56 protein-coding genes (2 of these 56 running past the window's edge) are annotated in these 57,671 nt (G+C 56.3%); 41 read left to right on the top strand and 15 right to left on the bottom strand.

Annotated elements, in window-relative coordinates:
* The 4 genes from RRU01S_RS05625 to RRU01S_RS05610 form a co-directional block, all read left to right on the top strand.
* Positions 1–959 carry the 3' portion of a glycosyltransferase family 2 protein gene (locus RRU01S_RS05625; RefSeq protein WP_045229255.1) on the top strand. Its footprint begins 34 nt before the window's first position, so 959 of the gene's 993 nt are visible here — the last part of the coding sequence; the start codon falls outside the window, past its left edge; the stop codon is at positions 957–959.
* A 44-nt stretch (positions 960–1,003) separates the two neighbouring features.
* Positions 1,004–1,909, top strand: a complete 906-nt coding sequence (locus tag RRU01S_RS05620; protein ID WP_045229254.1) for a UTP--glucose-1-phosphate uridylyltransferase — start codon at positions 1,004–1,006, stop codon at positions 1,907–1,909.
* Positions 1,910–1,985: 76 nt separating this feature from the next.
* A complete protein-coding gene (locus RRU01S_RS05615) occupies positions 1,986–4,334 on the top strand; it encodes a polysaccharide biosynthesis tyrosine autokinase (RefSeq protein WP_045229253.1) in 2,349 nt (782 codons plus the stop codon).
* 114 nt (positions 4,335–4,448) lie between these two features.
* Positions 4,449–5,393 carry a 2-hydroxyacid dehydrogenase gene (locus RRU01S_RS05610; RefSeq protein ID WP_045229252.1) on the top strand — a complete coding sequence of 315 codons (945 nt, stop codon included), beginning with the start codon at positions 4,449–4,451 and terminating at the stop codon, positions 5,391–5,393.
* A 3-nt stretch (positions 5,394–5,396) separates the two neighbouring features.
* On the opposite strand, the gene RRU01S_RS05605 is transcribed toward RRU01S_RS05610, so the two are convergent.
* Positions 5,397–8,339, bottom strand: a complete 2,943-nt coding sequence (locus RRU01S_RS05605) for a hybrid sensor histidine kinase/response regulator (protein WP_045229251.1) — start codon at positions 8,337–8,339, stop codon at positions 5,397–5,399.
* A gap of 141 nt (positions 8,340–8,480) precedes the next feature.
* Complete coding sequence (locus RRU01S_RS05600; RefSeq protein ID WP_045229628.1) at positions 8,481–9,695, bottom strand: TIGR03862 family flavoprotein; 1,215 nt, start codon at positions 9,693–9,695, stop codon at positions 8,481–8,483.
* 82 nt (positions 9,696–9,777) lie between these two features.
* On the opposite strand from RRU01S_RS05600, the gene RRU01S_RS05595 reads away from it, so the two are divergent.
* The 3 genes from RRU01S_RS05595 to RRU01S_RS05585 are packed head-to-tail and all read left to right on the top strand — an operon-like array spanning position 9,778 to position 11,714.
* On the top strand, positions 9,778–10,368 hold the full coding sequence (locus tag RRU01S_RS05595; protein WP_045229250.1) for an IMPACT family protein: 591 nt from the start codon (positions 9,778–9,780) through the stop codon (positions 10,366–10,368).
* A gap of 43 nt (positions 10,369–10,411) precedes the next feature.
* On the top strand, positions 10,412–11,080 hold the full coding sequence (locus RRU01S_RS05590) for a pseudouridine synthase (RefSeq protein WP_045229249.1): 669 nt from the start codon (positions 10,412–10,414) through the stop codon (positions 11,078–11,080).
* A 7-nt stretch (positions 11,081–11,087) separates the two neighbouring features.
* Positions 11,088–11,714: a class I SAM-dependent methyltransferase gene (locus RRU01S_RS05585; protein ID WP_045229248.1), complete on the top strand. Its 627-nt coding sequence runs from the start codon at positions 11,088–11,090 to the stop codon at positions 11,712–11,714.
* Here RRU01S_RS05585 and RRU01S_RS05580 read toward each other — a convergent pair whose 3' ends face one another.
* Positions 11,715–11,900, bottom strand: coding sequence for a hypothetical protein (locus RRU01S_RS05580; RefSeq protein WP_045229247.1), 186 nt, complete (start codon positions 11,898–11,900; stop codon positions 11,715–11,717).
* A 241-nt stretch (positions 11,901–12,141) separates the two neighbouring features.
* Between RRU01S_RS05580 and RRU01S_RS05575 the strand changes: the two genes are divergently transcribed.
* From RRU01S_RS05575 to RRU01S_RS05550, 6 genes are all read left to right on the top strand, one after another.
* Positions 12,142–13,317, top strand: coding sequence for a PQQ-dependent sugar dehydrogenase (locus tag RRU01S_RS05575; protein WP_412674280.1), 1,176 nt, complete (start codon positions 12,142–12,144; stop codon positions 13,315–13,317).
* A 110-nt stretch (positions 13,318–13,427) separates the two neighbouring features.
* Entirely contained in the window at positions 13,428–14,444 is a 1,017-nt protein-coding gene (locus RRU01S_RS05570; protein WP_045229245.1) for a DNA topoisomerase IB, read from the top strand.
* 179 nt (positions 14,445–14,623) lie between these two features.
* Positions 14,624–16,285: a phosphoethanolamine transferase gene (locus RRU01S_RS05565; RefSeq protein WP_045229244.1), complete on the top strand. Its 1,662-nt coding sequence runs from the start codon at positions 14,624–14,626 to the stop codon at positions 16,283–16,285.
* 80 nt (positions 16,286–16,365) lie between these two features.
* Complete coding sequence (locus tag RRU01S_RS05560; protein WP_045229627.1) at positions 16,366–17,019, top strand: response regulator; 654 nt, start codon at positions 16,366–16,368, stop codon at positions 17,017–17,019.
* A gap of 4 nt (positions 17,020–17,023) precedes the next feature.
* Positions 17,024–18,352 (top strand): ATP-binding protein, encoded by a 1,329-nt coding sequence (locus RRU01S_RS05555; RefSeq protein WP_045229243.1) that lies wholly within the window; start codon positions 17,024–17,026, stop codon positions 18,350–18,352.
* A 71-nt stretch (positions 18,353–18,423) separates the two neighbouring features.
* A complete protein-coding gene (locus RRU01S_RS05550) occupies positions 18,424–19,524 on the top strand; it encodes an RHE_PE00001 family protein (RefSeq protein WP_045229242.1) in 1,101 nt (366 codons plus the stop codon).
* A 9-nt stretch (positions 19,525–19,533) separates the two neighbouring features.
* Here the strand turns inward: RRU01S_RS05550 and RRU01S_RS05545 are convergent, their stop codons facing one another.
* A complete protein-coding gene (locus RRU01S_RS05545) occupies positions 19,534–20,697 on the bottom strand; it encodes a M20 aminoacylase family protein (RefSeq protein WP_045229241.1) in 1,164 nt (387 codons plus the stop codon).
* A 110-nt stretch (positions 20,698–20,807) separates the two neighbouring features.
* On the opposite strand from RRU01S_RS05545, the gene RRU01S_RS05540 reads away from it, so the two are divergent.
* The gene (locus tag RRU01S_RS05540; RefSeq protein WP_045229626.1) at positions 20,808–21,965 is read left to right on the top strand and encodes a D-alanyl-D-alanine carboxypeptidase family protein; all 1,158 of its coding nucleotides are present in this window, start codon (positions 20,808–20,810) and stop codon (positions 21,963–21,965) included.
* 130 nt (positions 21,966–22,095) lie between these two features.
* Positions 22,096–23,214 (top strand): CobW family GTP-binding protein, encoded by a 1,119-nt coding sequence (locus RRU01S_RS05535; RefSeq protein WP_045229240.1) that lies wholly within the window; start codon positions 22,096–22,098, stop codon positions 23,212–23,214.
* A 61-nt stretch (positions 23,215–23,275) separates the two neighbouring features.
* Here the strand turns inward: RRU01S_RS05535 and RRU01S_RS05530 are convergent, their stop codons facing one another.
* A complete protein-coding gene (locus RRU01S_RS05530; protein WP_045229625.1) occupies positions 23,276–24,586 on the bottom strand; it encodes a GH1 family beta-glucosidase in 1,311 nt (436 codons plus the stop codon).
* Between the two features lie 236 nt (positions 24,587–24,822).
* Here RRU01S_RS05530 and RRU01S_RS05525 point away from each other — a divergent pair, with 236 nt between their 5' ends.
* From RRU01S_RS05525 to RRU01S_RS26685, 14 genes are all read left to right on the top strand, one after another.
* On the top strand, positions 24,823–25,923 hold the full coding sequence (locus RRU01S_RS05525; protein WP_045229239.1) for a Gfo/Idh/MocA family protein: 1,101 nt from the start codon (positions 24,823–24,825) through the stop codon (positions 25,921–25,923).
* A 20-nt stretch (positions 25,924–25,943) separates the two neighbouring features.
* Positions 25,944–26,588, top strand: coding sequence for a ThuA domain-containing protein (locus RRU01S_RS05520; RefSeq protein ID WP_045229238.1), 645 nt, complete (start codon positions 25,944–25,946; stop codon positions 26,586–26,588).
* A 184-nt stretch (positions 26,589–26,772) separates the two neighbouring features.
* Positions 26,773–27,900 (top strand): PLP-dependent cysteine synthase family protein, encoded by a 1,128-nt coding sequence (locus tag RRU01S_RS05515; RefSeq protein ID WP_045229624.1) that lies wholly within the window; start codon positions 26,773–26,775, stop codon positions 27,898–27,900.
* A gap of 157 nt (positions 27,901–28,057) precedes the next feature.
* A complete protein-coding gene (locus RRU01S_RS05510) occupies positions 28,058–29,230 on the top strand; it encodes an ABC transporter substrate-binding protein (RefSeq protein ID WP_045229623.1) in 1,173 nt (390 codons plus the stop codon).
* A 97-nt stretch (positions 29,231–29,327) separates the two neighbouring features.
* Entirely contained in the window at positions 29,328–30,191 is an 864-nt protein-coding gene (locus RRU01S_RS05505) for a branched-chain amino acid ABC transporter permease (protein ID WP_045229237.1), read from the top strand.
* 1 nt (position 30,192) lies between these two features.
* Positions 30,193–31,197 (top strand): branched-chain amino acid ABC transporter permease, encoded by a 1,005-nt coding sequence (locus RRU01S_RS05500; protein WP_045229236.1) that lies wholly within the window; start codon positions 30,193–30,195, stop codon positions 31,195–31,197.
* Positions 31,194–31,958, top strand: a complete 765-nt coding sequence (locus tag RRU01S_RS05495; RefSeq protein WP_045229622.1) for an ABC transporter ATP-binding protein — start codon at positions 31,194–31,196, stop codon at positions 31,956–31,958. Before RRU01S_RS05500 ends, RRU01S_RS05495 begins: the two co-directional genes overlap by 4 nt.
* Positions 31,939–32,655: an ABC transporter ATP-binding protein gene (locus RRU01S_RS05490; protein WP_045229235.1), complete on the top strand. Its 717-nt coding sequence runs from the start codon at positions 31,939–31,941 to the stop codon at positions 32,653–32,655. The genes RRU01S_RS05495 and RRU01S_RS05490 overlap by 20 nt, the downstream gene beginning before the upstream one ends.
* A gap of 124 nt (positions 32,656–32,779) precedes the next feature.
* Positions 32,780–33,838, top strand: a complete 1,059-nt coding sequence (locus tag RRU01S_RS26430) for a hypothetical protein (RefSeq protein WP_234936097.1) — start codon at positions 32,780–32,782, stop codon at positions 33,836–33,838.
* Positions 33,835–34,263, top strand: coding sequence for a hypothetical protein (locus tag RRU01S_RS05480; RefSeq protein WP_131367769.1), 429 nt, complete (start codon positions 33,835–33,837; stop codon positions 34,261–34,263). Before RRU01S_RS26430 ends, RRU01S_RS05480 begins: the two co-directional genes overlap by 4 nt.
* Before the next feature lie 61 nt (positions 34,264–34,324).
* A complete protein-coding gene (locus RRU01S_RS05475) occupies positions 34,325–35,923 on the top strand; it encodes a GMC family oxidoreductase (RefSeq protein ID WP_045229232.1) in 1,599 nt (532 codons plus the stop codon).
* A 122-nt stretch (positions 35,924–36,045) separates the two neighbouring features.
* Complete coding sequence (locus tag RRU01S_RS05470; RefSeq protein WP_045229231.1) at positions 36,046–36,627, top strand: histidine phosphatase family protein; 582 nt, start codon at positions 36,046–36,048, stop codon at positions 36,625–36,627.
* Between the two features lie 68 nt (positions 36,628–36,695).
* Positions 36,696–38,207, top strand: a complete 1,512-nt coding sequence (zwf, locus tag RRU01S_RS05465) for a glucose-6-phosphate dehydrogenase (protein ID WP_045229230.1) — start codon at positions 36,696–36,698, stop codon at positions 38,205–38,207.
* A 128-nt stretch (positions 38,208–38,335) separates the two neighbouring features.
* Positions 38,336–38,464 (top strand): hypothetical protein, encoded by a 129-nt coding sequence (locus tag RRU01S_RS26685; RefSeq protein WP_256387055.1) that lies wholly within the window; start codon positions 38,336–38,338, stop codon positions 38,462–38,464.
* A 136-nt stretch (positions 38,465–38,600) separates the two neighbouring features.
* Here RRU01S_RS26685 and RRU01S_RS05460 read toward each other — a convergent pair whose 3' ends face one another.
* A complete protein-coding gene (locus RRU01S_RS05460; protein ID WP_131367768.1) occupies positions 38,601–38,786 on the bottom strand; it encodes a hypothetical protein in 186 nt (61 codons plus the stop codon).
* A 372-nt stretch (positions 38,787–39,158) separates the two neighbouring features.
* Between RRU01S_RS05460 and RRU01S_RS05455 the strand changes: the two genes are divergently transcribed.
* Complete coding sequence (locus tag RRU01S_RS05455) at positions 39,159–39,542, top strand: hypothetical protein (RefSeq protein ID WP_045229228.1); 384 nt, start codon at positions 39,159–39,161, stop codon at positions 39,540–39,542.
* A gap of 11 nt (positions 39,543–39,553) precedes the next feature.
* Here RRU01S_RS05455 and RRU01S_RS05450 read toward each other — a convergent pair whose 3' ends face one another.
* From RRU01S_RS05450 to RRU01S_RS05440, 4 genes are all read right to left on the bottom strand, one after another.
* Entirely contained in the window at positions 39,554–40,894 is a 1,341-nt protein-coding gene (locus tag RRU01S_RS05450; protein ID WP_131367767.1) for a putative bifunctional diguanylate cyclase/phosphodiesterase, read from the bottom strand.
* Between the two features lie 184 nt (positions 40,895–41,078).
* Positions 41,079–41,276 carry a hypothetical protein gene (locus RRU01S_RS05445; protein ID WP_045229226.1) on the bottom strand — a complete coding sequence of 66 codons (198 nt, stop codon included), beginning with the start codon at positions 41,274–41,276 and terminating at the stop codon, positions 41,079–41,081.
* A 266-nt stretch (positions 41,277–41,542) separates the two neighbouring features.
* Positions 41,543–41,710 (bottom strand): hypothetical protein, encoded by a 168-nt coding sequence (locus tag RRU01S_RS26175; protein ID WP_165572210.1) that lies wholly within the window; start codon positions 41,708–41,710, stop codon positions 41,543–41,545.
* Positions 41,711–41,912: 202 nt separating this feature from the next.
* Positions 41,913–44,003, bottom strand: coding sequence for a carboxy terminal-processing peptidase (locus tag RRU01S_RS05440; RefSeq protein ID WP_045229621.1), 2,091 nt, complete (start codon positions 44,001–44,003; stop codon positions 41,913–41,915).
* A 269-nt stretch (positions 44,004–44,272) separates the two neighbouring features.
* Between RRU01S_RS05440 and RRU01S_RS05435 the strand changes: the two genes are divergently transcribed.
* Positions 44,273–44,881, top strand: a complete 609-nt coding sequence (locus tag RRU01S_RS05435; protein WP_045229225.1) for a DnaJ domain-containing protein — start codon at positions 44,273–44,275, stop codon at positions 44,879–44,881.
* 13 nt (positions 44,882–44,894) lie between these two features.
* Here RRU01S_RS05435 and RRU01S_RS05430 read toward each other — a convergent pair whose 3' ends face one another.
* The 3 genes from RRU01S_RS05430 to phnF form a co-directional block, all read right to left on the bottom strand.
* Positions 44,895–45,191: a hypothetical protein gene (locus RRU01S_RS05430; RefSeq protein WP_045229224.1), complete on the bottom strand. Its 297-nt coding sequence runs from the start codon at positions 45,189–45,191 to the stop codon at positions 44,895–44,897.
* A gap of 79 nt (positions 45,192–45,270) precedes the next feature.
* Positions 45,271–46,446, bottom strand: coding sequence for a zinc-dependent alcohol dehydrogenase (locus tag RRU01S_RS05425; protein ID WP_045229620.1), 1,176 nt, complete (start codon positions 46,444–46,446; stop codon positions 45,271–45,273).
* Between the two features lie 175 nt (positions 46,447–46,621).
* Complete coding sequence (phnF, locus tag RRU01S_RS05420; protein ID WP_045229223.1) at positions 46,622–47,347, bottom strand: phosphonate metabolism transcriptional regulator PhnF; 726 nt, start codon at positions 47,345–47,347, stop codon at positions 46,622–46,624.
* Between the two features lie 107 nt (positions 47,348–47,454).
* Here phnF and phnG point away from each other — a divergent pair, with 107 nt between their 5' ends.
* The 10 genes from phnG to phnE all read left to right on the top strand — a co-directional run bounded on the left by phnG (position 47,455) and on the right by phnE (position 55,458).
* Positions 47,455–47,928, top strand: a complete 474-nt coding sequence (gene phnG / locus RRU01S_RS05415; protein ID WP_045229222.1) for a phosphonate C-P lyase system protein PhnG — start codon at positions 47,455–47,457, stop codon at positions 47,926–47,928.
* The gene (phnH, locus tag RRU01S_RS05410; protein WP_045229221.1) at positions 47,928–48,524 is read left to right on the top strand and encodes a phosphonate C-P lyase system protein PhnH; all 597 of its coding nucleotides are present in this window, start codon (positions 47,928–47,930) and stop codon (positions 48,522–48,524) included. Before phnG ends, phnH begins: the two co-directional genes overlap by 1 nt.
* Positions 48,525–48,528: 4 nt before the next feature.
* The gene (locus tag RRU01S_RS05405) at positions 48,529–49,620 is read left to right on the top strand and encodes a carbon-phosphorus lyase complex subunit (RefSeq protein WP_045229220.1); all 1,092 of its coding nucleotides are present in this window, start codon (positions 48,529–48,531) and stop codon (positions 49,618–49,620) included.
* The gene (locus RRU01S_RS05400) at positions 49,617–50,498 is read left to right on the top strand and encodes an alpha-D-ribose 1-methylphosphonate 5-phosphate C-P-lyase PhnJ (protein WP_045229219.1); all 882 of its coding nucleotides are present in this window, start codon (positions 49,617–49,619) and stop codon (positions 50,496–50,498) included. The genes RRU01S_RS05405 and RRU01S_RS05400 overlap by 4 nt, the downstream gene beginning before the upstream one ends.
* A complete protein-coding gene (gene phnK / locus RRU01S_RS05395) occupies positions 50,495–51,268 on the top strand; it encodes a phosphonate C-P lyase system protein PhnK (RefSeq protein ID WP_045229218.1) in 774 nt (257 codons plus the stop codon). Before RRU01S_RS05400 ends, phnK begins: the two co-directional genes overlap by 4 nt.
* A gap of 1 nt (position 51,269) precedes the next feature.
* A complete protein-coding gene (gene phnL, locus RRU01S_RS05390) occupies positions 51,270–52,016 on the top strand; it encodes a phosphonate C-P lyase system protein PhnL (protein ID WP_045229217.1) in 747 nt (248 codons plus the stop codon).
* Positions 52,013–52,627 (top strand): DapH/DapD/GlmU-related protein, encoded by a 615-nt coding sequence (locus RRU01S_RS05385; RefSeq protein WP_045229216.1) that lies wholly within the window; start codon positions 52,013–52,015, stop codon positions 52,625–52,627. Before phnL ends, RRU01S_RS05385 begins: the two co-directional genes overlap by 4 nt.
* 84 nt (positions 52,628–52,711) lie before the next feature.
* Positions 52,712–53,554, top strand: coding sequence for a phosphonate ABC transporter ATP-binding protein (gene phnC, locus RRU01S_RS05380; RefSeq protein ID WP_045229215.1), 843 nt, complete (start codon positions 52,712–52,714; stop codon positions 53,552–53,554).
* Positions 53,555–53,577: 23 nt separating this feature from the next.
* Positions 53,578–54,576, top strand: coding sequence for a phosphonate ABC transporter substrate-binding protein (gene phnD / locus RRU01S_RS05375; protein WP_052815982.1), 999 nt, complete (start codon positions 53,578–53,580; stop codon positions 54,574–54,576).
* A gap of 69 nt (positions 54,577–54,645) precedes the next feature.
* Positions 54,646–55,458 (top strand): phosphonate ABC transporter, permease protein PhnE, encoded by an 813-nt coding sequence (phnE, locus tag RRU01S_RS05370; RefSeq protein ID WP_045229214.1) that lies wholly within the window; start codon positions 54,646–54,648, stop codon positions 55,456–55,458.
* Positions 55,459–55,502: 44 nt separating this feature from the next.
* On the opposite strand, the gene RRU01S_RS05365 is transcribed toward phnE, so the two are convergent.
* Together RRU01S_RS05365 and RRU01S_RS05360 are read right to left on the bottom strand one after the other, a co-directional pair.
* Positions 55,503–57,230: an acetyl/propionyl/methylcrotonyl-CoA carboxylase subunit alpha gene (locus RRU01S_RS05365; protein ID WP_045229213.1), complete on the bottom strand. Its 1,728-nt coding sequence runs from the start codon at positions 57,228–57,230 to the stop codon at positions 55,503–55,505.
* Positions 57,227–57,671, bottom strand: partial view of a 5-oxoprolinase subunit B/C family protein gene (locus RRU01S_RS05360; protein ID WP_045229618.1) — the 3' end only. 1,175 nt of this gene lie beyond the right edge of the window; only the last 445 of its 1,620 coding nucleotides appear in the window; its start codon lies off the right edge, out of view; it ends in the stop codon at positions 57,227–57,229. Before RRU01S_RS05360 ends, RRU01S_RS05365 begins: the two co-directional genes overlap by 4 nt.

Here is a 57,671-nt window from a genome sequence, read left to right as displayed (position 1 = left end):
TCATCGCTGCCTATAATTCTGCCGAAACCATCGTTCCGGCCATAGAGAGTGCATTGGCACAAGATGGCGTGTCGCTGAACGTCATCGTCGTCGATGATAAATCGTCCGACGCCACGCGCGAGATCGTTGGCGCTCTCAGCGAGAAAGACGCACGCGTTCGGCTGATTGCACTTGACCACAATCTTGGCCCGGGCGGCGCACGAAACGCTGGCATCAACGCTGCCATGGGTCGATGGATAGCGGTTCTTGATTCTGATGACTTCATTGAACCCAGCCGCACGGCGCGCATGATCGCTCGCGCTGAAGACGCCAATGCGGAAATCGCTGTCGACAATCTGGACGTTGTCTATACCGATGGCCGACCTAAAGAGACAATGTTTTCGCAAGCCTTTCTGGAGACACGCCGCGTCTTGACGCTTGTGGATTTCATTGCGTCGAACGTACTTTTCCGCTCGACTTTCAATTTCGGCTATATGAAGCCGATGTTCAGGCGTGACTTTCTCGATACGCATAAACTTCGGTTTCATCCGACGCTGCGGATCGGTGAGGACTATCTGCTTTTGGCATCGGCCCTTGCTGTTGGTGGGCTGTGCGTCATAGAGCCCTCGCCCGGCTATGTCTACAATATCCGTGAAGGCTCCATCTCCCGTGTGCTTGAACTGCGCCATGTCGATGCGATGATCGCCGCCGACAGTGAATTCATCGCCAATTATACGCTGCTGCCTGCTGCAAAAGATGCACAGAACCAACGAAGCCGAAGTTTGATTGAGGCACGTCATTTTCTCATGCTGGTATCAAGCATAAAGAGCCGCTCCCTACCCGGTGTCTTGAAGATAGCACTGCGCGATCCGGTGGCGTTGCGGCATTTGCGGATGCCCATCGAAGTGCGTCTCAGGAAGCTACGCGAAGCCATTTTTACATCGTCAGTTGATAGAGGCGTGAAGCGGCAAGCGTCTTGAGCTTGCCTGAACGTACTCACCAATTATTATTCAAGGAGCATGCCGTGGACCTGGATAGGACTGTCCGAAAAGCTGTTATTCCCGTTGCCGGAAATGGAACCCGTTTCCTGCCTGCGACGAAGGCTATGCCGAAGGAAATGCTGACAATTGTTGACAGGCCTGTCGTTCAATATGCCGTCGATGAAGCCATGCAGGCTGGTATCGAACACATCATCTTCGTCACCAGCCGCAATAAAACTGCCATCGAGGATTATTTCGATAGCGCGCCTGAGCTCGTCAACACGCTGACCCGTGCTGGCAAGACGATGCAGGTTCTTCAATTGGAAAAAATGCTACCGCTTGCTGGAACCGTAAGCTACACACGCCAACAGGTTCCGCTCGGTCTCGGTCATGCTGTGTGGTGCGCAAGAGAACTTGTCGGAAAGGAACCATTTGCATTGTTGCTTCCCGATATGGTGTCTTATGGAGCGCGCGGATGTATCTCAGGTCTGATGGAGCTTTATGAAGAGGTGGGTGGAAATATTCTCGGCGTTGAAGAGTGCCAGGCTGAGGAAACATCTGCCTACGGCATCGTCGGCATGGGTAAAACCGTAAATCATGGTTTTCAGGTCACCGAAATGGTCGAAAAGCCGGAGCCTGCCGAGGCTCCATCCAATTATTACCTCAATGGTCGTTATATTTTGCAGCCTGAAATCTTTGACATTCTTGCCAAACAGGAGCGCGGCGCTGGCAATGAGATTCAGTTGACGGATGGTATGAAGCGATTGGCAGAAACACAGCCGTTCCACGCACAAAAATTTATCGGGCGTACCTTCGATTGCGGTAGTAAACAGGGATTTATCGCTGCAAACGTCGCCTTCTCGTTGATGCGCTCTGACATGGAAGCCCAGGTTTTGGCTTCCATCAAAGAACTTGTCTTAAACCATGAAAGCCGCGTCAAGGCGGCCTGACAGCACAAAAATCCGGACGCGGGAAGGCAGACAAAGACTGGCTTTCCGCTCGCAATTTTAAACACAAGGTGGGTCCATGCACCACAAGACCTTTAAATCGAACATGAATTTCCCGGATTCGTCCAAGGATGCCGACACGTTTATCGACCTCGACCGCCTTTGGGCTGCCGTTGTGCGGCGTGCAAACATCATCGGTGCATGCGTTATCGCATCCATGGTTCTGGCTGGGCTGTATCTCGTGTTCGCGACTCCTGTTTATACGGCGATGACGCAAGTCCTGCTGGACGACAGCCTGTCGCGCTACGCGGAAGATGAATCCCCCGTTCCTGCCGCTCAGGTTATCGACAACCGCATTGCCAGCGCGGTCGAAATTCTGAAGTCCAAGGAAATGGCTCTGACGGTTGTTGACAAAGCTCAACTCGATCAGAGTGACGCAATCGTCAATCCGCCGATGACGCCGATGGACCTCGTCAAGTCTTCCGTCAAAGGCGTCGTTGATCTGCTGACGCCGAACTCCCCGCCGGTATCTGAAGCGGCAATGCGCAACGGCCTTCGCGAAAAAGCAGCGGCGGTCATTCAGCAGGCACTGACGGTTGAGCGCGTCGGGCGAAGCTCGGTCATTGCCATATCCATCCGCTCGATAGACCGGCAGTTGGCGACGCAGATCGCAAAAACTTACGCGAACTCCTATCTCACGGAACAGCTGAACGCGAATTTCGACGCTACCGAGCGCGCATCCGTCTGGTTGCAGGAGCGTTTGACAGACCTGAACCAGCGGTCTCAGGCCGCATCTCTCGCCGTTGAAAAGTACAAGGCGGCCAACAACATCGTTTCGTCGCGCGGTGAGTTGATGTCGGAAGGCCAGCTCGCGGATTTGAACGGACAGTTGATTGCCGCACAGGCAGATGCCGCAACTGCGTCGGCGCGCTACAATCAGTACAAGTCGATTACCGATCAAGGCCCGGACAACGCAGTCAACAACGCCATCGTTTCTGCCCGTGATACGGACAATTCCGTCATTCAGGATTTGCGCAAACGCTACATCGCAATCACAGATCGTGAGCGCGGCGTCGTTCAGCAATTCGGCAAGGACCACCCGCAGGCCATCGCGCTGGCGAGTGAAAGAGGCGATTTGGCGCGCCAGATCTACCAGGAACTGCAGCAGCTTACGGGCAGCTTCAAGAACGATTTCGATGTGACGCAGTCGCGCGTTCAGTCCTTGCGCGAAAGCATCGACCGGGTCGCAGGGCGCAACTCCGAAGCCAATATGACTCTGGTCAAGCTTCGCGAGCTTGAGCAGCAGGCAGCTGCATTGAAAACGCTTTACGAATCCTACCTCGGCCGCTTCGAAGAGGCGTCGCAGAAGCAGTCGTTCCCGATTGCCAAGGCTCGTATCATCTCCGATGCCGGCCTGCCGACATCACCGTCCAGCCCCAAGAAGACGATGACCATGGCGCTTTCGATTGTGCTGGGTCTGATGCTCGGTGGTGGTGTTGCAGCCATTTTGGAGTTCCGGGACAGATACTTCCACACCGGCAACGATGTGCGCGACAATCTGCGCATGCGCTTCCTTGGCTACCTGCCGTTCATCGGTGAAAAGGGCGTGGATGCAGCAAAGACGGAAACGGGTGCGGCGACGCCGGAGGTTCCCGACAGCGACATCGAGGAAAACGGGCAGGTCTCGTTCCAGAAGATGTTGCGACTTGCGGTGGACAGCCCCCGCTCCAGTTTCACCGAAACGTTGCGTAATGTGAAACTGACGGCGGACGTGGTCATTCAGGAGAGACAGTGCCGCGTGATCGGCGTCATCTCTTGCCTACCCAACGAAGGCAAATCAGTCGTCGCACTCAACTTGGCAGGCCTCATCGCGACAACCGGCAAACGCACGCTTGTTGTTGATGCCGATATCCGCAACCCTGGCCTCAGCCGTATGTTGACCACCCGCCAATCCGCAGGTCTTGTGGAAGTCGTGCTGGATGAAGTGCCGTGGACGAAGGCCGTAAAGGTCGACAGCCGTACCAAAATGGGCATTTTGCCGGTTTCGACCAGCAACCAGTTCGCGCATTCCAGCGAGTTGCTGGCATCTTCAGGCATGCGCAAATTCATGGAATCGGCGCGGGAAGCCTGCGACTACATCATCGTCGACCTTGCGCCTGTGGTGCCGGTCATCGATGCCAAGGCCTTTGCCTCGCAGGTGGATGGCTTTGTCTTCGTGACCGAATGGGGCAAGACCCCCATCCAGATGGTACAGAACCTGATGAGCCACGAGCCCGAAATCGCCAACAAGACACTCGGCATCGTACTCAACAAAACCGACATGACCGAGTTGCAGCGTTACGCCGGTCCTGGCGGTTCTGAACATTACCACGAGCAGTTCTCGGCCTATTACGGTGACGCAAAGAAGACGGTCAGCGAACCAGCTTAAATCAAAAACAAAATGCCCGCTTCATGCGGGCATTTTTTTGAACAAGACGCTGGATTTGGTACGAGCTTTTACGCATTGATATCGCAAAAGATTTTTGCGCAGGACACTTCATCTATGGCTCACCCAATCGCGTTCGTTTCCCGCACGACAGAAGCCAACGAGGCTGAATGGATAGAAATCCTAGCCTCAGCATTGCCGGATGAGACAATTCTGTCGATCAAAACGATGACCGCCGAGCAAAAGACGCAGGCAGAAGTCGCCATTGTCGCGAACCCTGATCCAGCGGATATTGCAACGCTGACCGGGCTGAGATGGATTCACAGCCTGTGGGCAGGCGTTGAGCGTCTCGTGGCAGAACTGGGTACCACAGCCCCACCGATCGTGCGCCTGACAGACCCGGAACTGTCGCGCGTGATGGCCGAAGCGGTGCTCGCATGGACCTATTATCTGCAGCGCGACATGCCAGCCTACCGACGAAACCAGCAAAGCGCCGTCTGGAAAGAGCTGGAATACCGGCATCCGAAAGATGTGACCGTTGGAATACTCGGGCTTGGCACATTGGGTGCTGCGGCAGCTGCACGGTTACGCCAGGCAAGTTTCAACACCATGGGTTGGAGCCGTTCACCCAAATCGGTAGAGGGTATCGAGACGCTTTCTGGTGAACCCGGCCTAAAAGCCCTGCTGGAAAAGAGCGATATTCTCGTCTGCCTCGTCCCGCTGACCGCCGATACCAAAGGGTTGCTGAACAAGACCCGCCTCAACTCCATGAAAAAAGATGCCGCTGTCATCAACTTCGCGCGCGGCGCGGTGATCGTTGCAGATGATCTGCTAGACGCTCTCGACACAGGGCATCTTTCCCACGCCGTGCTGGACGTTTTCGAACAGGAGCCGCTTTCGGCGCAGTCTCCATTCTGGTCGCATCCGAACGTGACGGTTCTTCCGCATATATCCGCGCCAACGAACCGGCAGACATCTGCCAGCATCGTTGCCGGGAACATTCAAAACTGGCGCCGGACGGGTGTTCTGCCAGCGACAGTCGACATGGCCCGGGGATACTAAGCCTTAAACATCAGCGCTCAAAGCTTGGGTGATGGCGAAACGCACATCATTTTCGTCATAAGGTTTGCACAATAGAACGGACCCGGCCGGGGCATTTTTCGGCAGGAAATTATCGCCCGTTGCAAACACGATGCCGATCTCAGGCTTGTGCGTTTTGATGAACAAGGCAAGGTCGGAGCCGCTCATGTCAGGCAAACCCACATCCGTGACGAGCACGTCGAACTCTTCGCGTTGAACGAGATCCATGGCCTGCATGGCATTGGCCGCCTCTATCACCAGGTGACCGCCCTCCAAAAGAATATCGGTCGTGTTCATTCGGATGAGGTCGTCATCTTCAACCAACATGACCCGCATCGACGTCTTGGATCGCAACTTGGCGAGCGTCGCCTGTTCCGACGTGCGGTCACGGCTGGCTTCTGCGCGCTGTTTCTGGTTGGCGATGACGTGGCGCAGGCGTCGGGCAAGCGCTTCGCGCGTGTAGGGCTTGGACAGAAGCTCCACACCCGCATCGAGTTTGCCGCCATGAACGATTGAATTTTCGGTGTAACCTGAGGTGAAGAGGATCGCGAGGTGCGGCAAACGCTCTTTGGCGCGTCGTGCCATCTCGCTGCTTTTCAAGGGTCCAGGCATCACCACATCGGTAAAGATGACATCGATCGGAATGCCGCTTTCGGCAACGGTCAAGCCAGCCTGCGCATCCCGCGCGGTCAGCACCCGGTAGCCGAGGTCGGACAAAGTTTCGACCACGGTGCTTCTCACCTCATCGTCGTCCTCTACCACAAGAATGGTTTCGGTACCGCCGACGATCGGGCCATTCTGTATGACGACCTCCCGGTCCTCGTCCGAGTGCGAACGTGGCAGGTAAATCTTGACCGTCGTGCCCTGACCGATTTCGCTGTAGATCTTGACGTGTCCGCCAGATTGTTTGACAAAGCCATACACCATGGACAGGCCAAGGCCCGTCCCTTTACCTTCGGGCTTGGTCGAGAAAAAGGGTTCGAACACCTTGTCCATGATCGCAGGTGACATGCCAGAGCCTGTATCCGAGACTGCCAGCATGACATATTGTCCGGCCTCGACCTCAGCATGCGTGCGTGCGTAATCCTGGTCCAGCGCTGCGTTTCCAACCTCGATCGTCAGTTTACCGGAACCCTCCATCGCATCACGTGCGTTGATCGCAAGGTTCAGCAGTGCATTTTCCACCTGCGTCGGATCGGCATAGGTATTCCACAGGCCACCGACCGTGATGACCTCGACCTCGACCGCCTCACCAAGGGAGCGTCGCAACAGGTCATCCATTCCGACAACGAATTTGCCGACATTGATGACACGTGGTTCAAGCGCCTGGCGGCGGCCGAAGGCCAGCAACTGACTGGCGAGTTTCGCGCCTCTGCTGACGCCCGCCAAAGCATTTCCAACGCGACGTTCGGCGCGCTCATTGCCAGCGACATCTTTTGCAAGAAGCTGAAGATTGCCCGCAACGACCTGCAACAGATTGTTGAAATCATGCGCAACGCCGCCCGTCAGCTGCCCGATCGACTCCATTTTCTGCGCCTGTTGCAGCGCCCTCTCCGCATGCCGACGCTCGCTAATCTCAGCGGCCACACGCGTCTCAAGACCTTCGTTGAGGTGTCGCAGCTGCTCTTCTGCGCGTATGCGATGGCGAATTTCGCGCTCCAGATTGGCAGAATGCTCTTTCAGCGTTGCCTCTGCACTGCGCTGTTCGGTGATGTCAGTGTGAACACCGACCCATTCAATAATCGTTCCGGCGACGTCCAGAATGGGAATGGCGCGAATGGCAAAGGTGCGGAAAACACCATCATGGCGGCGAACACGGTGCTCCCAAACGTAGGTGGACTTGGTCGCGACGGCTCTGTTCCAGCTGTCGATGGAGCCTTCACGATCATCACGGTGAACAGCGTCCGCCCAGCCATAGGCCTGATATTGGTCGAAAGTCTGGCCCGTTAACTCGGCCCAGCCGTGCTGTTCGCCAATCATTTTGCCGTCTGGACTGTTGGTCCACAACACACCGTGAACCGCACTGACGGCAGCGCGGAAACGGTTGTTGCTGACCAATAGCTCACGTTCCACACGTTTGCGGGTTTCGATGTCGATAATCAGAACATAGCAGCCGTCGATATCACCTTTCGAGCTGCGGCGCGGGACATAGCGGATTTCGGCGGCGCGGGTGATGCCGTCGGCGCACGGAATTTCCGCATCGTTGATGACTGTTTCCCCGTCGAGTGCACGCTCGATATATGGGCGTCGTTTCTGATAAAATACGTCGCCAACAACGTCCGAAACTCTGCGTCCCAACACCTCTTCAGGGCGGTGATTGAACCACTCGAGATAGCCCTGATTTGCAAATCGGTAGATGTGGTCGTGATCGATAAAGCCGACGAGGATCGGCAATGCGTTGGTCAGCCGGCTCAGCTCTTCACGGCTGGCGGCCAGTTCCGCAACGGCTTTGACCTTGTCGGTGTTTTCAAGCACCGTGCATAACACGCCGTCGACCGTGCCTGCATCGTTGTGGATGGGTGTGTAAAACAGATCGAAGATAACGTCTTCAGGTCGCCCGAGGCGGTTCAGAACCAATGTCTGATCGCGAAATGACTGGACCTCGCCGCGAAAACCAGCTTCGAGGATCGCCTTGTTCCAGTCCCAAATCTCTGGCCAGATGTCCGGAACAGTGCCGCCCAGCGCTTTGGGATGGTAGTTGCCGGCAATCTCGATATATCCGTCATTGTAGATCATGACGTGATCCGGTCCCCACATCAAAACCTGAGGGATCGGCGAGTTGACGACGGAATTCACCTTGTGGCGCAGATTGGCGGGCCATGATGACATCGGCCCCAGCGGGGTTTTCGCCCAGTCGAACGCGCGCACCAGTCTACCGGCTTCACCGCCACCAACCGGCCATTGGCCGAATTCAGAGATATCAGTCATCAAAAATCACCAACGAGAGCGCCTGCTCTCATCCACCCAAGCCGCAGTCACAACAGAACTGACAGGCACCACCCAATGCATGCGAAGACGCTTATCAAGCGTTTTTTTAGCGCCGACGCAATAGCCCATCGTGCGATATCGTTAGCCAGCGTGTTTCAGCCAGTCGATGACACCTTTTGCAGCGGCTTTTCCCGTCGCGAAACAAGCGGTTAGGAGATAACCGCCTGTGGGCGCCTCCCAGTCCAGCATCTCGCCCGCAATGAAGATGCCGGGAAGCGATTTCAGCATGTAGTCCGCATCGATGGCATTCAAATCGATTCCCCCGGCGCTGGAAATCGCCTCCTCAATCGGCCGTGTCGCAACAACCGTAATCGGCAGGGCTTTGATCAGCGCGGCAATCTCGACCGACGACATGCTGGACAGGTCAGGCACGGACTCCCGCAACAGCGCAATCTTGATGGGCGACAGGCCTGCGGCCTTCCGCAATTTGTTCGACAAACTATCCTTTCGGGACTGTTTGGCCAACGCGTCCGAAAGACGCTCTTCGGATCGCCCCGGCGCCAGGTCAACCATAAGGCTCGGCTTGTCGCCTTCATTCAAAGCGTCACGCAGACACGCACTGTGCGCATAGATCAAACTGCCTTCGACGCCGTGTCGAGTAATGACGAACTCTCCGTCATAACGTCCTGCTTTCGAGCTCACGGTGACTGATTTGACGGGCTCACCAGCAAAACGTTCTCGGAAATGATCACTCCAATTGACGTCGAAGCCGCAATTGGCAGGCTGAAACGGATTGATGGTGACACCCTTGTCCATCAACCATGGAACCCAGGCGGCATTGGACCCAAGCTTCGGCCAGCTTGCGCCACCAAGCGCGAGAAGCACAGCATCCGCGTTCACGACAGAACGGCCGTCAGGGGTATCGAATGTCAAAGCATCGCCTTCGAAACCGGTCCAGCGATAACGGGTTTTGATCTCGACTCCCTGCTGCTGCAACGTCGACAGCCACAAGCGCAAAAGCGGCGATGCCTTCATGGCCACCGGAAAAACGCGGCCGGATGTGCCAGTAAATGTCTCCTGCCCAAGCGACAGCGCCCAAGACCGGAGCTCGTCTGGCTTAAAGGCATAGAGTGCGGATGACAGCATCCCCTTCGCCTCGCCAAACCGGGTAACGAACTGTTCGTATGCCTCTGCATGTGTAATATTGAGGCCCGACTTTCCCGCCATGAGAAATTTGCGAGCAACCGTCGGCATCGCCTCGTAGACGGTGACGGCAACACCGGACGCAGACAAAATTTCCGCCGCCATCAGCCCTGCCGGTCCGCCCCCGATGATCGCTACGTGCTTGCCCTGCATGGCCGAAATTTCCACCGCTGTTTTCGTCTTCACCCGCCTTATAACGATTTGCCTGTCGCGGTACATGCGCTAATGAAACCTCATGTTCACCCTCAATCGCCTCGAAACCCATTCTCAGGACATAAAGAAAAGCCGGTTCATCGCGTGGGCCAGTCCTGTCACGGACGATCAGGCCGCAAAACGCTTTATCGAAGAGCGTTCGGATGCCACCGCCAACCACAATTGCTGGGCATGGCGGCTTGGTCAGGTTTACCGTTTCAGTGACGATGGTGAGCCATCCGGCACGGCTGGCAAGCCCATTCTTCAGGCGATCGACGGGCGGTCTCTCGATTGCGTGGCAGTGGTTGTCACACGATGGTTCGGCGGCATCCTCTTGGGTAGCGGTGGCTTGATGCGTGCCTATGGCGGAACCGCTGCAACCTGTTTGCGAAACGGCGAAAAAACGCCGGTGATTGCGACGATCACCACAAGCCTCGACTGTGGCTTTTCCGATCTGGCGCTGGTCAAGGCCAGACTTCTTGCCATACCGGACCTGACGATTAACGCAGAGAACTTTACCGATCGCGGTGCACGCCTGTCTTTAGCGGTCCCTGCATCAAACGCAGACGAGATCGCCCAGATGGTCAAGGACCTGACGAGCGGTCGCGTAACGCTTCCTTTGCCTCAATCCTAGGCATCCCACCTCGCCACAGCCCAAATTTATGCTATGAGGCAGCATGTCATCCGCGCTTTCAAACCCGCTTTATAATCCGCCCATGGAGCCTTATGTCTCGGTGCTCTACCGCGACGATGATATCGTGGTGCTCGACAAACCGAGTGGCCTGTTATCCGTGCCCGGTCGCGATCCCGCGCTCTCCGACAGCCTGGCGACAAGGGTTCAAAAACAGTTTCCCAAAGCCTTGATGATCAATCGGCTCGATAAGGATACGTCCGGCATCGTCCTCATGTCGCTCAACCGGAAAGCGCACGCGGCTATCGCATCACAGTTTGAGAATAGGACGACCAAAAAATCTTACAATGCCGTGGTCTGGGGCGAAGTGACCGAAGACACTGGGCTTATCGACCTTCCGCTTGCGATCGATCCCGACAACAAACCGCGCCATCGTGTGGACCACGAGACCGGCCGGGCTTCGCAAACCGAATGGCAAGTCCTTGATCGCCTTCCCCTTCCCGCAACACGGCTGCGGCTTCACCCTTTGACCGGGCGCACACACCAGTTGCGCGTCCATATGAAGGCAATAGGTCATCCCATTCTGGGTGACGTATTTTACGCGGATGGTGATGCGCTCAAGGCAGCAGATCGCTTGCTACTCCATGCGGAAGAGTTGAGTTTCAGACATCCTGATGGTCGCGACGTGACGTTCAATATTCCATGCCCATTTTGAGATAAAGATGACGGACAAAGACGGCAACGAGCGCTTTATCGTGGATTTCGTAGGGGGAGCTGTCGGTCACAGATTGCGCTCTGGAGAGGGGCGTGGGCAGGCACTTGCAAAAGCGGCAGGCCTGAAAAATGGCAAGATACCCGATATCGTCGATGCGACGGCAGGTCTCGGGCGTGACGCATTCCTGCTCGCATCGCTGGGAGCGAGGGTAACGCTGATTGAGCGATCACCCCAAATGCACACCATGCTTCAAGACGCGATTGTGCGTGCAAGGTCAGAAGGTGGAGTTTACGAGGAAATCGTTTCGAGGATGACACTGGTTCACGGTGACTCGCGTGAGATTATCCCGACTCTGTCGCCTGAAGTAGTCCTGATCGACCCGATGCATCCCCCGCGCCACAATAGTGCTTTGGTGAAGAAGGAGATGCGTATTTTGCGGGAGATGGTGGGCTCTGACCCTGATCAGATCGAACTGATGCAGGTTGCACTGGCCCATGCGAAAAAGCGTGTCGTCCTGAAATGGCCGCTCCGCGCCGAGCCAATGCCCGGCATCCGCAAGCCATCGCATCAATTATTGGGAAAAAGTACGCGTTATGATGTCTTCATGATCTTAACCGCTGATACATCCAAATAATCAGCGGAACACCGGCTTTCTCTGAGCATTCATCAAAAGCTCGTGGCGCGAAGCGAATTCCCCAAATAGCTTGCGTAAACGTGTTTCTTCGGTTTCATCCAACCGATAGCGGCGGCAAAATTCCACGACGCTCTGGATCGGCTTCACGTCAGCCGCTTCCATTTCCCTGTTGTCGATAACTTGCATGGCGTCCTCCTAGGAATTTCAACCGAGAAAAACTCTTTGGACATCAAAGTGTTCCATCTAAATTTTGAGTGATGAAATGTGAGACAACACGAATGCACACGGAGGAATCAAGTTTTGTTGAAATCCATCGATGAAACGAAAAAACAGCCCATATGTTTCTCGATGCTCATCAAAATCGGAAGGGAGATCCATGCCGCGCGTTCATCTATTGACCACCACCATCCTGTCCCTGTGTCTCACGATGCCGCTAGGTATCAGTGCGAACGCTCAGTCTGCCAGCCCCGCTGAGACGGGCCAGGCCAACGCGCCTGATCAGAAGCCTGCGGTTGAAGGGCAGACGCGCGCGCCACAACCCAACACAATGCCGTCTCTGACGAAAACCGTCGTCGCCGAGGGCCTGCCGCATCTGTGGTCGATGGAAATTCTTCCCGATGGCCGCATGCTCGTGGCCGCAAAGGAAGGTGCGATGCATATCGTATCCGATGGCAAGGCGAGCCCCGCCCTTGAGGGTGTTCCTAAAGTCGCATCCGCCGGACAGGGCGGGCTGCTGGACATCGCGCTTGCGCCCGATTTCGATACATCCAAAATGATTTTCTTCTCGTTTTCAGAGCCGAGAGACGGCGGCAACGGGACCTCGGTCGCGTCTGCCAAGCTCGTCGAGAGCGGTGGAAAGGCCATGTTGGAAGACACCAAAGTCGTCTTCCGGCAAACGCCGACATATGACGGTGACAAGCACTTCGGCTCACGCCTGGTCTTCGGCCCCAACAAAGAGCTTTACGTGACCGTCGGCGAACGCTCCGACAAGGAGCCTCGTGTCCAGGCTCAGGATGTATCGAGCGGGCTCGGCAAGATTTTCCGCATCGATACCGCGGGCAAGGCTTTCGATGGCAATCCCTTCATCGGCAAGGATAACGCGTTGCCGGAAATCTGGAGCTACGGACACCGCAATATGCAGTCCGCGACACTTGATGGCCAAGGCCGTCTATGGACCGTCGAGCATGGCCCCAAAGGCGGTGACGAACTCAACCTTCCGAAAGCCGGGCTGAACTATGGTTGGCCTGTCATCACTTACGGTATCGAATATAGCGGTGGCGCTGTGGGAGACGGGATGACATCCAAGGACGGTATGGAACAACCCGTTTATTACTGGGATCCGGTCATCGGACCATCCGGCATGGCCTATTACGATTCCGATGCTATACCAGAATGGAAAGAGTCAATCATCATCGGCGGTCTGGTGACCAAGGGAATCGTTGTTCTGAAAATCGAAAACGACAAGGTTGTTTCCGAAGGACGCCTGCCGCTGGAAGAACGCATCCGCGATGTCAAAGTCGGCAGCGATGGTTCCATCTATGCGGTTACTGAACAGCGTGGAGGCGGCGATTCTCAAATTCTGAAGCTGACGCCAGGCGCTTAACATTATCAAGCTGGGAGCGATGACCGTCGCTCCCAGCTTCCTTTAGCTCTTACTGGAACACAGACGGGTTGGGCGCATTATCCTCATCACAAGAGGAGCCCTTAGCGCACATGAACCAGTTGCCCATCCGTTTACTAAAGAAAATCGGGCTCACCTATGTCAGCGATCAAGAGCCGGGCATCGCGCGCGAACGTCGCGGTAAAGGGTTCGCCTATCGCTTGCCGGATGGAGAGCTTCTCTCCGACAAAGTCGAGATCACCCGCCTGAAATCGCTCGGCGTTCCACCAGCCTACGAAAAGGTGTGGATCTGCATCGACCCAACCGGCCACTTGCAGGCCACGGGCTACGATGCGCGCGGCCGCAAACAGTATCGCTACCATCCGGAATGGCACGCGTTCCGCGGCGACACGAAATTCTATCAGCTCAAGACATTTGGCGAGGCTTTGCCCGCCATCCGCAGGCGTGCGGCATCCGATATCGCGAAACAGGAGCGCGGACAGAATGTAACGCTGGCCGCCTTGGTCCTGCTTCTTGACGCAGCCTATCTGCGCGTAGGCAACAAGACCTATCTCGAAACCAACGGCACCTATGGCGCGACCACGCTGCTGAAAAAGCACATCACCTTCGGCGAAACGATCGAGCTACGTTTTGCGGCCAAGGGAGGGCAGCGGGTCAAACGCAAGCTGAAGCACCCCCGCCTGCAGCGCATTTTGGAAAACATTGCCGATCTTCCCGGCAGACAACTGTTTGTCTGGCAGGATGATGAGGGCGTCGTTCATCCCGTCGATTCCAGCGCACTCAATGCCTACATTTCTCAAAGCGCTGGCGAAGGCATCTCAGCAAAAACGTTTCGCACATGGGGCGGCACGCTTGCCGCCTTTGGGCATGCGACGCGCGCGCTCGAATCCGGTGAGCGACCAACCATCAAAAGCATGTGCGTTGCTGCCTCAGAAGAATTGTCGAACACCCCGACGATCTGCCGCAAGAGCTATGTTCACCCAGCCGTGCTGGATATCGCGACGGAGGAAAAGTCCGTCAGGCGCCTCGAAAAAGTGCTTGCTGGCGAGATAGCGCCGACAGCCGGTTTGCGAGCCGACGAGCGTAAGTTACTGGCATTTTTGCCGTAAAATCTGCCGGTTCCGATATGAGGTGGATAAGACCGCCATGGAAACGGTGCTTTCTGTTTTGACAGCGTCGTTCAGTTTCATGTCAGCTGCATGACACATCCCCTTCCCCAAATGCCGTTTATGCGCCGACGCTTTCCATGTGCTGGGCATCTTCGGCCTAGCCTGTGGGAAGAAAAAAGATGTCATTGTCATCTGCGACAGTCAGAAGTGGCCGGAGTGAGGTCAAGCGACCCGTAATCGGCAGCGTTACGCTCGGCGTGGTAACAGCCCTCTATGTTCTGGCGTTCACGAATCACGCCTTCTGGGCAAAGGTTCATGCCTATCTCGCGCCCTATCCCGTTGCCATTTTCGGTCTCTACATGGCGATGGGTGCGGCGTTTTCGGCTGTCTTCATTCTGTTGACGGCAAAATACATCACCAAACCCCTGTTCGCTTTCCTCATCATCGTATCAGCCGTGTCATCCTGGTTCATGGACAGGTTCGGCGCGATCATCGACAGCGACATGGTGCGTAACGCTTTTGAAACGACGCATGCTGAAGCCAACAATCTGATCACACCCGGATTTGCCCTACATCTTGCTGTTTTTGCTGGCATTCCCATTGCCGTTCTGTGCGTCGTCAAGATCGACCATCGCCCGTTTTTCTCGAAGTTGTTATGGAATACGATCGCCATACTTGCTTGCCTTTCGGTGACGGCTGCCATCGCTGCGGCGAACTCCAAAACATTCACGACCGCGGTGCGCCAACACAAAGACCTCGTCAAAAGCCTAAACCCGTTCACGCCGATTTCCTCCACGATCCACTATGTCATGCAGGCGGATCAGGAGGCGAAGCTGACGGTATCGCCCACGGGCCAGGACGCAAAGATCATGCCTGCTCTGTCGGGCATTCATAAACCGCGCATTACGGTGATCGTCGCCGGAGAGACAGCGCGTGCTGCAAACTTTTCGCTCAATGGTTATAACCGTGAGACGAATCCGAAACTTAAGGCTCAGAATGTCGTCTATTTTCCAAACACGGTCAGTTGCGGAACCGCGACCGCAATTTCGCTGCCCTGCATGTTCTCCCGCCTTACCCGCGCAGACTATAGCCACAGCAAAGCACTATCGCATGAAAACCTCGTTGATGTCCTTGTGCATGCGGGTGTCGATACGCGTTGGTGGGACAACGACACAGGCAGCAAAGGCGTTGCCGAGCGCATACCCTATTTCGATCTCTCCGCCACCCAGGACCCGAAATTCTGTCCCACAGGCGAGTGCCGCGACGATATCTTTCTTGACAGGCTCGATAGTTGGCTGGACGGTGTGACGAAGGACAGCGTGATCGTTCTTCATCAATTGGGTAGCCACGGGCCCACCTACCACCTTCGATACACGGACGAATATCGGAAATTCACGCCCGATTGCCAGACTGCGGAGCTTGGCAACTGCACGGACGCTGAAATCGTCAACGCCTATGACAATACGATACTCTATACCGATCACCTCCTCTCGGCCATCATCGACAAGCTCAAGGCTCGATCAGACCGATTGGCGACGGGTATGATCTATGCGTCGGACCACGGAGAATCTCTTGGTGAAAATGGCATCTACCTGCACGGTGCCCCTTATATTCTGGCACCCGCCGAGCAGACCCATGTCCCATTCGTTGTGTGGGTTGACGATGACTTTGCGAAATCGATGGGACTGGATCGTGCGTGCCTTTCAAAGGAAGCGCAGGCGGGCGGTCGTTCCCACGACAATTTCTTCCACAGCATCTTGGGCATGATGAACATATCGACATCCGTCTACAACCGGTCACTCGATGTCTTCAGTGGCTGCACCCGCAGACCGGCAGCATGACCATATGCGGCTTGACGAGATCAGATACGCACAATACCCACTATGGTGCTCCATTCCTTGGGGTCGAAAGCGAGGTATTTTTGCGTGTTCTTCTTGTCGAAGACGACCATGTCCTGGGTGAAGCGCTGAGAGATCACGTTGCCGCAGCAGGTCATGCGGTAGACTGGTTCAAGACCGTAGCCGACGCGATGGCCGCAACACAGACGGTCTCTTATGGTCTCATTCTGCTTGATCTTCGATTGCCGGATGGCGAAGGCCTCTCCATTCTGAAAAGCCTCAGACAGCGCAATGAGCCGACACCCGTCATCATTTTGACAGCGCATGATCAGGTATCCGACCGTATCGAAGGCTTGAATTCCGGTGCAGATGACTACCTCGTCAAACCCTTCAATCTGGGGGAATTGACGGCACGCATGCTGGCGGTTTCCCGCCGCTACGAAGGTCGATCTGCACCGGTCGTCAAACTGCCGGGCATTGAGATCAATCAGGTTGCCCGCAACATCACCGTCAACGGCCAGTCACTGACGTTGAGCGCACGCGAGTGGGCTGTGCTGGAAAAGCTGGTAGAACGCCCCGGAGCCGTCGTTTCGAAGGCACAATTGCACGAGACGCTTTACGAGTTCGGCGCAGAAATAGAGAGCAACACGGTTGAAGTCTATGTCAGCCGACTGCGCAAGAAGATCGGTTCTGACCGGGTCGAAACGGTGCGCGGTCTTGGCTATACGATCAGGTAACGTGATGAAGCGCAAAGACAGCATGACACGAAGAATGGTGATTGCGCTGACCAGCGTGGTCGCGCTCTCATGGCTGGTTGCTTCAGGCCTGGGCATCATGGTCATGCAGGACGAGTTTGCCGAAATCTTTGACAGTTCCGTGCAGGAAACCGCTGAACGGCTGTTGCCTCTGATTGCCGACGACCTGAAGGAACGCAGCCCCGAGGCAGAGCGCCGTCTGGTTCAACCCGCTACGGGCGAAGAATACCTGACCTATCAACTCCGCGATCGGGAGGGCGAAGTTCTGCTGCGCTCATATGATAGCGCCGTAGAACCGTTTGACGTACCGGTCGCGCCGGGTTTTGCCGACACGCCTACACACCGGATCTACACCGTCGTCAATGCCGACGGCAGCCTTTATCTGCAAGTCGCAGACGCCTTCGCCAATCGCCGTGAAGCGATCGTCGAGGCTGGGACCGCACTTGTCTTGTTTTTGGTATTTCTGATCCCGGCGAGCATAATCGCCGTCATTCTCGTCGTCCGGCGCACACTGGCACCCGTTCAGACATTACGCGACGAGATCGGCAGCAAAGACAGCGGCAACATGGCGCCGGTAGACGACAGACATTTACCGCAAGAGCTTCACCCGATTGCAAGGTCCGTCAACCTTCTGCTGGAGCGATTGCGCGCTGCCTTGGAGTCGGAGCGGGCCTTCGCGTCAAACAGCGCTCACGAGTTGCGAACGCCCATTGCGGGTGCGCTTGCCCAAGCTCAGCGGTTACAGGCCGATATTCCACAGGCCTTTGCGCCCAGAGTGGGTCAGATCGAACGCTCTCTCTCGCATCTCGCACAACTGGCGGAAAAACTCTTGCAAATGTCCCGGGCCGACGCCGGTATCGGCACATCAGACACGCATGCGGATTTGCTGCCCATCGTCGAGCTCGTTTTAGAAGATATCGGCCGTTCGGACCTCGGATCTGGGCGCATTCAGCTCCATATTCCGCAAAGTGGCGGGTTGGAAGGTAAAATCAACACAGACGCATTCGGGATCGTCATGCGCAATGTTGTCGAAAACGCACTCATTCACAGCCCGGAGCGAAGCCGGGTAAATGTTTATATCGACAACGACAATTCGCTCCGCGTCGTCAATCACGGTACACCTATCGATCCTGCACTATTGTCGAAATTGACGACGCGCTTCACCAGAGGGGCAACGCAGGCCGCCGGCTCTGGCTTGGGTCTTGCCATCGTTCAAAATCTGGTGACACAGATGAATGGCTCTATGCGCCTTGTTTCGCCCGCCACTGGCCGCAGCGATGGTTTCGAAGTCAGGATTTCGTTGCCGAGACCATAAAAAGCCGGGTAAAACCAAATGAAAGCAAGCGCCGAATTTGCTTTCATATCGGGCTCATTCTATCAAATTTCATGCTCTATGATATCACCCGCTTACCACTCGACAGACTGCTGCTGCCCTGCACCAAGGCGACAGAGGCCTTGGCGAGGTTGGACGAGCGTATCTTGCGTTCCCCGATTGGCAACGGGTTTCTTGAGCGGCAGGATTTTTTAGATGCGGTTTCATCCCTATGGGTCGATGGAGAACTGGTCCATATCGAAGATCTTGTGCTGCATGATGCCCATATGGACATTCGCGCGCCGACGCACGAGATGGGCATCGCAAACCGGATATTGCGCGCCCGCAGGCAGATCTTCGGCAACGATCCCAAATGGGCGCTGAGCCCATCTGGACTTTCTCGCCTGCGCGGAGAAGACGGTGGTGATAAGGGTGACATGCTTGTCCGAACGGAAGTCCGCTCCTTACCTGATCCAGAAACCGACGATGACGACACCATGCCACTCAGCGAGGAATTGTCCGCCATCGACAGGCTGATCGCCCGCAGCGCGGCCACCCTCGCCTCGATGACGAAAGAAGACAGCAAACCGCATGATCGACCGGACGCCCTCACGCGTGATCCTGATTGGAACGAAGAGGAGCGGCTGGACGAATGGAAACAAGCCCTGAAAACCACCGGAGGTCTGCCCCCGGTGTTGCGCGCGGCAATCGCACTCGACGCCTGGCAAAAGCTTGAAGTGTTGCAGCGAAGCCCGTGGCTCGGGCGTCAGTTGGCCTCGGCGTTGCTACGCGAAGAAGGGCTCACACTCTGCCATCTGGTTCCGTTGAATACCGGATTGCGCGCTGTGCCCCGAGAGCGCAGAAACGCCATTGGCCAACTCGAGCGGATAGGCGCTTTTCTCGAAAGCATGCAGGAAGCTGCGTCTTTGGGTTTGAAGGAGCATGATCGTTTGTTGAATGCCAAGAGCCGCATGGAGCGAAGGCTTGAGGGTCGCCGGTCAAACTCGCGCCTGCCGGAATTGATCGCGCTTGTCCTCGCCAGGCCTGTCGTCTCCACAGCCATGATCGTCAAAGCTCTGGGCACAACGCCGCAAGGCGCTGTGGGTCTCGCCAACCAACTCGAGTTACGCGAGATGACCGGACGCGGGCGCTTTCGCGCCTGGGGCGTGATTTGAGCGCGCTTTTCAGCCAGCCAGTCGCTGTTCAGCAAGCTTCACCCAGTAGGACACCCCATAGGCAATGGCCTCATCGTTGAAGTCATAGCTGGGATTGTGCAGACCCGCACTGTCACCATTTCCGAGAAAAATGAAAGCGCCCGGGCGCTCGTTCAGCATGTATGAGAAATCTTCCCCGGCCATGGATGGGTCCACGTCAGGGTCGACATTCTTGTCGCCCACGATATCGCGGGCAATGCGGATGGCGTGCTCCGTCTCATCGGCATGGTTGACGGTGACAGGACAATATCGCTCGTAAACGGCATCCGCCTCAGCACCATTGGCCATCGCAATACCCTCGGCCACTTGCTTGATGCGTGCTTGCGCCATGTCGCGGACACCTTCGTCCAAGGTGCGGACAGTGCCAGCGATAACGGCCTTGTTGGGAATGATATTGTGGCTGGAGCCCGCCTGGAAACGCGTTACGGACACGACAACCGAGCGGATGGGATCGGTGTTGCGCGAGGCAATCATCTGGAGATTGGTCACGATCTGCGCGCCGATCGAAATCGGGTCGATCGTGCGATGGGGTTGAGCGGCATGACCGCCGCGACCCTTGACGACAATCGAGAATTTATCCGGTGCAGCCATGATCCCGCCCTTGCGGATGGCAAAGGAGCCCAAGGGAATGCCCGGCATATTGTGCATGCCATAGACTTCATCGATCTTGAACCGCGTCATCAAGCCATCTTCGACCATGGCAAGCGCGCCCGCGCCACCTTCTTCGGCTGGCTGAAAGATGACGGCCACCGAGCCGCTGAAATTGCGTGTCTCGGCCAGATGTTTTGCAGCCCCCAGCAGCATAGCCATATGGCCATCGTGGCCGCAGGCGTGCATCTTGCCAGGAACTTTCGACGTCCACGGTTTGCCAGTTTCTTCGACAATCGGCAAAGCATCCATATCGGACCGGAGGCCGACGGTGCGGCCTGTGCCATGCCGACCATGGATGATGCCGACCACGCCAGTGCGACCGATGCCTGTCACGATGTCGTCAACGCCGAAAGATTTCAGCTTCTCTGCGACGAAGGCCGCCGTGTTGTCCACGTCGTAAAGGAGTTCAGGATTTTCATGGAGATAGCGGCGCCACTCGCTTGCTTCTGCCTGCAATTCGGCGGCTCTGTTCAAAACTGGCATACTGTTATTCCCGATTTCTCATTCTCGACTTGTGACTCATGCGCGTCTGCGGCGAATATTGCGCCGCATAATTGACGCAATCAATGTACTTTGCCATTGCAGGGACATATATGGTGAATATTGCAAATCCCGAAACAAAGACGGGAATTCGAGGATACGCTTTGCAAGAAACATCCAGACCACACCGTGCCGCAGGGCGGCTCGTGAAAACTTTTGCTGCTCTCTCGGCCAGTGTTCTGGCTCTGACATCAGTTGCCCAAGCCAACCCTAAAATGGTGATTGACGTGCGGACTGGCAAGGTCATTTCGCATCAGGAGGCATTCCGCAAATGGTATCCCGCCTCCCTCACCAAGCTGATGACGGCTTATATCGCTTTCAGCGCCATGAAATCCGGCAAGCTGAGCCCCAGCACGGAAGTGGTGATGAGCAAGAAGGCTGCCGACCAGCCCGCCAGCAAGATGTATTTCAAGCCGGGCTCCAAGCTGACGCTCGACAGTGCTTTGAAACTGCTGCTGATCAAGTCTGCCAATGACGTAGCTGTGGCAATTGCCGAAACGGTTGGCGGAACGACAGAGAACTTTGTGGCCCAGATGAATGCGCAGGCAGCCCGTCTCGGCATGTCGTCCACCCACTATGTGAACCCCAATGGTTTGCCGGGCAAAGGACAGTACACCACCGCGCGCGATCTGGCCGTTCTGGCGCTCATCCTGAAGCGCGAGTTTCCGGAATATGCCGGATACTTCTCGCTGGAAGGCGTGAGCACCGGCAAGAAAAATTACGCAAACTACAATATGCTTGTCGGTCGGTTCCCGGGCGCAGACGGCATGAAGACCGGCTTTATCTGTGCTTCCGGCTTCAATCAGGTCTCTTCCGCCACGCGCAATGGCCGACAGGTCATCAGCGTCGTGCTCGGCGCAGATAGCCTTGCGGGCCGCACCGACCAGTCGGCAGACCTCCTGCAGATGGGTTTGACGGCACCAACCAGCCAGGGCGTATCGATTGCGTCGCTTGCACCCTATGGCGAAACGCAGTTCGTCAACGATGTCAGCGCCGATATCTGCAATCCGAAGGCTGCAAAAGTGCGCAGCGAAAGCCGCGACGACGCTGGACGGATGATTATCAAGTCGCCCTACGTGCAAGAGATGACGCGTCCACCCGTCTACGCCTATGCCGGTCTGATACCCGGCAGCGAGACCATTGCGGCCAACGCGAGTGCAAGGGACAACACGGCAAATGTGCCAATCCCGACACCGCGTCCCACATTCTGATAGTCCATTCTCTAACGGCTCGCTCCTTGGAACGGGCCGTTTTATATTGCAAATCCATGCTTTTTCTTGCCGCATTTGTTGCTATAAGACACGCCTCAATATGTAATGTTCTAACGCTCCAGGTCGCCCCATGGCACTCGATCGCATTCCAGTTTCCATCATCACGGGTTTCCTTGGTGCCGGAAAATCGACGCTGCTCAATCAGCTCTTGAAAGATCCTGCCATGCAGGACGCCGCCATCATCATCAACGAATTCGGCGATGTCAGCATCGATCACCTCCTAGTGGAGCGCTCTGGCGACGGGATCATCGAACTGGCCGAAGGATGCCTGTGCTGCACGGTGCGTGGCGAACTGGTAGACACACTCGCGGAGTTGATGGACGGCATTCAGACCGGCAAATTGAAGCCCGTCAATCGGATCGTCATCGAGACCACAGGACTTGCCGACCCTGCACCCGTGATGCAATCGATCATTGGCAACCCTGTGATCGCACAGAACTTTTCGCTCAACGGCGTCGTCACGGTTGTGGATGCCGTCAACGGATCGTCCACGCTCGACCAGCACGAGGAAGCACGCAAGCAGGTCGCCGTCGCAGATCGCCTTGTTCTGACCAAGCAGACGTTGACGGATGACGCGCACGTCGCTGCCCTCATCGCCCGAATAAAGACGCTCAATCCCCGCGCACCCATCGAAGATGGCGATCGTCAGGATTGGTCTGCGGTCGCCCTTTTAGAGAATGGCCTATACGATGCGGCGAGCAAAGTTGGCGATGTCAGGCGCTGGCTTGGCGAGGAAGAAGAACACGATCATGACAACCAAGCTTCGCATGACCATGCCCATCATCACCATCATGATGATGTGAACCGTCACAATGCGTCGATCCGGTCCTTTTCGATTGTCCATGACAAACCGATCGATCCGATGGCGCTGGAGATGTTTGTCGATCTGCTCCGTTCGGCGCATGGCGAAAAGCTTTTGCGGATGAAGGCCATCGTGCAGCTATCGGATAACCTCGACCGGCCCCTCGTTCTGCATGGCGTGCAATCCATCTTCCATCCGCCACAGCGGCTGGCAGCCTGGCCCGATGCATCCGACAAGCGCACCCGTATGGTGCTCATCACCAATGATTTGCCGGAAGCCTTCGTGAAAGACCTGTTCGGCGCTTTTACCGGCGTCGCCAAGATTGACACGCCGGATCGACAGGCGGTCACGGACAATCCCCTCGCCGTTCCCGGCATGCGCTTCTAACGAAGCGCTCTTGCAGCCGTCCAGCCGCCCTGACCAGCAGAACGGCTGGAACCGCAGAGTACTATCGACCCTTCGTCAGCATCTGCCGGAAGGCGTGATAGCTGTCTTTGGGGTTTCGGTCGCGGGTTTCGAGGTCCATTGCGACGATCCCGAACTTGGGACCATAGCCTTCCGCCCATTCAAAATTATCGATCAGCGTCCAAGCGATATAACCGCGTATATCGGCCCCTTGTCGTTGGGCCTCGATGATTGCAGCAAAGTGTTTGTCGAAGAAGTCGATCCGTTTGGCTTCATCGGTTTCCGATATGCCGTTTTCGGTGACGTAGATTGGAAGTCCCGGATAGTCTTTCGAGGCCCGGACCAGAAATTCCGTCAGGGCCTGCGGGTAGATTTCCCAACCGATATTGCTCTTTTCCAGATCGCCGCGCGATTGGGTGAAGGGGAAGACAGGCACGCTATCATCGTGTTTGTAGAGCGAACGGGTGTAATAGTTGATGCCGATCCAGTCGATGGGCGGGCTCAACGTCGTCATGTCATCCTGCCATTTTGCAGGCAGATAGGGTTCCAGAATTTTCACGACTCGCTCTGGGTACGTGCCTTTGACGACACCATCCAGAAAGAACCGATTGAAAATATCATCGCCCAACGCTGCGGCTTCGACATCGTCTGCACTCTGGCTGAACGGCTCGGTCTTTTCCATATTCACGACGATTCCGAGTTTTGCCTTTACGCCCGCATCACGCATGGCCGTAATGCCAAGGCCATGTGCCAGCAGCACGTGGTGCATCGCTCGCGCGGTTGCTCGCACATCCCGATAACCCGGCGCGTGAATCCCCATGTAATGGCTGAGCACAGTCACGCACCATGGTTCGTTGAACGTCGCAATGCTGTCCAACCGGTCACCGAAATGGCGGGCAGCTTCGGCGGCGTAGTCTGCGAAGGCATGAGCCGTATCACGGTTCATCCAGCCACCACGATCCTGTAGCGCACTCGGCAAATCCCAATGGTAAAGCGTTGCGAGAGGTTTGATGCCGCGCTCGAGCATGCCGTCGATCAGGCGATCATAAAAATCAAAGCCTGCACGGTTCAGCGCGCCGGTTCCCTCGGGAACGAGCCGCGACCACGCAAAGGAAAAACGATAGGCGTTAAAGCCTGCGTCACGGATGAGATCGAGGTCTTCGGGCCAGCGATGATAATGGTCGCAGGCGATTTTTCCGGTGTCGGCATTCTTGGTATTGCCAGGCGTTGCGGCAAACGTATCCCAGATGGAGGAGCCGCGCCCATCGGTTTGCCCGCCCTCGATCTGGTGGGCAGCCATTGCGACGCCGAACAGAAAATCCGGCCCGAAATCATCTCGATTGTGTGAAAACATCATTGCATTCCCAAAGCCAAAACGGCTGTTTTCTATGTGTCTCTGATCTGCTCAAGCGCGAAGCTGCACCCTCATTGAAACAGGGTCGTGACCGGAGCAAGGCAACTCGGGTAACAGGAGAAAATCCTCTTTATTTCGTAGATAACGGGCCACTTTGCAGATTTGCACCTTACTTTAACGTTGCAGCTTGATACAAAGCAACAGGTTCGCTTATTTGATTTACGGGAGGAAATCATATGAAGACGGTCGGCATCGGCATCATTGGCTGCGGAAATATCTCCAGCGCCTATCTCAAAGCCATGGCATCTTTTCCCATTCTGCACATTCGAGGACTGGCGGATATGAACCCCGAAGCCGCCAAGGCTCGGGCCGACGAGTTCGGCCTTGCGGCTAGAACAATCGAGGATTTGCTTGGTGATCCCGAGATCGAAATCATCGTCAACCTCACCATCCCGAAGGCCCATGTCGAGGTTGGCCTGCGCGCATTGAATGCGGGCAAGCACACCTATTCGGAAAAACCTCTGGGCATTAATTTTGCCGAGGGCAAGACACTCGTAGAGGCTGCCGCAGCAAAAGGTCTGCGCGTCGGCTCGGCACCGGACACCTTTCTCGGTGGTGGCCACCAGACGGCCCGCACATTGGTAGATGAAGGTGTTCTCGGCATTCCCGTGGGTGGGACGGCGACCTTCATGTGCCCCGGCCATGAGCGCTGGCACCCGAATCCCGCCTTCTACTACGAGGTTGGCGGCGGGCCGATGCTGGATATGGGACCATACTACATCACCGATCTCGTCAACCTGTTGGGACCGGTCGCCAAAGTCGCGGGCTTTGCCGTGGCGCCGCGCAACGAGCGGCTCATCACCAGCGAGCCTAAGAAGGGTGAGACGATCCCGGTTCACGTTGCAACCCACGTGTCGGGCATGCTGGCATTCGAGAATGGCGCGGTCGTGCAGATCAGCATGAGCTTCGATGTCGCCGGACATAAACACGTTCCGCTGGAAATCTACGGCACGGAAGGCACAATGATTGTGCCAGACCCCAATTATTTCGGTGGCGAGATCGAACTGTTGCGCAAGGGTGGAGACTTCGAGCCGCAGGCATTGAGCGCGCCGTATAGCGACGGCAACTACCGTTCGCTCGGCGTGGCCGACATGGCCTACGCCATCAGGCAAAACCGTCCGCACCGCGCCAATGGCGATCTGGCTTTGCATGTGCTGGAAGTCATGGAAGCGTTTCAGACGGCATCCGACACCGGCACAACCATATCCATCACAACAAAGGTGGAGCGCCCTGCTCCGCTGGCAGAATCGCTGGTCGATGGTCAGCTCGCACAGTAAATATCCTGAGGAGGAAAGATATGCCCGAAGCACTGATCGTCTGGGGTGGATGGAGTGGCCACGAACCGGAGCAATGCGCCGATGTCGTCAAGCATATGCTGGAGGCCGATGGCTTTACCGTTCGCGTCGAAAGTTCGACGGAAGCCTTCGCGGACCCGGCCATTCATGATCTGAGCCTTGTGGTGCCGATCATCACCATGTCGAAAATCGAAAAGGAAGAAATCAAGAACCTCACCAAAGCCGTTGAAAACGGCGTGGGCCTTGCTGGTTTTCATGGCCAAGCAGGCGACAGCTTTCGCGAATGCGTGGAATATCAGTTCATGATCGGCGGACAATGGGTCGCGCATCCGGGCGACATCATCGATTACCGCGTCAACATCACCCGTCCGGACGATCCGCTCATGCAGGGAATTTCGGATTTCCCCTACACCTCCGAGCAATATTACATGCATGTCGATCCCTCGAACGAGGTGCTGGCGACCACCACGTTTACGGGCGATCATGCCTGGTGGATCGATGGCGTCGTCATGCCGGTGGTCTGGAAGCGCACCTATGGAAAGGGTCGTGTTTTCTTTTCGGCGCTTGGCCATCAGGCCAAGGAGTTTTCCGTGCCTGAAATGAGAACCATCTTCAACCGTGGAGCAAACTGGGCTGCCCGCAGATAGGCACAACCGAAGACTTTTATGCTTGGCGACAGTGGCATTCCGCGATAGGGACCAATTCGCGAAAAACATTCCAAGCAATTGTTTCCGGGAAAGCAAAAATCGTGGCAGGCATCGATCACGCAAATGGCAGAGGCGCTTTGGCGCGCATCCGTTCCATACAGTGGCAGGTGGAAGCATGAGCGTGATGACGGATTGCCTCTCCACACCACCTGTCACCCCGTTGCCAGCCTGCGAAGATCGCGAATGGGCAAGACGTGCGATCGGCATCCTTCAAGGCGATGGGCGCCGCTCTGCCGATACGCATCTGGTCAAGCCCGTCTTCAAGGGCTTGAAGGGTATTTCGATCTATCTGAAAGACGAGTCCACCCACCCAACCGGCAGCCTCAAGCACCGGCTCGCGCGCTCGCTGTTTCTCTATGGCATCTGCAACGGCAAAATCGCTCAGGGCACGACACTCGTCGAGGCATCATCAGGCTCAACCGCCGTCAGTGAAGCCTATTTTGCGCATCTTCTGGATTTGCCCTTCATCGCCGTGATGCCGCATTCGACCAGCCGCCAGAAAGTGGAGGCCATCGAGCGCTTTGGTGGCAGATGCCATTTCGTCGACCGACCCTCAGAAGTTTACACCGTCGCCGAAAGGCTGGCGGCAGAAGCGGGTGGCCATTATCTCGATCAGTTCACCTACGCCGAACGCGCAACCGACTGGCGCGGCAACAACAATATTGCCGATTCCATCTTCGAGCAGATGAAAAGCGAAGAATACCCGGAGCCGGAATGGGTGGTGATGAGCGCCGGCACAGGCGGTACCTCTGCCACGATCGGCCGCTATATTCGCTACCGTAATCTTTCGACACGCCTTTGCGTTGTCGATGTCGAACATTCGGCCTTTTATGCGTCCTATATGTGCGGTGATAGTACCGTAACTTGTTCCACGCCATCACGCATCGAAGGTGTGGGGCGCCCGCGTGTGGAGCCCTCGTTCATTCCCGGTGTCATCGACCATATGATCAAGATACCAGATGCGGCCTCCATCGCGGCGATGCATGTTCTGTCCGACCGTCTGTTTCGGCGTGTCGGCGGCTCCACGGGCACGAACTTCTTCGGGCTGTGCTGGATTGCAGCTGCCATGATGAAGGAAGGCAAGGAAGGCTCGCTGGTCTCGTTGATCTGCGACAGCGGAGACCGTTATGCGGCCACGTACTACAATCCCGATTGGCTGACGAAGAACAACATCGACATAGCGCCGTATCGAGAGATGCTCGAAACCTTCATCGACAGCGGCACATTCGAAACCTTCAACTCCGCCGTTTGAGAAAACCGGCATAGAATGATTGTGACGCATAACTTGGGATATATGCGTCGGGCCTTATTTATTCATTTTACATTACCGTTTCGTGCTGCCTATGATCGATATGGGCAGGCTATGTGCCGCCCTGGTGCGGGAGTGCGCCATCGATCTGGGAGGATTTATGAAACGGTTCGTTCTGGCCGCAATAGCGGCAATCACCATGAGCACTGCGGCCTATGCCGACACCATCAAAGTCGGTGTCGTCGGACCGTTTTCGGGGCCGTTCGCCTTGCAGGGCAAAAATTTCAAGGCCGGGATCGACGCCTATATCGCCACCAATGGCAACAAAGTCGGCGATAACACCATCGAGATCATCTACCGCGACTTGCCCGCAGCCGATCCCGCCCAGTCAAAGGCGCTTGCGCAGGAACTCGTCGTCAAAGAGAAGGTGCAATATCTCGCAGGCTTCTATTTCACGCCCGACGCCATGGCAGTAACACCCATTCTCAAACAGGCAAACACGCCGCTCGTCATCATGAACGCTGCGACATCGGCTATCGTCACCAAAAGTCCGCTCGTCGTCCGCACATCCTTCACCACGTGGCAAACATCGACACCGATTGCGAAAGTCGCTCACGATGCGGGCGTAACGAAAGTAATTTCCGTCGTCAGTGACTACGGTCCCGGCGTCGATGCCGAAAATGCATTCAAGGCAGCTTTCGAGAAGGAAGGTGGGCAGGTCGTCGAAGCGATCCGCATGCCGCTTTCCACCAACGATTTCAGCCCGATCATGCAGCGCATCAAGGATTCGGGCGCGCAGGGCGTATTCGCTTTCCTGCCCTCAGGCCCGACGACACTCGGCTTCGTGAAAGCCTATAACGAGAACGGTTTGAAATCCGGCGGCATAAAGTTCTTTGCCCCTGGTGATTTGACCCAGGAATCCGACCTGCCAGCCCTTGGCGAAGCGGCACTCGGCATCCAGACGACGTTCCAGTACGCAGTTTCGCATGATTCTCCTGAAAACAAGTCTTTCGTAGAGGCCGCAACCAAGGCCATCGGCAACAAGGCAGAACTTTCGTTTCCGGCCGTCGGTGCTTATGACGGCATGCATGTCATCTACAAGATGATCGAGGCGACAGGCGGCAAGCAGGACGCGGCGAAGGCCGTGGAAGCCGTGAAGGGTTTGTCTTGGGTAAGCCCACGTGGACCCGTTTCGATTGACCCGGAAAGCCGCCACATCACGCAGAACATCTATCTGCGCGAGGTGACAAAGGCTGATGATGGCACCTATTTCAACAAGGAAATACAGACCTTTGAAAAGCAGGGCGATCCCGGTCTAGCCGCTGCGAAGTAAAGTTCGCAGACCCGACTTGTTCAGACAGACCTGAGGTGCACAATCGCACTTCGGGTCCAGATTTACAAAATCCTCCATCGCGCATCGGGATCGCCTTATGCAGACAGTCTTCAGCATTGCCGTCGATGCGCTTGCCTACAGCATGGTGCTGTTCGTGATTTCCATCGGCCTGTCTGTGACCATGGGCCTGATGCGTGTCGTCAATCTGGCACATGGTGCGTTCGCGATGATTGGTGGCTATATCGCGTCCTATGCGGTGCGCGATCTGGGGCTCAACTATGGTATCGGAGTGCTTGCCGCCGTCATCGGCACCATTATCGTGGCTATCCCGATCGAACGATTTCTTTATCGCCGCATCTATGGTGCGCCGGAACTGACGCAGGTTCTGATGACGATCGGCATAACCTTTTGCATCATCGGCATAGCCAATTACGTCTTCGGTCCGACGCTGAAAACCATTCCGCTCCCTCCAACCTTGCAGGGTTCGGCCGATCTTGGCTTTCGCACCATTCCCGTCCATCGTCTCTTTGCCATCGCTTGCGGACTGGCCGTTGCTGTGGGCCTCTGGTTTGCCATCGAGCGAACGAGCTTCGGGGTGAAGCTGCGCGCCTCGGTCGATAATGCCGCAATGGCTGCGGCACTCGGGGTTCGAACCGAGATCATCTATGCCTTGAGTTTTGCTGTTGCCGTTGGTCTTGCCGCAATGGGTGGCGTCATTGGTGCCGAACTTTTGCCGGTCGAACCCTATTACGCCCTGCGGTACATGGTGACGTTCCTCGTCGTGGTGTCAGTGGGTGGCGCGGGCTCGATATCCGGCGCGTTGATCGCGTGCCTTGTTCTCGGCAGCATCGACACGACGGGGCGCTATCTCATGCCGGAATTCGGCGAATTCTTCTTCTACCTTGCCGTGATCGCTATCATTTGCGTGTTCCCACGCGGCTTTGCCGGAAGGGCACGTTGATATGGTGACTGTTGCTAACTCGAACCCTCAACATGCTGCTCGTCCGCATCGTTCCATGGCGCGCGACACGATCGGTATTGTCGCGATCATCGTCGTCGCCTTATTCGGTTATCTCCTCTTTCCCGATAATCTCGCTCTTCTCACCCGCATCATCGCAACCGCGCTTCTGGTTCTATCGCTCGATCTCGTGACGGGATATTGCGGGATCGCAACGCTTGGACATGCCGCTCTCTTCGGCACCGGCGCTTATGCAGCAGGCATCGTCTCGGCGCATTACGGCATCAACGATCCGCTGCTGATGACGCTGGCCGGTATCGGCGGCGGTGCCCTGGCGGGGCTTTTGAGCGGCATTATCCTTTTGCGCGGCCATGGGCTGCCACAGCTGGTTTTGTCCATTGCACTCATCCATCTGTTTCACGAATTTGCCAACAAGGCATCCAGCTGGACCGGCGGCAGCGATGGTCTCTCCGGCATCGCACCAGACCCCATCTTCGGGCTGTTCGAGTTCGACCTCTACGGCCACACGGCCTATGTGTTTGCCATGGCGCTGCTGCTCCTCATATTCATTCTGCTGCGCTTCATCGTGCGCTCACCCTTCGGCATGCTGTGCCGTGGCATCAAGGAAGACCCGCTGCGTGTGCGCGCCATGGGTGGATCACCGAAAACTGCTGTCATCAAGATGTATGTGATTTCCGGTGCCGTTGCCGGTGTCGGCGGCGCGTTGAATGCCATCACGACGCAGGTCGTGGGTCTCGATAGCCTGTCGTTTACGATGTCTGCGGAAGCCTTGGTCATGGTGGTTCTCGGTGGTACCGGCTCGCTCTTCGGAGCGCTATTGGGAACCGTCGTGTTCATGTTGTTTGAAGACTATGTTTCCGCGGCAAATCCATTCCACTGGCTGACAATGGTGGGCGCCCTCCTGATCATCGTTGTCTTTTTCGCTCCCAAAGGATTGTATGGAACGGCGGCAGCATGGTTCAGCCGCAAAAAGCAGGTGAGCCCATGAGTGCGGTGTTTGAAGTCGTCAATCTTCAGAAATCCTTCGGCGGCCTCTCGGTGACCAACAATGTTACCCTGTCCATGGCGCCAGGCGATCGCGTCGCGCTGATTGGCCCGAACGGTGCGGGCAAGACCACCTTCGTCAACCTCGTGACCGGCAATCTCCAGCCCGATTCCGGTGATGTTCGGCTGAACGGAGAGACGGTGACGACCATAGGCGCAAACGGGCGCGTCAAGCGCGGCCTCGTGCGTTCGTTTCAGGTGACTCGCCTGTTTCTCGATATGTCAGCCGCTGAACACATTGCTCTGGCGGTTTTGCAGCGCCAAGGCAGAACAGGGCGAATGTTCGGAAACTATCTCAAGATGCCGGACGTCATGGCTGAAGTCGACACGCTGTTGCATACGCTTGGTCTTCAAGAACTGATGCACCGTAAAGTCAGAGAAATCGCCTATGGCAAGCAGCGACTGCTTGAACTTGCCGTCGCCATGGCGCTCAAACCGAAAGTGCTTCTGCTCGATGAACCGGCGGCTGGCGTTCCACAGAGCGATACGGGCCGCATTGAGCAGGCGCTTGCCGACCTGCCACCTGATCTTGCCGTTCTGATGATCGAACATGATATGGATCTGGTCTTTCGCTTCGCAAAACGCGTCGTCGTTCTGGCTGCAGGCACGATCATTTTCGATGGTTCACCCGCCGATGTCACACAGGATGCCCGCGTCCGCGAGGCCTATCTGGGGAGCTACGCCAATGCCAGCCATGCCGCTTGAGGTCAAAGGACTGTCGGCCGGCTATGGCCCGACACGTATTTTGGAAGACATCTCGTTTTCCGTTCCATCTGGCGGGCGGCTTGCCCTGCTTGGACGCAACGGAATGGGCAAGACCACTCTGCTAGCCACACTCGCCGGACAAACGAAGCGCTACAACGGCACGATCAACATAGGGTCGGCAGATATCACGTCGATGGCCAGTGCTGCACGTGCTCATGTCGGTCTCGGCTATGTGCCGCAAGCACGGTGCATCTTTCCAAGTCTGTCTGTGGAGGAAAATCTATCCGTTGGTCTGAAGTCACGTCCCAAAGGCGCGATGGAGGAGGCCTATGCAATGTTTCCGCGTTTGAAAGAGCGCCGCCGAAATCTTGGTGGTCAGCTTTCCGGTGGAGAACAGCAGATGTTGTCCACCGCACGTACCATTCTCGGCCGTCCATCAGTGCTCCTTCTCGATGAACCACTGGAAGGTCTGGCGCCCGTCATCTGCGAAGAGCTCATGATCGTCTTTTCAGAACTGGCCCGGACAGGTGACATGACGATTGTCCTGGTGGAGCAGCGAATTCAAAGCGCTCTCGACTTCGCAGACACCGTTATCGTGCTTGAGCGCGGACGCGTGGCATGGACGGGAACGCCACGCCAACTGTCAGATGACAAGAGCGCAGTCGAACGCCTGCTGGGTGTCGGAGGCCTGCACTAACATCGGCAAAGGGAACGCTGCGTGGCATATATTCAACCTTGCATAAGCGCTTTTCATTCCATAATGATTTTTATGATATTTTCACGATTATAAATATCGACAATGTGTAGAGGGACATACCATCGTGTCACGCTCCTGTATTGCCGTTCTGTCTGTTATCATGGCCTTTTCGGCGCCCACTATGGGCTTGGCACAGGATGCCAGTGCCACTATCGAAACCCCCTCCCCAACCTCGCCACCGAAAATTGCCACCCTGCGGGAGGGCTTTGATCTGAAGATGCTGGAACCGATAAACGGGGTCGATTTCCGAACATACAGCCACATAACCTATGCGATGTTCCTCGATCCCGACGGTGATCACGAGGCGATCTACCAAAAGTTCGGAACAGACAAAGCCAGCTTCGATGCCGCGAGCGCTGCCTATGGCGAGCGGATGAAGCTGGACAAAACATTTGCGATGGTGGAAATCTTTGGCGCCTATTTCGCGGAAAATGCTCAAGGCACCTATGCGGCATTCGGCAAGGATGTCGCACAATCGGTCCTCAATCAAGCACCCCTCACGCAAAACGAGCCGATGCCTGAGGAGAAATTTCGTGAAATCCAGGTCTATTACGCACGGAAAGCATCTGTCGCCGGAACGGCGCTCAGCGAGCAGGATGAGGTTCTCAAGCCCTATCACATAACGTTCAACGACTTTAATATCCTGGGCGCCTGGTTCTCGAGACGGCTGGCGCTCGAGACCATGGACCTTTCGAGCCCTCAGGTTCGCTCCGACACGAAGGCTAGTGCGATACCGACGGAGCGGCCCGAATGGGGCGGACTTTGGCGCTTCACATGGAAAACGCTGCAACGGACCGAAACAGAGATGAAGGTCGTCGAGGCTTCCCGCGACATTTGCGTCAAGGACGACATGACGGCGGAAACCCTGCCCCTGATGCCAAAGCCGTCAGGTGTGAAATGCGTTCTAATCGACAAGGTGCATTTTTACGACAGCGGCGTGCAGATGCGAGCCGAATGCGACCTCGGTGGCATCGGAGCATCCTGGGGCATGTATCTCCAGCCCGAAAATGATGGTGAGAGCTTCACCGGCCAAATATCCTATAATGAGACCTACGAGGGCGATACGGATATGCCGCAACCCATGACGGACGTCGCCGTCAAGCGGATGGGAGAATGCCAGTGAGCAAAACGATATCCTTCAAGCGGCTTTCTATCCTTGTTGCTCTTTTCGGACTATCGCCACCCGTCCTGGCGGAGGAAACAGGCCTTCCTGCGGGGCTATGGCAGGTGCGTATCTTCACTCCGATCCCGACACCGGAGCTGAAGAACGACGAACAGGTCTTTCAAATCTGTTATGATGAAGCCGCCATAAAAGCCCACATGAACCCTGTTCTTCCCAAAGCCCAAGCTGCCAAATGTGATCTGGATTTTACCGATATGGGCGATCTGGCCTTTGACGCAACCTGCAAAGACGGCGATCATCGGCTTCGCATTTCACAAGCGGCAGAAGGCTTCTGGCGTGGCACCTACCGCTTCGTCGGCAAGGCACCCGGTACGATGCTGGAACCCGCCGTCGAACTCAAAAAAATCGCCGACACCTGCGAGTAGCCAAGCAAGAGGTTTGACGTAACCCTCAAATATCTTCAGAACTCTACGGGGAGGAGAAGATATGGAGGAAGCGGATTACCTTATCGTGGGTGCCGGACCAGCCGGTTGCGCGTTGGCTGCGCGTCTTGCCGCCGCGCCGGAAAAACCATCCGTCATTTTAATCGAGGCGGGTCGCCCCAAGCCTTCGATCCTGTCGATCATCCCAAGCGGCATGGCGATGCTGGTGCCATTCAAATCCCGCCGTAATTACGCCTTCGAGACCGTACCGCAATCCGGGCTCGGTGGTCGAAAGGGTTATGTGCCGCGTGGGCGTGGCGTTGGTGGCTCGAGCTTGATCAATGCGATGATCTACATTCGCGGACAGGCGCAAGATTACGACGACTGGGCGGCTGCGGGCTGCGACGGATGGGATTGGCAAAGCGTGTTGCCCCTGTTTGTGAGGTCGGAAAACAACCAACACGGCGCAGGTCCGCTGCACGGCAACAGTGGGCCGCTCGTCGTGTCCGATCAGGTGTCACCCGGCCCCTTGTCTCTCGCCTTCATCGAAGCGGCACAACAGATGGGCTACCGGCACAATGCGGACTTCAACGGTCCACAACAGGAGGGTGTGAGTCTCTATCAGGTTTTCCAGCAACGTGGTGCCCGTCTGGATGCAGGGTCTGCTTATCTGGCGAATGCATCGACATGGCCGAACGTGACTATCCTCGCAAACACGCGCGCTGAACGTCTCGTTATCGAGGAACGCCGCGCGTGCGGCGTCGTCGTGGTGTCTGGCAGAGAACGCCGCACCATCCGCGCAAGACGTGAAGTCATCGTTTCGGCCGGAGCCATACTGTCTCCACACCTCTTGATGATCTCGGGTATCGGTCCCGCCACGCATCTGCGTGAACACGGCATACCGATTGTCATCGACGCGCCCGGCGTCGGTAGCAACCTTCAGGACCATCTCGACTATACGGCCATGAAACAGATGCGAGGACCGGGTCTTTTCGGATTTGGGCCGGACACATTGATGCGCGCTGCCGCCGCCTTCCCCGCATGGCGAAAAGGAAGGGGGTTGCTGACCAGCAATATCGCAGAAGCAGGTGGTTTCGTGAAAAGCGATCCGTCTCTGGACAGACCAGATTTGCAATTTCATTTTTGTACAGCGCTTGTCGATGATCATGCGCGACACACCCATATGGTGCGCGGCATTACCCTGCATGTATGCGCCTTGCGACCGGAAAGCCGTGGCGAAGTAAGGCTGACATCGTCCGATCCCGCAGGAGCGCCGCGGATCGATCCTGCCTTTCTGTCGGCACCTGCCGATATGCAATTGATGCTGAAGGGCGCACGCGTGGTGCACCGGATTCTTGAAGCTGAGCCACTGACACGCTATGGCGGCCGATATCTCTACGGCAAGGACAAGCTTGGCGACGCCGAGTTGATTGAACTCATTCGTGCCCACTCGGACTCCATCTACCACCCGGTCGGCACTTGCCGAATGGGCAAAGACGAGGGTTCCGTCGTGACACCGGAGTTAAAGGTTCGCGGCATTGAAGGGCTGCGGATTGCCGATGCCTCCATCATGCCGACATTGATCAGCGGCAACACCCAGGCCGCCTCCGCGATGATCGGCGAGAAGGCAGCCGATCTCATTCTCGGGAGAAACGCCGTCTGAAGTCTGGCTTGTCTTGAAGCCCGCTATACCTTCGGACCGATCTTCTGTCAGGCTGACGCATTTTCGGCATGAAGCCGGTACAGCTTGAGACAAGATGAGATAGAGTCAACAAGGCAGCAGCAATGACCACGCAATACCCTCAGATCTTTCTAGTTCGTCATGGAGAAACGGAATGGACACTGTCCGGCCGGCACACTGGGCGAAGCGACATACCTCTTACGGACAATGGCGAGAATGCCGCCAGGCTGCTGAAACAGCGGATACCCGCTATTGATTTCCACGCGGTGTTTTCCAGCCCGTCTCAACGCGCACGAAAGACCTGCGAGCTGGCGGGCTTCAGCGCAAGAGTTGAGATAGACGACAACCTCGCTGAATGGGACTACGGGCGTTACGAGGGCATCACGACGAAGGACATACAGACCCATCAACCAGGCTGGAACATCTTCCAGCACGGCTGCCCGGATGGTGAAACCGTGCTGGACGTCAGCAACAGAGCCGATGCCGTCATCACGAAAATCCGATCGGTCAGCGGCAATGTTCTGATCTTTTCGAGCTCTCATTTTCTCCGGGTTTTCGCTGCTCGATGGCTGGGATTAGACGCCGTGGCAGGCTCTTGTTTTATTCTGGACACCACCAGCATCAGTATTTTGGGATATGAACACAATCTTGACGAACCGGTAGTTCGAAACTGGAACCAGACATAATCCCGTCTGAAGCATCCTTTATCCTAACATTGAATGTCTCAGTCTTTCGCGAATGTGGAGATACGATTTTGGACGCAACACCCGCTCCTCCGGTCACCCTTGTCATCTTTGGCGCGACCGGCGATCTTACCCGTCGGCTTCTCATTCCTTCGCTCATCAACTTGACCCGTAGTGGACTGGTGGGTGACGACCTCCATATTCTGGGTGTGGGCATCGAACCGGGCGATGACGCGATGCTGGTCGAAAAGCTGGACAGCTTTTTGTCCGGACTGGGTGGCACCGAACCCGTCTCCGCAGATCAAGCTTGGCTGCGCTTGAAGCAACGCATTTCATATATCAGCGGCGACTTTACAAAAGACGAGATTTTCGTCGAGATCGCCAAACGTCTGGCAAACACAGCGGTCGGAAATGCAGCATTTTACCTTGCCGTTCCACCGCAGTTTTTCGGGACTATCGTCGAAAAACTGGGCCAGCATGGACTGGTGACGGAGACGGATGATGCCTTCAGAAGGATCGCTATCGAAAAACCGTTCGGAACCGACCTTGCCTCTGCACGAGCGTTGAATGCGCAAATCCTGAACACGATTTCCGAAAAGCAGGTCTATCGGCTGGACCATTTCCTAGGCAAGGAAACGGTCCAGAACATCATGACGGCGCGGTTCGCCAATATGATGATCGAATCCCTTTGGAACAACAATTACATCGATCATGTGCAGATAACGGCGGCTGAAATCGTGGATGTCGGCTCGCGCGGCAAATTCTACGATGCCACCGGTGCATTGCGTGACATGATCCCCAATCATCTGTTTCAGCTTCTGGCCATGGTGGCCATGGAGCCGCCAAACAGTTTCAACGCAGAGGCCATCCGCAACGAAAAAAGCAAAGTGCTGGAGGCACTGCGTATCTTCACGCCAGAGGAAGCCGAGAGCCATTCTGCCCGTGGCGCATACAGCGCCGGAACGGTGAACGGCGTTGCCATCCCCGCATACCGGGACACGAAGGATATCGCGCCGCAATCGAACACAGAGACGTTCGTTGCGCTCAAGCTCTATGCAGACACATGGCGCTGGGCCGGTGTTCCCTTTTATCTGCGCACAGGCAAGGCCATGGTGGCCCGAGATACAGAGATCGTCGTCACCTTCAAGCAGGTGCCGTTTGCCCAATTTCGCCAAACCGATGTCACCCCGAGCCTTCCGCCAAACCGGCTCGTCATCCAGGTCCAGCCAGACGAGGGTCTGAGCATGGAACTGTCGATCAAGTCGCCGGGTCAGGCGGTCGATACTGTGCCCGTCGCGCTGGATTTCCGCTATGCGGACCAGTTCGATATCAGCAAGACGACCGGCTACGAATCCCTGCTTTACGAACTGTTCGCCGGAGATCAGACGCTCTTCCAGCGCGCCGATGGTATCGAAGCCGGTTGGGCTGCCGTACAGCCCTTTCTGGACATTTGGGCAAAAGGTGGAACGCCAGAAACCTACGAGCCCGGAAGTGCTGGCCCACAATCTGCGCATGATCTCATAGAGCGCGATGGACGCCAATGGCGTGAACTGGGTGTGCCGCGTCCGCACAAGCGGACATAGAGAATTTGTAAGGCGGCTGACATCGGGCTCGTTCAGACCGCTGAGCCAATACCATGTGAGAGCAAAAACTGCTTGCGTTTGCCAACCACATGACTGCTAGATTGCAAGACCAACCAAGGAGACAGTCGATGGCCAAGGGTCAAGTTCGCAGCAACAAAGAAGTCAGAAAACCCAAAAAAGATAAAGCCGCACCAGCAGCAGCCCCAACGCTGGGTTCGCAGGTCAAGGCGAGCGAAAGCACCACCAAAAAGAAGTGACGCGGCCCGAATGATACCATTGCGGCGCTCGGGTTTCGAACGCCGCAATCTCCTCTCACCGCTCCTATAGATTGTCGTTGAAGGGCTGACACCGGGTGGCCGATGGCTGCTTTCAAAGCCGCTGTGGCAGCATGCCTCACGCTTTCAGGTTTGAGTAATAGAGCCCGAAGTTGACAGCCAGCATGACCAGCAAGATGGCCATCGAAACGGCAATAAAATATCCCAGCCTTTTAAGGAAGCTCCAGGGCTTGTTCTTTCGGCTGAACGCCACATAGCCAGCAGACCCAAGGGATATCCCAAGAATGGCGGGGAATGAAAGCATCGTCATTTACCTTGCATTGTATCCAGCATAACTGGATCGACATCTATCCTTATAAAAGCGAAATGGACCGGCTCGAGACCGTGCCATTGCAATGGCGTCAGGACACTCCGCTGCTGAAAGAATTTCGCGGGAAGCGACCGAGCCGCTGATGTGAGCCAGAATCAACCATTGGCCCACTATGATTTTCGACAAGACTTCAATCAATAGATATTTTTCTGGAAAAACCGCAACTTAAGCGGTGCGCCGAAATTCAGCGAGAAGCTAGACGTAGCGTGACTGCTCAACTTAAAGCGAAGAAAAACGCTGTCTGTGTATGGGAACTCTGCGCCATGAACAAAGTTCGATAGCCAGTTACATCAGAGGACCTTTCAAATGGCATTCGAAACACCGACCCATATCGATCAGGAAAAAAGACCTGACCACCCCGAAGGCGCTATTGCCGCGAACACAGAATTCGACGCTTCCGATACACAATCTGTTCCAGACGATGCGGAAATCGCAAGCTCGACGCCGCTTGTCGATGAAGCACTTGAGGCGGTCCGTGAGCAGTCCGACGCGGAAGACCCCTCAGCCTATGCTTCGGAGGAGGTCGAAGCTGTCGACAGCGTATCGGCACTGACCTTAACCTCTGGTCGCGTCGTTAAAGCCGAAGCGAAAGGCGTTGCAGCCACATTAGGCGCGCGCATTCGCGCGCAGCCTATCGCCTATCTCGGCCTTGGCGCGGTTGTAGGATACCTTCTGGGTCGCCGTTTCTAACCGTCGCCTTGTCACGCCGTGTAAGGCGTCTGAGGGAGAAATCTCTCCTGAAACACCCTTAGTTCCAGCGGCCTGCCGAAATAATATCCCTGGAATGCGCTGCACCCGCATTCCAGCAAAAACTGAAACTGCTTCTCTGTTTCAACTCCTTCAGCCAGAATTTCCAAGCCGAGATCATGGCCCATTTGACAGATATTCTGAGCGAGGAGTGCCCCGCGCTCGGTCGCGATAGCCCTGACGAAACTGCGGTCCAGTTTGAGTTGCTGGAGAGGAAGTTGTCGTAAATAACTCAGCGATGAATAGCCGGTGCCAAAATCATCAAGAGCAACACCGATGCCGCGCTCGCGCAACGCCTTGATCTTCTGTATCAACAAATCGACCTGAGTGACGAACATGGTCTCCGTCAGCTCCAATTGAAGCTTTTGCGGCGGAACACCGGTTGCCTCCAAGGCAGACGTGAGGTCAGCGACGAAATTCCGCTGAAGAAACTGGTCAGGACTGACATTGATCGATAAGACGAAATTTTTCGTGCGACGCGTGTCGCGCCAGGAAGACAGGGTTTCGATCGCCTTATTCAACACCCAACCACCCAGTTCTGGCATCAATCCGGCTCGCTCTGCCATTGGTATGAAATCATCCGGCGCAACATAACCAAGCCTTGGATGCTTCCATCGCAGCAAAGCCTCTGCCCCGATCAGGCGACCTTGCCGATCGACCTGAGGCTGGAAGAAAAGTTCGAGCTGCTCCTTGGTTATTGCCAAGCGAAGTTCCCGGATAAGCCGGGAGTCGGGTCCCAGCTTATGCTGCAACAACAAAATACCGCCGCATAGGAGCGCGGTCACGACGATCGCATGGCTCCACGCTGTGATCATCCGAATTTCGTCGCTGAGAGGGGTGGCGAACTCAAAGCTCATCGCGCTTGCAGAAAAGCATATGAAAGCTGCAACTGATGCCAGGATTACGCCCAGCTGGAAACGGCTGGGATCGAGCTGATGATTGACGAAACCTGCTAGAGCAATGATGAGAAAATAGACATGCGAAACCCGCGGCACCGCGTCGCTGGGGACATCGAACAACAGTGAAAAACTGGTGATGAACAAAATACATGCCACTTGGGAAAGGAGCATGCCCTGTGAAACATACCCATTTTTGGCCAAGAGCCATCCGACTAAAATGGTCGAAAACAGCGTCGCCTCAAGTGCAACGAGTTGCCAGACCTGCATCAACGCAAATATGACGACCCAAATGCCGCTGACAAATACCCCAACGGGAAGTGCAACACGACAGACGAACTGAAGATGCTTTGAGCGTTGAGGGCGCACGCCCAAACTGCAGCTGGAAAATTCGTCCAAAATTCAAGTCCGTCCTTGCGATGCTTTCAACTATATCAAGCAAGCACCAGAAACGAATTTAATTTTGCCGGGTGATTTGTCGCAGGCGTTAAGTGGTTGATTGCCCCCGACGCGAGCTGCGCCATAGTTACGGCATAGTCAGGACGCGGCGATAACGCGTCCTGTCGAGTATTTATTCAACGTCTTAAGCTGCACCGGCTGGATCGCCAATCGGCAACAGCGCGGGGTTGAGCGTTGGATCATTTGGGTTTTTGTTATCGCCGGGGTCAGTGATTGGTGGCAAAGGCGGCTTTTCCTGAACGCGATCAGGAATGCCGGGGGTAGACGTTGGGCCGCGTGGCGTTTCTGCTGGGCTACCGGGGGCCGGGTTGATATCTCTCATGACACGTCTCCTTGTGGATCGTGAGATGCAAACTTGTGATAAGCCAACGGGTTCCGTTTCCATTGGCATATACTGTTAAAGTGATCGCAGTTGCACAACTTATAGACATTTCAGATCTACGAGCGGTCATCCACCCCATGCAAACCGATGAGCAAACACCACGATGTCAGCTGTTTTTTACCGTACTTTTCTGAATGTACTGCGCGATAGTTCGCTGTCTGCGGCCGCGCGTGCGTTGGGCATCACCCAATCATTGAAGAACGCGATCAGGCCTCGATACACTCATTGCAAATTCCACAACCGTCATCATCGATCCACGGACTTGCCCGCTGGCAGCATAAACAAATGCGGGTATCTTTTTCGTCTTTTCCTGCGTCGGGCGGGATGATTTCGACCGCCGTTTCCAACAAAAAATCAATTGCAATCTCCGACATCTTGCCGCTCCTTCCTTCTGCGAAGTGAGATAGGATCACGAAGGGTTTCCGACAAGAGTGCGGATATGGCGGAACCGCGGGCAGAGGTGATCTGAGGTTTCATCATCAGGAAGATGAACGCCAGCTCTGGGCTTCAAACGCAGTTTGCCGACCATGCGTTTGGCGCTTGGTCGGCGAATTGCATTTTTTTGAATTTTCGACGTTACTGCTTTTTCTTCATGCCCTGCGAAAGCTCCGCCTCATCTGCAACGATCGCGGCAGCCTCGACCTGCAAAACGTCTTTCGCGTTTTTGCGAGCAGTTTCGATTGCCAAATTGGCGCTGAGGCTGCGTTCGTTGGCTTGCAGGCCATCGTCGTCGCCGCGCATAATTCCGTCGTCGGCCTGTCCGCGCGCCTTCAAACGATCGGCCAATGCGGTCATTTCATTTCTGCGCTCGGTTTCGTTGAGAGACAAGGTGCGTTTCTCACGCTGGGCTTTGAGATCGGCGACATCCTCTACGAATCGCTGAAAGGCTTTATCGTCCTTAATACGGGCTTCATGGCGGCTTTCCAGCTGTGGCAACAGCGTGTTGGTGATACCCTTCGCCGTATATTTTGCCGGCTTGATTTCAGAAAACGGCAACGCATTGTCGTAGCTCGATTCACCCAGCAGCTTAGGGTCGGAGAGTCCCGGAAGGCTGATGTCGGGCGTGACGCCACGCAGCTGGGTCGTTCCGCCGTCGATGCGGAAGAACTGCGCGATGGTCAATTTCAACTGACCAAATTCCGGCTTGGTATTGCGGGCAACCTGATCGAGATCCACCACTGTCTGGACGGTACCCTTACCAAAGCTCGGCTCACCCACAATCACACCACGGCCATAGTCCTGTATCGCTGCGGCAAAAATCTCCGATGCGGAGGCGGAGCCGCGATTGATGAGAACGCCGACCGGACCGGACCAGGCGGGCGATGACAGGTCATCGCTTTCGACCTTGATCTTGCCTTCTGCATCGCGTTGCTGAACCACTGGACCTTTACCGACAAACAAACCCGTCAGGTCAATTGCTTCAGAAAGCGAACCGCCACCGTTATCACGCAAATCGACCAGCACGCCGTCGACATTATCCTGCTTCAGCTCTCCAAGCAGCTTGGCGACATCGCGGCTGGCACTTCGGTAGTTCTTGTCACCTTTCCGGCGCGCTTCGAAATCCTCATAAAACGTCGGCAGAGTGATAACCCCGACTTTGCGGGTCACACCGTCTTTGACGACTGGCACGATAGTCTTCTGCGCAGCCTGTTTTTCAAGGCTGACTTTGTCTCGCACGAGGCTGATCACCCGGTGATTTGCGTTTCCACCTGCGTCTGCGGGCAAAATATCCAACCGAACGGTGGAATCCTTTTCACCGCGTATCAGTTGCACCACTTCGTCCAACCGGGTGCCGACCACCTCTTTTATGGCGCCATCCTGTCCCTGACCGACGCCGATGATGCGATCCCCGACGGCAAGCTTGCCGGACAATTGCGCCGGACCACCTGCGACGAGCTCACGAATGGTCGTGTAACCATCCCGCTCCTGCAAAACGGCACCGATACCAACCAGTGAAAGTCTCATCGAGATATCGAACTCGTTGGACGCAGCGGCACTGAAATAGTCCGTATGTGGATCGACGGCCGTCGTGTAGGCGGCCATGAACGTCTGAAACACATCATCGCTCTTGTAGGGATAAACACGTTCCAGAATATTCTTGTAGCGCTTGTCCAGAGTGTCTCGAATGGCTGGATCGGCCTGGCCTGCCAGTTTCAAACGCAGCCAATCGCTTTTGACGCGCTTGCGCCAGAGTTCGTTGCTTTCCTGCTCCGATTGTGCCCAGGGGGCGTCTTCGCGCAGCAGCGAATATTCTTCCTTTACGGTGAAATCGAAGCCTTGCTTGAGCAGACTGCGGGCATAGGTCATGCGATCCACGACCCGCTGGGTGTAGACGTTGAAAATGGAAAATGGAATGCCGAGGTCTTCATCGAGGATGCCATCATCGATGCTGGTCTTGCCAACCATAAATGTGTCGATATCGGCCTGCATGAAAAGCATTCGGTCCGGGTCGAGGGACTTGATGAACTTGTCCATGATTTTCGCCGAGAGCGCATCATCGAGCGGAACAGGCTTATAGGCGTATCGCCCCAGAAACTGCGCACTCAGATTGGCCGCTTCAGCCTGGGTTTTGGATGCCTCCAGAACCGGAGGTTTCGCAAGCTCTTGAGAAAAAGCAGAGGACGCAACAAATAGAATTAAGCCAACGAAACCGTACTTCATGCGCATCCAGCGTTCTTCCTTATTGACGTCCTGAATCAACCCTACTGAATTCTAGAAAGCAATTGTGATTTTTTCACAAGTCCATAGCGTGTCTTGTGAACACAATGATGCGATCATTTGTCTGCCGATAGTGGCTCCTCACGCATCAATCACCGCGCATCTGTCGCTAACAAATGTCATGCAATGACCTGCATGCATATCGCCTTCGCAAAAACCATGGCACAGCCCGTGCAAAAACCCTTGCCGGGATGGCGCACTGAGTCCATACACACGTCATGACGTCTGATTCAAAAATATTCGTTGGGCTGAAGTCCGCGCGCAAGAAATCCACCAGCGCCAGTGAGCCAACAGGTCCAAAATGCCAGTGGGATGGTTGCGACAAAACCGGTACGCATCGCGCACCTGTCGGGCCCATGGCGGAAGGTCTATATCTGCTGTTCTGCATCGAGCATGTCAGGGAATACAACAAGGGATATAGCTTCACGGCAGCGCCATCGAGCGAAGAAGTCGCGCGCTACCAGAAAGAAGCCGCCGAAGGCAGACGTGCGACCTATGGAACACGGGTTGACCGGGCAACCGAAATCCCGATGCCATCGACAGCGCGCTCCGGTTCTGCAAAAGCCCTGAATCAGCGCAAGACAGCAGCACAGCGTCAGGCGCAAAAAGCCGACCTTCAAAAAAGAAAGCTCAAAGTGCTCGAGGCAAAAGCCTTCGACACGCTTGGCCTTGCAGCCGATGCGACGCCAGAGGAAATCAGACGCCGTTACCGCGAAAGGCTCAAAATGCATCACCCCGATGGAAATCAGGGTGACCGGACATCCGAGGCCGCACTTCAGGCAACGATAGAGGCGCATAAGATCCTGAAGCTGAATGGCTTCTGCTAAAGCGCTTTAGTCTTCAGTAAATCTTGGAGCGCGATTTTGCCGCCAAATCCTCGATCATGACCGATGCGTCCTTCAACGCGCTTCGACATTGATCCACGGGGACGTCGCCAACGGCAAGGTCTGCAGAAATCTTCTCCAGAAATGTCACGGCGTCGCGTACATTTAGCGCGGGATGTCTGTCGATCTTGTCTCTTAGCTCTCGTACCGCGACAACAGCGCGATCAAGCAGCTGCCGGATTTTGGCAGGGTCGGTTTGCGAAATGTTTTCGGACGTTTCCGTCAGCTCCGAGATGAGTGCAGCATAATCCATCGACAAAGCTCTCCAAGGTCGCCAACCGTGTCATGGACATCCCAGGACACGATTGGCTTTGTTCTCTGGTTCTATCAGCTTAAGCCGTGAGAACAACCTTGATGCAATTGTCTTTTTTGTCCCGGAATGTTTCGTAAAGCTTAGGGCCATCTTCCAGTTTTGCCCGGTGCGTGATGAGGAACGACGGATCGATCTCACCCTCTTCGATCCGGCGGAGCAGATCTTGCGCATATCTGTTGACATGGGTCTGACCCGTGCGGATCGTCAGGCCCTTGTTCATCGCGGCGCCAAAGGGGATTTTATCCAGGAAACCGCCATAGACGCCCGGAACGGATACGATACCACCCGGTCGGCAGGCCATGATGGCGGAACGCAGGGCGTGCGGGCGATCCGTGCCCAGAAGTGTGGCAGCCTTCACCTTGTCCACAATTGCATCGAATGACGCGGTCGCATGGGATTCGGAACCGACGGCGTCAATGCACTTATCAGCACCATAACCATCGGTCATGTCCTTGATGTGTTCGAGAATCGTTTCGTCGATCTCATCGAAGTTGATCGTCTCGGCACCGAGCGATTGCGCTAGGGCAAGACGCTCAGGAACATTGTCGATCGCGATAACGCGCGCTGCACCCTGCATGAATGCGCTCTTGATGCAGAACTGCCCGACCGGACCGCAGCCCCAGACAGCAACGACATCGGTCGGCTCGATCTCGCAATTTGCAGCCGCCATCCAACCCGTTGGGAAGATATCGCCCAGGAACAGCGCCTGCTCATCCGACATTCCGTTTGGAATGACAATGGGCGAAACGTCTGCATAGGGCACTCTGACGAACTCGGCCTGGCCGCCAGCATAGGCGCCTGTCAGATGCGAATAACCGAAGAGACCGGCTGTCGGATATCCAAATGCCTTGGTCGCATTATCCGCTGTTCTGTTGGTGCGCTCGCACACCGACCAATTGCCCTTCAGGCATTGCTTGCATTCACCACAGCTGATCGTGAACGGCACGACGACCCGGTCGCCAACCTTCAGCTTTTTGTTGTCGCGACCGACATCGACGACCTCGCCCATGAACTCGTGACCCAGAATGTCGCCCTTTTCCATGAAGGGGATATATCCGTCCATCAGGTGAAGGTCCGAGCCGCAGATAGCGCAGGCCGTCATCTTGATGATGACATCCCGTCCATCCTCAAGCTTAGGTTCTGGTACGCTGTCGCAACGAATATCGCCTTTGCCGTGCCAGCAGAGAGCTTTCATGGGAATGTCCTTATTGTTCGGTGGCGGGGTCAAAGCCATCATTGATAGTAAGCGACGAACCTAGGTGGAGTCGCACGAGCTAGACCAACCGAAGCAAAACAGCTTTGTTCCACACCGTCCGGTAGCAGACGGACGCACCTACATCTCTCAATCAAGGGAACTCTGCTTGGAAACGCTAAGACGCGTTCGAGAAGACCAGTTCCATCCGGTCAGCGAGAAAGCGCGTGATAATACTCTGCACGGGGGCATCGTGTGGATCGATATCGATTGCCTGGCTGACGAGAACAATACTATCAGGCGCGCAGGTCAAAAAACTGATGTCTCGCGCCGACGCACGTTCGGCGGTCAGCCGTGTTTCCTTGCGCCTGTAGTCGGAAAGGCCTTCCATCTCCAAAGCCTTGGTGATGGAGCCTGTCTCTGCATAGGCGGCAATGATGCCGGGAAAGCGTTCGGACGAAAAGAGCGAGGTCGAACGTGACAGAGGAACGCCGTCTGCCACCGCCAGATGCTCCATGCGGTGTAATGGCGCGCCTGGTTTACAATCCAGAAGCCTTGCCTGCGCGGCATTGGCGGCGATCAGTTCGGCATGGATCAGCCGACCCGATGGCTCCAACGATTGGCGCATCATGTTTTCCGAGAAGCGTGCCCTGGCGCCAATCGGATAAAAGATGCGCTTGGGTACCGCATTCACGAACGTGCCCCGCCCGCGTTCGGCCCGCAGCAGCCCCTCTGCTGACAAAACGGCGATAGCGCGCCTGACAGTGTGGCGATTAACCCCGTAATGCGATGCCAAGGCGACCTCTGTAGGGAGTTGATCATTGATCGTCCCTTCAGCGATGGCGCCGCGAATTCCATCTGCAACGCGCCGCCAGCGTGAAACGCCATCGTCAAGATCGTCCATATTCGGCCTCTCAAAAATATCGAGCTGTCATTCACCTGTCACCGTAATGGGTGTATAAATCGAATATGAACGGTTGTCTACACAACTAGACAAATATGGGTAGAAATATGACGAACACCTCACCCTCAGCTGATACTGCTGCTTTTTCCAGAAAGCACGCTCTCGATGTTCTCGCGGCAGCACCCGTTTCTCTTCTTGCCGAGCACTATTCCCGGCTAGCGACAGAAATGCCAGCGGCCTCTGCAGTGCGTGGCCCGGAGATCGGCACGGTGATGGTGCGGGGAAAAATCGGCGGCGGTGGTGCAGCCTATAATCTGGGCGAAGCAAGCGTCACTCGGGCAACCGTAAAGTTGGAGACGGGCGAAGTCGGCCATTCGATCATTCTTGGCAGAGACCAAGGCAAGGCGCGCATCGTCGCGCATCTGGATGCGTTGCGACAAGTCAGCAACTGGCAGCAGCGCATCGATGACGAGATCACTCGCCCCATCCTTCTCGTTATCAGCGAGGAAAAGCAGCAGCGTGCTGAAGAGACGGAAGCGACGAAGGTTGATTTCTTCACCGTTACGCGAGGAGAAGACTGATGCAGACAGCAACATTCGATGGTGGCTTCACCGACCCTGTTTTTGCATCCCAGGCTGTTTTCCGCTCCGTGATGGACGCCTTTTCCAGGCCTGGAATGATCGTTGATCTCGGTCACGTGGCAGCAGGTCCATCGCCGCTCAGCGCCGCCGCGTCAGCCATCCTGCTGACGCTTGCAGATTACGACACGCCTGTCTGGTTCGAAAATGCACGTGACATGCAAGGCGCTGCCGACTGGCTGGCCTTCCATTCCGGCGCACCGGTCACGCTAGAGCGGGGCAAAGCAAGTTTTGCCGTTCTGGCCGACAACAGCCAAACGGAGAATTGGGAGGGTTTTGCGCAGGGTACGATGAGTTATCCAGATCGCTCGGCGACATTGATCCTGCCCGTCAAATCCATGACGGGTGGAACGACACTGCATCTGAGCGGCCCCGGCATTGAAAGCAGCCACAGCGTTTCACCATCCGGCTTGCCAGACGGCTTCGTCGCGTGGGCGCAGGAAAACAATGCGTCCTATCCGCTCGGTCTCGACATCGTCATCGTTTGTGGCAGCGAGGCGCTGGGCTTGCCGCGCACGACGCGTATCAGGGAGGTTTGAACCGATGTATGTGGCCGTAAAAGGCGGTGAAGCCGCTATCGACAAAGCCCATAAGCTGTTGGCCGACAGGCGTCGTGGTGACCGCGACGTGCCTGCCCTGACATTGGAACAGATAGCAGGTCAGCTGTCGCTTGCGGTCGACAGGGTTATGGCAGAAGGCTCTCTTTACGATCCAGAATTGGCAGCCATGGCCGTGCGTCAATCGCGTGGCGATCTCATCGAGGCGATTTTCCTGCTGCGGGCGTACCGCACGACACTGCCGCGTTTCGGATATTCGCATCCCATCGACACCGGTGCTATGCAGATCGAGCGCCGGGTATCGGCGACCTACAAGGATATCCCCGGCGGCCAATTGCTGGGTCCAACCTTCGACTATACCCACCGATTGATCGACCCTGCCATGGCGGGAGACGAGGCGGTTGATGAACCAGAACGGCGTGCGGTGAACCCTGACACGGCCTATCCGCGTGTCACGGATATCCTGAACGGCGAAGGGTTGATCGAACCGGACATCCATTCTGACGAAGAGCCGACCGATCTCACCCGCGAGCCGACTGCATTTCCCGCCAACCGCGATCTGCGGCTTCAGGCCTTGGCGCGCGGCGATGAAGGGTTCTTGCTCTCACTCGGCTATTCCACACAGCGAGGCTACGGCCGCACGCACCCGTTTGTCGGAGAAGTGCGCATTGGACTGGTCGAGATCGAGGTGGATGTTCCAGAACTTGGCTTTGCAGTTTCCATCGGTTCCATCCGCGTCACAGAATGCCAGATGGTATCGCAGTTCAAGGGCACGGCGACAGACGGTCCGCGCTTCACCCGCGGCTACGGGCTGGTGTTCGGACAATCCGAAAGAAAAGCGATGGCCGTCAGCCTCGTTGACCGCGCTCTGCGAGCCGATGAATTCGATGAGCAGCGCACCGCGCCCGCCCAGGACGAGGAGTTTGTGCTGGCCCACTGCGACAATGTTGAAGCCACAGGCTTTGTGGAGCATCTCAAACTGCCACATTACGTGGATTTTCAGGCGGAACTCGGTCTGTTGCGCATGGTGAGGCAGGAAAGTGAAGACGCACATGCAAAGAAGGAGGCAGCAGAATGAGCCTGCCCAGCTACAATTTCGCCTATCTCGATGAGCAGACCAAGCGCATGATCCGCCGGGCCATCCTGAAAGCCATCGCCATACCCGGCTATCAGGTGCCGTTTGCGTCTCGCGAAATGCCCATGCCCTATGGCTGGGGAACCGGCGGCGTGCAGGTAACGGCTGCGATCCTTGGCCCGGACGATGTTCTCAAGGTCATCGACCAGGGTGCCGACGACACGACCAACGCTGTCTCGATCCGCGCTTTTTTTGCCAACACCGCAGGCGTGGCAACCACGACGAAAACGACGGAGGCAAGCGTCATCCAGACGCGCCACCGCATTCCCGAAACGCCGCTCAAAGCCGGTCAGACCATCGTCTATCAGGTTCCGATCCCCGAACCGCTGCGCTTTCTGGAGCCGCGCGAAACAGAGACGCGTATCATGCATGGGCTGGAGGAATACGGCTTGATCCAAGTCAAGCTCTATGAAGATATCGCCCGACATGGCCACATCGCCACGACCTACGCTTACCCGGTCAAAATCGAGGGCCGTTATGTGATGGACCCCTCGCCTATCCCGAAATTCGACAATCCGAAAATGCACAATTCACCGGCGCTGCAACTGTTCGGTGCCGGTCGCGAAAAGCGCATTTACGCCCTTCCACCGTTTACCGAAGTCGTCAGCCTCGATTTCGAAGACCATCCTTTCGAGGTCCAGCGCTTTACGGCACCTTGTGCCCTTTGCAATGCGACAGGTGTCTATCTGGACGAGGTGGTGACGGATGACCGCGGCGGGCGCATGTTCGTGTGTTCCGATACCGATCATTGCGAGACGAGACAGGCAGACGGCCATCATGGCCCCGGAATGCCGCAAGCAGCGATAGGAGAGCAGCCATGAGTGATCCAATCCTGTCCGTGCGCGATCTCGAGCGCCGCTATGGTGGATTTATCGGCTGCACCGGAGTTTCTTTCGATGTCTGGCCGGGTGAGGTCATTGCCATCGTCGGCGAATCCGGCTCCGGCAAGACGACGCTGCTAAACTGCATCTCGGCGCGGCTCGATCGTTCCGCTGGCAGCGTTCGCTACCGCATGCGCGACGGGCGTTTTCCCGATCTCGCCGATCTGTCCGAGGCCGAGCGTCGCTTCTTGATGCGCACCGATTGGGGGTTCGTCCACCAGAATCCGGCTGACGGTCTGCGAATGCGGGTTTCGGCGGGTGCCAATGTCGGCGAACGCCTGATGGCCGTCGGTGAACGTCATTACGGCGATATTCGCCGCACCGCCAGCGACTGGCTGTCCCGCGTCGAAATCGCAACCGACCGTATCGATGACCAGCCGGTGACGTTTTCCGGCGGCATGCGCCAACGATTGCAGATCGCCCGCAATCTGGTGACCCACCCTCGCCTGATTTTCATGGACGAGCCGACAGGCGGTCTGGACGTTTCCGTTCAGGCGCGCGTTCTCGATCTCCTGCGCGGGCTGGTAAGCGACCTTGGCCTCTCCGTTGTTCTCGTCACCCATGATCTCGCCGTCGCGCGTCTTTTGTCACAGCGAATGATCGTGATGAAAAATGGCCGGGTGGTCGAAGATGGCTTGACCGACCGTGTGCTGGACGATCCGCAACATGCCTACACGCAGCTTCTTGTCGCCTCGATCCCGGAGAGCTGAGATGACCCTTCATCACCCATCCTTCAATGTCGACGAGACCGTGCTTTTATCGGTGCGAGATGTCGCCAAGTCCTTCACCATGCATCTGCGCGATGGTCTCGTTTTGCCGGTCGTGAACAATGTCAGCTTCGAGCTGCATCGCGGCGAATGCGTGGTTCTCGGAGGCCCGTCTGGCGTTGGTAAGTCTTCGATATTGCGCATGGTCTATGGCAACTACGCCATCGATCAAGGTGAGATATGGGTTCGTGATGCCAAGTCAGGAACCATGCGGGACCTTGGAAGCGGTGATCCGCGACTGGTGCTGGAGTTGCGTAACGAAAGCATTGGCTATGTCAGCCAGTTCTTGCGCGCCGTTCCGCGTGTCTCTGCCCTTGATGTTGTCGCAGGGCCTTTGCTGGCTCGCGGCATTGATCGGTCGGAAGCGTTGGAGAAGGCGGAAGCCATGCTTTTGCGACTGAACCTGCCACACACTCTTTTCAGCCTTCCGCCAGCGACCTTTTCGGGTGGCGAGAAACAGCGTGTCAATATCGCGCGCGGTTTCATCACCGATCACCCGATCCTGCTTCTCGATGAGCCGACAGCATCGCTCGACGCTGAAAATCGCGACATTGTCGTTGCGATGATTGCTGAAAAGACTAGTGCTGGAGCAGCGGTGCTTGGGATTTTCCACGATCAACCCGTGCGCGATGCCGTGGCCACCCGAATTCTTGACGTGTCGACCTTTTCCGCTCGAAAGGTATCCGCATGACCAAGCTATCCGTAGAGCCGTTGATCCACCCGACCGCAGAGGTCAAAGAGTGCCAACTGGGGCGCTACACCGCAATAGCCGAGGGATGCCACGTCTCGGAGACGACCTTCGATGACTATTCTTACATCGAGCGAAACGGCCAGGTTTGGTGCGCGACCATCGGCAAGTTTGTCAATATCGCCGCCAGTGTCCGCATCAATGCCACCAACCATCCGATGGACAGGGCAAGTCTTCACCATTTCACCTATCGCGCCGGGTATTATTGGCCGGAGGGGGAAGAAGAGGCAGACTTCTTTGCCGCAAGACGCGCTAAACGTGTGGTGATCGGTCACGACGTCTGGATCGGTCATGGCGCCACCATTCTGCCGGGCGTGACGATCGGCAATGGTGCTGTTGTCGGCTCAGGCGCGGTCGTGTCACGCGATGTTGCCGCCTATACCATCGTTGGTGGCGTGCCCGCCCGCGTCATCCGCGAGCGCTTCGACGCGCAGACCGGCATGCGCATGGACAACCTGGCCTGGTGGGACTGGTCGCATGATCGCCTTTTCGAAGCTCTGCAGGATTTCCGCGATCTCTCCGCTGAAGAATTCATCGACCGTTACGGCGGTTGACATGAAACTTTCACCGAACCGTCACTGAACGATCATCAAAAGCCATCCAATCTCTTCTTAGAGCCTCACATGCGGAGACGGGTCATGACTGCGATTACGGTTTCAAATCTCTCGAAGAATTACGGTGCGACCCGTGCGCTTTCTGGTGTCAGCCTGACGGTGGAACGTGGGGAAATGGTGGCTCTCATCGGCGCATCGGGTTCCGGCAAAAGCACACTGATCCGCCATATTGCCGGACTGGAGACGGGCGATGGGCGCGGTGGGCAGATCGATGTTCTCGGGAAGGTGTCACAAAGAGCCGGACGACTGACCGCTCAGGTCAAGCGCGGGGCAGTCTCGGTCATCTTCCAGCAGTTCAATCTGGTGGGTCGCATGTCTGTGCTCACCAACGTCCTCATCGGCCATCTCGGCCAGATCCCACGCTGGCGCGGAACGCTGGGTCTCTTCAATCGCGCAGAAAAGACTGCCGCCCACGCCGCCCTTGCCCGCGTCGGCATTCCACAGGTGGCAACGCAGCGATCATCAACGCTGTCAGGTGGCCAGCAACAACGGGCAGCCATCGCGCGTACCTTGGTTCAGGGCGCCGAAATTCTGATCGCCGATGAGCCGATTTCCGCGCTTGATCCGTCTTCGGCACGGCGGGTGATGGATGTGCTCGCCTCCATCAACGAGCAGGATAACATCACCATTCTCGTATCGCTGCATCAGGTCGAATACGCACGCCGCTACTGCAAGCGAACGATCGCCATGCGCGACGGCGAAATCGTATTCGACGGTGCATCCAGCGAACTTTCCAACGCATTCCTTTCCGAGCTCTACGGCTCAGCATCGGAAGAACTCGTCCTGCCGGAAGCCCCGGCGGAGTACCCGGCTCCCCAATCTTGCGCGGAGCCTCGAAACCGTCAGTTGGCCCTTCTGGGCGTCTGACCCATCACCACCGGAGACAATCCATGAACGCGATACTGAAAAGCATGGCGGCGATGTCTGTCGCCTTTACGATCTCCTCCGCAGCGCTCGCGCAGGACAACACGATCAATTTCGGCATCATTTCCACCGAATCCCAGCAGAACCTTAAGACCAGCTGGGAACCGCTTCTGGCCGATATGAAGAAGCAGACAGGGCTCGATATCAAAGCCTTCTTTGCCTCCGACTATGCCGGCATCATCGAGGGCATGCGCTTCAACAAGGTGCAGGTCGCCTGGTACGGCAACAAGTCTGCGATGGAAGCGGTTGACCGCGCCGATGGCGAAGTCTTCGTACAGAGCATGCCGCTCAATGGCGATCCCGGCTACTGGTCCGTCGTCATCGTACCGACCGACAGCAAAATTCAGACCATCGATGACGTGCTGAAATGCGACAAGTCGCTGAACTTCGGTCTGGGTGACCCGAACTCCACATCCGGCTATCTGGTGCCGATGACGTTCGTGTTCAGTGCACGTGGCATCGACCCGAAGACATGCTTCAAGAACGTCACCAATGCCAACCACGAAACCAATGCGATGGCAGTTGCCAACAAGCAGGTTGATGCTGCGGCCAACAACACTGAAAACATGGCGTTGATCAAGCAGAACAAGCCGGACGCTTTTGCAAAAATCCGCGAAATCTGGCGCTCGCCGCTGATCCCTTCCGACCCGATCGTCTGGCGTAAGGATTTGCCCGACGCAACCAAGGAAAAAATCCGCACCTTCTTCGTGACCTACGGCACCGACAAGTCGACCGGCAATGTTGCGGAAGAAAAGAAAATCCTGGCCGACCTGAAATGGGGACCGTTCCGCCCATCGACCGACAAGCAACTGCTTCCGATCCGGGTCATGGAACTGACGAAGTCGATCTCGCAGGCGCAGGCCGACACGTCGCTTTCTGCAGAGGCCAAGGCTGAAAAAGTCAAGTCTTTGACCGATCAGAAGACCAAGTTCGAAGCTGAACTCGCAGAAGCTTCCAAGACCTGAGGTCGCCAACGCTCAAGGGGCGGGTGCACGCTGCCCGCCCTTTTTCTTTAAGAACCGGAATTATGCGCCATGAGTGAAACAACCCTTTCCAACGGTACGGTGACCCGTCCGCCAAGCGGCAGGCAACCGGGCAGCATTCGCAACTGGAGCTTGATGCTGGGGCTATTGGCTGCGCTGATGTTCAGCTGGGGGCCGACCGAAATGGGTCGATGGACCTTCCTGTTTACCGACGGCGGTAACATGGCCGAATATGCCAAAGACTTTCTCCGCCCCGATTTCAAGACATGGCCCTATTATCTCGAAGAGATGATGGTCACGGTCCAGATCGCCCTGTGGGGCACGTTTTTGGCCGTGCTTGTCTCCATCCCCTTCGGCATTCTCTCCGCCCACAACATGACACCCTGGTGGATCAACCAGCCTGTTCGGCGTTTGATGGACATGTTCCGCGCCATCCACGAGGTCGTGTTTGCCGTGCTTTTCGTGGTCGCCGTGGGTCTTGGTCCATTTGCAGGCGTCATGGCCTTGTTCATCCACACGACCGGTATTCTCGCCAAACTGTTTTCGGAAGCGGTGGAAGCCATCGACCCGCGGCCCGTCGAGGCTATCAAAACGACGGGTGCATCCAGGGTCCAGCAGGTGATCTTCGGTGTCATTCCGCAGGTCTTGCCGCTGTGGATTTCCTTTTCGCTCTACCGACTGGAATCCAATGTTCGCTCAGCAACCGTACTGGGCCTCATCGGTGCGGGCGGCATCGGGCAAATCCTTTTTGAAACCATCCGTGGTTTCTATTACCCGCAGGCATCCGCCATCATCATCATCATCGTTTTAACGGTGACCGTGATGGACCTGATTTCGCAACAACTCCGCAAGCTCGTCATCTGACAGGCCATGATTTGTGGCCTGTCAGATGACTCTTAAAGAGCGGGTTATTGCTCGAAGGATATCAAGACCTCACCGGCCTCTAGATATCCGCCCTCTTGCGCGACGAGGCGAACCTTGCCGGCTTTCGTCGCGGTCACCTGCGTCTCCATTTTCATGGCCTCCATCACGGCCACAAGATCACCCGCCGCAACGGTTGCACCATCTTCGACCTTGAAAGACTGAAGTGTGCCGGAAATGGGTGCGAGAACGCCTTCGTTGTTGGGAGCAGCTTCGCTCGCAGCCGAAGATCGCATTCCACCACCGCCACCAAGCCCAGCCAGGAGAAGATGCGGCAGGCCAACGCTTACGCGCTTGCCGTCAATTTCGAGCCATGTGCGGGTAACGGACGTGTCATCAACTGGAACAGGACGTTCCATTGCGTCAGGCATCTCAGCAAAATCGGTTTCGATCCAGCGTGTATGAACCTTGAAGCCATCGGTGCCGATAAAATCGTCTGTATCTATTGCCGCACGGTGAAACGGCAGAACCGTGGCAATGCCTTCGATGCGGAATTCTTTCAGCGCGCGACGGGCGCGGCGCAGCACCTGATCGCGATCTGCGCCTGTGACGATGAGTTTGGCCATTAGGGAATCGAAAACGCCGGGGATGGTCGAGCCTGACACAACGCCGCTATCCAGACGGATACCGGGACCGGATGGAGGATCGAACAGGGTGATTGCGCCCGGTGTCGGCAGAAAGCCGCGACCGGGATCTTCCGCATTGATACGGAATTCCATCGAATGACTGCGTGCTTCCGGTGTTTCAAGAATGCGCAGCGATTGGCCTTTGGCCACGCGGAACTGCTCGATGACAAGATCGATACCCGTCGTTTCTTCCGTGACCGGATGTTCCACTTGTAGACGGGTATTGACTTCGAGGAAGGAAATCGTGCCATCCACGCCCAGCAGGAACTCTACCGTGCCAGCACCGGAATAGCCTGCGGCAGCGCAGATCGCCTTGGCAGATTCATGAATTTTCTGGCGCTGCTCCGGCGTCAGGAAGGGTGCGGGTGCTTCTTCGATCAGCTTCTGGTTGCGGCGCTGGAGCGAACAATCGCGCGTTCCCAGCACGACCACATTGCCGTGCTTGTCGGCAATGACCTGTGCTTCGATGTGACGTGGGCGATCTAGGAAACGTTCCAGAAAACATTCGCCGCGTCCGAAGGCAGCCGTTGCTTCACGCACGGCGGATTCGTAGAGATCGGCGATCTCTTCCATTTTCCACGCAACCTTGATGCCACGCCCACCGCCGCCATGCGCAGCCTTAATGGCGACCGGCAGACCGTGTTGTTCGGCAAAGGCAATGACCTCCGCCGAGGTCGACACCGGGCCATCGCTGCCAGCGACGAGCGGTGCACCAACGCTGGTGGCGATGCGCCGCGCCTCGACCTTGTCGCCCAAAACCTTGATCACATCTGGGTCCGGTCCGATCCAGATCAAACCCGCATCGATAACGGCCTGCGCAAATTCGGCACGCTCCGACAGGAAGCCATAACCGGGGTGGACCGCATCGGCACCGGAGCGCTTGGCAATGGCAATCAGCTTGTCGATATCGAGATAGGTTTCCGAAGGACGCACGCCCTCCAGCCCATAGGCCTCATCGGCAAGGCGCACAAAAAGCGCATCCTGATCTGGATCGGCATAAACCGCCACCGACCCGATATCATAGTCACGGCAAGCGCGGATGATGCGCACCGCGATCTCGCCGCGATTGGCGATCAGCACTTTTTTCATGGGTATTCTCCAGAAATTTTTGTGTCTTTGGTCGCCGGTATCTCGGCGAATGGCCTAAGCGGGCGAAACTGGATTTTGGCGTTGATGGGTATCTGGCCCGCAAGATCAAGGTGATATTCCGCGACCGCACCGATGACGGGATATCCACCTGTCAGCGGATGATCTGCGAGAAACAGAACCGGCTGGCCGCTATGGGGAATCTGGATCGCGCCCGTGGCCGTGCCTTCGCTCGGCAGTTCGGCACTATCCTTGCGCTCCAGGGGCGTTTCACCGGCCAGGCGAATGCCGACACGGCTGGACTGTGGCGTAACCTGCCAGAGTTGGCTTGTCAGCGTTTCCAACCCGTTTTGCGTGAACCAGTCCGTGCGTGGACCATAGATGACATCGAGCGTGACGACTTCGCCTGCCTTCGGCAGGTCGAACGCCGGGACTTCATCGATG

Origin of the sequence: Agrobacterium rubi TR3 = NBRC 13261 (assembly GCF_000739935.1) — a bacterium.
GTDB lineage: Bacteria > Pseudomonadota > Alphaproteobacteria > Rhizobiales > Rhizobiaceae > Agrobacterium > Agrobacterium rubi.
This window is presented reverse-complemented; position numbering and strand designations above follow the sequence as displayed.

Bases quoted from the DNA above. Each gene is read 5' to 3' on its own strand.
- RRU01S_RS05615 (WP_045229253.1), top strand. From the start codon at position 1,986: ATGCACCACAAGACCTTTAAATCGAACATGAATTTCCCGGATTCGTCC.
- RRU01S_RS05610 (WP_045229252.1), top strand. From the start codon at position 4,449: ATGGCTCACCCAATCGCGTTCGTTTCCCGCACGACAGAAGCCAACGAG.
- RRU01S_RS05605 (WP_045229251.1), bottom strand. From the start codon at position 8,339: ATGACTGATATCTCTGAATTCGGCCAATGGCCGGTTGGTGGCGGTGAA.
- RRU01S_RS05600 (WP_045229628.1), bottom strand. From the start codon at position 9,695: ATGCAGGGCAAGCACGTAGCGATCATCGGGGGCGGACCGGCAGGGCTG.
- RRU01S_RS05595 (WP_045229250.1), top strand. From the start codon at position 9,778: ATGTTCACCCTCAATCGCCTCGAAACCCATTCTCAGGACATAAAGAAA.
- RRU01S_RS05590 (WP_045229249.1), top strand. From the start codon at position 10,412: ATGTCATCCGCGCTTTCAAACCCGCTTTATAATCCGCCCATGGAGCCT.
- RRU01S_RS05585 (WP_045229248.1), top strand. From the start codon at position 11,088: ATGACGGACAAAGACGGCAACGAGCGCTTTATCGTGGATTTCGTAGGG.
- RRU01S_RS05580 (WP_045229247.1), bottom strand. From the start codon at position 11,900: ATGCAAGTTATCGACAACAGGGAAATGGAAGCGGCTGACGTGAAGCCG.
- RRU01S_RS05575 (WP_412674280.1), top strand. From the start codon at position 12,142: ATGCCGCTAGGTATCAGTGCGAACGCTCAGTCTGCCAGCCCCGCTGAG.
- RRU01S_RS05570 (WP_045229245.1), top strand. From the start codon at position 13,428: ATGAACCAGTTGCCCATCCGTTTACTAAAGAAAATCGGGCTCACCTAT.
- RRU01S_RS05565 (WP_045229244.1), top strand. From the start codon at position 14,624: ATGTCATTGTCATCTGCGACAGTCAGAAGTGGCCGGAGTGAGGTCAAG.
- RRU01S_RS05555 (WP_045229243.1), top strand. From the start codon at position 17,024: ATGAAGCGCAAAGACAGCATGACACGAAGAATGGTGATTGCGCTGACC.
- RRU01S_RS05550 (WP_045229242.1), top strand. From the start codon at position 18,424: ATGCTCTATGATATCACCCGCTTACCACTCGACAGACTGCTGCTGCCC.
- RRU01S_RS05545 (WP_045229241.1), bottom strand. From the start codon at position 20,697: ATGCCAGTTTTGAACAGAGCCGCCGAATTGCAGGCAGAAGCAAGCGAG.
- RRU01S_RS05540 (WP_045229626.1), top strand. From the start codon at position 20,808: ATGGTGAATATTGCAAATCCCGAAACAAAGACGGGAATTCGAGGATAC.
- RRU01S_RS05535 (WP_045229240.1), top strand. From the start codon at position 22,096: ATGGCACTCGATCGCATTCCAGTTTCCATCATCACGGGTTTCCTTGGT.
- RRU01S_RS05530 (WP_045229625.1), bottom strand. From the start codon at position 24,586: ATGTTTTCACACAATCGAGATGATTTCGGGCCGGATTTTCTGTTCGGC.
- RRU01S_RS05525 (WP_045229239.1), top strand. From the start codon at position 24,823: ATGAAGACGGTCGGCATCGGCATCATTGGCTGCGGAAATATCTCCAGC.
- RRU01S_RS05520 (WP_045229238.1), top strand. From the start codon at position 25,944: ATGCCCGAAGCACTGATCGTCTGGGGTGGATGGAGTGGCCACGAACCG.
- RRU01S_RS05515 (WP_045229624.1), top strand. From the start codon at position 26,773: ATGACGGATTGCCTCTCCACACCACCTGTCACCCCGTTGCCAGCCTGC.
- RRU01S_RS05510 (WP_045229623.1), top strand. From the start codon at position 28,058: ATGAAACGGTTCGTTCTGGCCGCAATAGCGGCAATCACCATGAGCACT.
- RRU01S_RS05505 (WP_045229237.1), top strand. From the start codon at position 29,328: ATGCAGACAGTCTTCAGCATTGCCGTCGATGCGCTTGCCTACAGCATG.
- RRU01S_RS05500 (WP_045229236.1), top strand. From the start codon at position 30,193: ATGGTGACTGTTGCTAACTCGAACCCTCAACATGCTGCTCGTCCGCAT.
- RRU01S_RS05495 (WP_045229622.1), top strand. From the start codon at position 31,194: ATGAGTGCGGTGTTTGAAGTCGTCAATCTTCAGAAATCCTTCGGCGGC.
- RRU01S_RS05490 (WP_045229235.1), top strand. From the start codon at position 31,939: ATGCCAGCCATGCCGCTTGAGGTCAAAGGACTGTCGGCCGGCTATGGC.
- RRU01S_RS05475 (WP_045229232.1), top strand. From the start codon at position 34,325: ATGGAGGAAGCGGATTACCTTATCGTGGGTGCCGGACCAGCCGGTTGC.
- RRU01S_RS05470 (WP_045229231.1), top strand. From the start codon at position 36,046: ATGACCACGCAATACCCTCAGATCTTTCTAGTTCGTCATGGAGAAACG.
- RRU01S_RS26685 (WP_256387055.1), top strand. From the start codon at position 38,336: ATGGCCAAGGGTCAAGTTCGCAGCAACAAAGAAGTCAGAAAACCCAAA.
- RRU01S_RS05460 (WP_131367768.1), bottom strand. From the start codon at position 38,786: ATGCTTTCATTCCCCGCCATTCTTGGGATATCCCTTGGGTCTGCTGGC.
- RRU01S_RS05455 (WP_045229228.1), top strand. From the start codon at position 39,159: ATGGCATTCGAAACACCGACCCATATCGATCAGGAAAAAAGACCTGAC.
- RRU01S_RS05445 (WP_045229226.1), bottom strand. From the start codon at position 41,276: ATGAGAGATATCAACCCGGCCCCCGGTAGCCCAGCAGAAACGCCACGC.
- RRU01S_RS26175 (WP_165572210.1), bottom strand. From the start codon at position 41,710: ATGTCGGAGATTGCAATTGATTTTTTGTTGGAAACGGCGGTCGAAATC.
- RRU01S_RS05440 (WP_045229621.1), bottom strand. From the start codon at position 44,003: ATGCGCATGAAGTACGGTTTCGTTGGCTTAATTCTATTTGTTGCGTCC.
- RRU01S_RS05435 (WP_045229225.1), top strand. From the start codon at position 44,273: ATGACGTCTGATTCAAAAATATTCGTTGGGCTGAAGTCCGCGCGCAAG.
- RRU01S_RS05430 (WP_045229224.1), bottom strand. From the start codon at position 45,191: ATGGATTATGCTGCACTCATCTCGGAGCTGACGGAAACGTCCGAAAAC.
- RRU01S_RS05425 (WP_045229620.1), bottom strand. From the start codon at position 46,446: ATGAAAGCTCTCTGCTGGCACGGCAAAGGCGATATTCGTTGCGACAGC.
- phnF (WP_045229223.1), bottom strand. From the start codon at position 47,347: ATGGACGATCTTGACGATGGCGTTTCACGCTGGCGGCGCGTTGCAGAT.
- phnG (WP_045229222.1), top strand. From the start codon at position 47,455: ATGACGAACACCTCACCCTCAGCTGATACTGCTGCTTTTTCCAGAAAG.
- phnH (WP_045229221.1), top strand. From the start codon at position 47,928: ATGCAGACAGCAACATTCGATGGTGGCTTCACCGACCCTGTTTTTGCA.
- RRU01S_RS05405 (WP_045229220.1), top strand. From the start codon at position 48,529: ATGTATGTGGCCGTAAAAGGCGGTGAAGCCGCTATCGACAAAGCCCAT.
- RRU01S_RS05400 (WP_045229219.1), top strand. From the start codon at position 49,617: ATGAGCCTGCCCAGCTACAATTTCGCCTATCTCGATGAGCAGACCAAG.
- phnK (WP_045229218.1), top strand. From the start codon at position 50,495: ATGAGTGATCCAATCCTGTCCGTGCGCGATCTCGAGCGCCGCTATGGT.
- phnL (WP_045229217.1), top strand. From the start codon at position 51,270: ATGACCCTTCATCACCCATCCTTCAATGTCGACGAGACCGTGCTTTTA.
- RRU01S_RS05385 (WP_045229216.1), top strand. From the start codon at position 52,013: ATGACCAAGCTATCCGTAGAGCCGTTGATCCACCCGACCGCAGAGGTC.
- phnC (WP_045229215.1), top strand. From the start codon at position 52,712: ATGACTGCGATTACGGTTTCAAATCTCTCGAAGAATTACGGTGCGACC.
- phnD (WP_052815982.1), top strand. From the start codon at position 53,578: ATGAACGCGATACTGAAAAGCATGGCGGCGATGTCTGTCGCCTTTACG.
- phnE (WP_045229214.1), top strand. From the start codon at position 54,646: ATGAGTGAAACAACCCTTTCCAACGGTACGGTGACCCGTCCGCCAAGC.
- RRU01S_RS05365 (WP_045229213.1), bottom strand. From the start codon at position 57,230: ATGAAAAAAGTGCTGATCGCCAATCGCGGCGAGATCGCGGTGCGCATC.